Raw genomic sequence first — 56,892 nt, 5'->3', positions numbered from 1 at the left:
TCGGGTGCGCCTGCCGCAAGAAGGATTGAGCATCGGGTCGCCGGCGGTGACGTCAACCCCTATCTGATGCTGGCCGCAATCCTGGGCGCGGCCCTGATCGGGATTGAGGAACGGATGACCCCGCCCGATCCCATCAGCGGCAATGCTTATGCCCTGGACCTGCCGCTTCTGTGCGAAAGCTGGCAAGAGGCGATCGACACGTTCGAAACCAGCCGCATCATACCCCGGCTGTTCCCCGACCAGTTGATCCAGAACATGGTGATGACCAAACGTCAGGAGCTGCACTACATGCAGGAACTGACGCCAGAGGAAAAGGTCGAGCTGTATCTCGACACGGTTTGACAGCACCCACTTGCGCCGGCTTGGCTTGCGCAGCACGATCCGAACCACAGGACATTGCACGGACAGGCAGCACCCAAATGCGCATCGGCATTCTTCAGACCGGCTCGGCCCCCGAAAGTCTCAGGCCCCGAACGGGGGATTACCCCGACATGTTCCGTCGCCTTCTGAGCGGGCATGGCTTCGATTTCGTCACCTACGATGTCGAGAACATGCAGTTCCCGACCGACATCCATGATTGCGACGGCTGGCTGATCACCGGATCGCGCCATGGTGTATACGAGGACCACGCCTTCATCCCGCCGCTCGAGGACTTCATCCGCAAGGCTTTCGAAGCGGGCATCCCCATTGTCGGCATCTGCTTTGGTCACCAGATCGTGGCCAAGGCTCTGGGCGGACGGGTCGAAAAATACCCGGGCGGATGGGCAGTTGGCCCCCAGGTCTACGATTTCGGCGGGCGCAGGGTGGTGCTGAATGCGTGGCACCAGGACCAGGTGATAGAAAAGCCCTCGATGGCGGAAACGGTTGCCAGCAATGAATTCTGCCGTCACGCGGCGCTTGTCTATGGTGATCGCGCCTTTACGGTTCAGTCCCATCCCGAATACGACAACGCCTTTATCGAAGACCTGATGAACACGCGCGGGCGCGGCGTCGTTCCCGACGCGCTGATGGAACAGGCGCGCGCGCGCTTTACCGAAACGAACTCGGCGCCAGATATCGCGAAACAGATCGCCGAATTCTTTCTTGCACACCAGAAACAGGAACACGTGTGATCTCATGTCCGACTGGACCGAACAGCTTCCCCAGGCCGCCAAGGATTTCATCTCTGGCCGTCGCGTCGACGAAGTGGAATGTCTCGTTTCCGACCTTGCGGGCGTGGCCAAGGGCAAGGCGATGCCTGCATGGAAATTCGGCAAGCAGACCCATTTCCACCTGCCCAACTCGATTTTCGCTCAGACCATCACGGGCGACTATGCCGACATGCCCGATGGCAGCGAGTTCACGGAACCCGACATGATCCTGACGCCGGACTTTTCAACCGCCCAGGCGGTGCCGTGGACGGCCGATGTGACCCTGCAGGTGATCCATGACATTTCCGATCGCGAGGGTGAGCCGGTAAAGATGGCGCCGCGCAACGTGCTCAAGCGGCTGGTCGAGCTGTATGAGCGCGAAGGCTGGCGCCCGATCGTCGCGCCCGAGATGGAATTCTACATCGTCGCGCGCAACATCGACCCAAACCAGCCGATCATACCGCCGGTCGGGCGTTCGGGCAGGCGCGTCATGGCCAAGCAGGCCTATTCGATGTCAGCCGTGGATGAATATGGCCGCGTCATCGACGACATCTATGACTTTGCCGAGGCACAGGGGCTGGAGATCGACGGTATCGTCCAGGAAGGCGGGGCGGGCCAGGTCGAGCTGAACCTGCGCCATGGCGACCCGGTCGTGCTGGCCGACGAGGTCTTCTATTTCAAGCGACTGATCCGCGAAGCCGCCCTGCGCCATGACAGCTTTGCCACCTTCATGGCCAAGCCGATCGAGGATGAGCCTGGCAGTGCAATGCACATTCACCAATCGGTCGTCGACATGAAGACCGGGCGCAGCCTCTTTGCCGACGAGACGGGCCAGGAAACGCCGGAATTCTTCCACTTCATCGCCGGGCTGCAGAACTATCTGCCCGCCGTCGTCGCGCTGATCGCGCCCTATGTGAATTCCTATCGGCGCTACGTCCCCGATTTCGCTGCCCCGATCAACCTGGAATGGGGCCGAGACAACCGCACGACGGGCCTGCGCGTGCCGATTTCGGATCCGCAGTCACGGAGAGTCGAAAACCGGCTGCCGGGCATGGACTGCAATCCCTATCTGGGGATCGCTGCAACGATGGTCTGCGGGTATCTGGGCCTGAAGGAAAAGCGCATGCCAAGGCCAGAGATGCGTGGCAATGCCTATATCGCCTCTGACGAAATCCCGATGACGATGGGCGATGCGCTGGACATGTTTTCCGAATGCGCGCCGATCCGCGAGCTGTTGTCGCCGGAATTCTGCGACATTTACGAAGCCGTGAAGCGCGCCGAATACAAGGAGTTCATGCAGGTCATCAGCCCTTGGGAACGCGAACACCTTCTGCTGAACGTGTAGGCCGGTTGCGACGCGCGGATCAGGGCGGCGGTTCCTTCCCGCCGCCTAGAGTTTCGACAGTTTCGCCTGCAGCTCTGCCAGTTGTTTCTTGATGGCCTCCAGCTCTTCCTTGCTCGAGCTGTCCGCGCTGCTGTCACCCTCTTCTCTTTCGGGACCCGACGACCCGGCAAAACCTGGCATCAGCGTCTTCAGAAAAGCCTGCTGCTGGCGCTGCAATGCCTCGAAGCCCGGCATGCCGGCCATCGGGTTGGGAAAGGACGACAGGTTTTCCAGCATCTTGGACTGGCTTTCGCGCAGCATCTGGAAGGACGCGGCCAGAAATTGCGGCACGATGCTTTGCGCGCTGGTCGTATAGCTGCGGACCAGATCGGTCAGCACGTCGATCGGCAGGACATTCTCGCCACGACTCTCGTGCTCGGCGATGATCTGCAAGAGGTACTGGCGGGTCAGATCATCGCCGGACTTCAGATCGATGATCTGAACCCTGCGTCCATCGCGGATGAACCCCGCAATGTCTTCAAGCGTCACGTAATCGCTGGTTTCGGTATTGTACAGGCGCCGGCTGGCATACCGCTTGATCAGCAGCGGCTTTGTATCCTTGGCTTCCCCTGCCATCGGCATGGCCTCCCTTGTCTTTTCGCCACTTTTGCGTTGCGGCAAGCTTATGCCACGTCGCGGAAAAGACAACAAAGAAAGGGCGGGCACATCGTGCCCGCCCAAGGTTCGGTCTCGCCGACAGGGAGGAAAGGGAGACCAATCGAGGATCCGACCGGGGAGGAGTGGCCGGATCGTCTCGGATCACTTGGAGGCCGCAGCCGTGGCCTTCTTCGCCGCGGCGGTAACTTCGGCCTGGGCCTTCTTGACCGCGGCGGACGCGTCCTGCGACATTTCCTTGCCGGCGGCCAGCATCAGCTCGACCGTTTCCATCTGGGCCTTCTTCGCCACTTCGGCGAAAGCGGCCAGGGTCTCGGCGGTCATCTCGGCGGCGGCCGAAGCAAAGTCGGTCACGGCTTTCGAATACTCGGCCGGTTCTTCCTTGACCTTGGTCAGGTCGGCCACCTTGTTCAGAGCGTCTTTCGTCCACTTGAACGAAATCTCGTTGCTCTTTTCCGCGGCTTCCAGGGCGACCTTGACGAATTTCTCGCCATAGGCAGCCGAATTGCGGAAGCTGTCCTGAAGGGCCTTCGCGTCAAACGGGAAGGCGGCGGTCATGTCCTGCATGACCTTGGTGAAGTCCTGAGCCTTTTGCATCTTTCATCTCCTGCAAGCGGGCGGTGTTGCGTCTGAGGTGAAGATAGATGCTGCGCCGCAGCATTTCAAGTTTTTTCTGCTGCAGCGCGGCATGGACGGTTTTCCTTACGCAAGGTCAAGAACTTGGCGACTCGACCACATAGGTACCTGGCGCGGGCGCCAGCGGGGGATGGTCCGAATCACCCACTTCGCGCGCGGGGATCATCTTGCCCGACCTGCGTTTCAGCCACGCCTCCCAGCGCGGCCACCAGCTGCCCTCGTTGAACGTGGCGCTGGCCATCCATTCGTCAGGGTCGCGCATCGGTCCATCATTGGTGTAGTGGCCGTACTTGTTTCTGTTCGGAGGGTTGACGATGCCCGCGATATGACCCGACTGGGACACGACGAAGGTCTTTGACCGTGACCCGTACATGCGGGCGCCCTTGAAGCACCCCTTCCATGGGGCGATGTGGTCGCTTTCACATGCCACGGCAAACATCGGCAGGGTCACGTCCTTGAGACCGATCGTCTCGCCACAGATCCGGATGCGCCCTTCGGCCAGCTGATTGTCCTGGCATATCCAGCGCAGATATTCGACCGCCATGCGGGCAGGCAGGTTCGTGCCGTCGCTGTTCCAGAACAGAAGATCGAAGGCCGGCGGCTTTTCTCCCAGCATGTAGTTGCGGATCGCGGGCTGATAGACCAGATCGTTCGACCGCAGGAAGGAAAACGTCCGCGCCATGAAATACTTGTCCAGATAGCCGTCACGCCGGACCTGTTCCTCGATCCCGTCGATGAAATCGTCATCAAGAAAGACCGCGACATCGCCGGGATCGGAGAAATCCGTCAGGGTCGTGAAGAAGGTCGCGGACCTGACCGGCTTCTGGCCCCGCTTGGCCAGCACGCCCAGCGCAAGGGTCAGGACCGTTCCGGCGATGCAATAGCCCACGGCATTGACCTGCTCGACCTTGCAGATCCTGCGCGCTTCCTCGATCGCGGTCAGGAAACCTTCCTCGACATAGGTGTCGAGCCCGACATCGGCATAGGTCTTGTCCGGATTCTTCCAACTTACGACGAACAGCGTGTAGCCCTGGTCGACGATCCAGCGGATCAGCGAATTGGCGGGCTTCAGATCCAGGATGTAGAACTTGTTGATCCACGGTGGGAACAGGACGATCGGGGTTTCGTGGACCTGTTCGGTCCGGGGCGAATACTGGATCAGTTCCATCATCCGGTTGCGATAGACCACGGCGCCTTCGGTGGTCGCGATGTTCTCGCCGACGCGGAAGGCCTCGGGGTCGGCCAGCCGGACCAGAAGATCGCCCCGGTTTTCCTCGATATCGCGCACAAGGTTTTCCAGCCCACGCACAAGGCTTTCCCCTTCCGTTTCCAGCGCACGCTCCAGCGCATCGGGGTTGGTGGCCAGAAAATTCGTCGGCGCCATCATGTCCATCAGCTGGCGCGCGAAATGCTGCACGCGCTTGCGCTCGTGCGGCTGCAACCCTTCGATCGAGTTGATCGCCTCCTCCATCGCCGCGACATTCTGGAAATACTGTCGCTTGACGAAATTGAAATAGGGGTGGGTCTTCCACAGCGGATTCGAGAAGCGACGATCCTCGGGCGTGTCATCCTCGGGCGGTTCGAACCTGCCCTTGGCCAATGCCTGCTGCAGCTCGACATAGTTCTTCAGCGCCTTGCCCCACAGCGTGGCCTGCTGTTCGATCAGGCGGCCGGGATTTTCGATGGCTTCGCGCCAATAGGCACCGACGGCGTGGGCAAACAGCCCGATTCCCGGCGCTTCGACGGCGGGATTGGGCAACCTCTTTTGCGCCATGGCCTGGATCAGGCGTTGCGTCAAAGCCTCGATTTTGGCCAGATTCGCCTTCATCTTCTCCAGATTTTCGGGGGATGGTGTCGCGTCGGTTGCCATGGTGCCCTTTCCTCCCTACTGTGTTGCACTGCAGCATATCCGCATTCCGGCAATGCTCAAAGGCCCAAGTCGGAACCACGGCCGATCGGGTCGGGCAGAGACGGAAGCGCAAAGGAAGGTCCGATCACCATGAAGGGCACATTTTCCTACGACCTGATGGAAAGCGTCCGAAACACCAACGAATGGTTGGGGGCGTCGGCGCGTGCCTATGCCTCGTATCCGATTTGGGGGCTCGCACCCAACCCGATATTCAAGCTGATGTCGGCCTGGGGCCGGGTGACCGAACGCAGTTTCGCACGCATGGTCATCAAGCCCGACTGGGGCATCCGCACCGTCGTGGGCACCGATGACCGCGACCACCTGGTGGAAGTCGAAACCGTTCTGGAGCGGCCCTTCGGAAACCTGATCCACTTCAACGTGATCGGCCGCGATCCGATGCCCCGTCGGGTCCTGCTGGTCGCGCCCATGTCGGGCCATTACGCAACGCTGCTGCGGTCCACCGTGACCAGCCTGCTGCCCGATTGCGACGTCTATGTGACGGACTGGAAGAACGCGCGCGACATCCCCGTAAGCTGCGGCAAGTTCGATATCGAGGATTACACGCAGTACCTGGTCGACTTCATGCGGCATCTGGGCCCGGACCTGCATGTCGTGGCCGTGTGTCAGCCCGCGCCACTGGCGCTTGCCGCCACCGCCCTTCTGGCCGAACGGGACCCCAAGGCCCAGCCGCGTACGCTGACGTTGATCGGCGGCCCGATCGACCCCGATGCCGCGGCAACCGAGGTGACCGATTTCGGCCGCCGCGTGACCATGGGGCAGTTGGAGCATCTGGCGATCCAGCGCGTGGGCTTCAAATATGCCGGTGCGGGTCGGCTCGTCTATCCGGGCCTGCTGCAGCTGGCCTCGTTCATCTCGATGAATATCGACCGCCACGCACAGGCATTCAGCGACAAGATCCTTGCCGCCGCCCAGGGCAAGGACAGCGAGAACGACGCGCATAACCGCTTCTATGACGAATACCTTTCCGTCATGGACATGACCGCCGAATTCTACCTGTCCACCGTCGAGCGCGTGTTCAAGAACCGCGAGATCGCGCGCAACGTCTTTGTGGTGGATGGTCACCAGGTCGATATCGGCAAGATCACCGATGTGGCGATCTTCGTGATCGAGGGCGAGAAGGATGACATCTCGGCCCCCGGTCAGTGCATTGCCGCGCTTGATCTGACGCCCGGCGTTCCCGACAGCCGCAAGTTCAGCCATCTTGAACCCGGCGCGGGCCATTACGGAATCTTCGCCGGCAAGTCCTGGCGCAACAACATCCGTCCGTTGGTGCTGGACTTCTTCGACGCCCACAGCGAAGCCCCGCGCCGCCGCCGGGGCGCGAAGACCGAAATGCGCGCGGGCTGACGCTACAGCCCGCGCACCCAGCTCAGGATCAGATCCGTCACCGTGTCGGTCATGCCCGGGCTAAGAATATCGCCCGCAATGACATGCGAAAAGGGATCGTCGTCCGGGCCGACGGTCACCTCCTCGACCCGCACGGGCCCACCCCAGCGCGCGGCGACCTTGCGCGTCGCATCCGGTGAGACGACCATGTCATTCGGCGAAAACACGAACAGCGCGGGCAGATCGACCCCCGCGTAATCCGCGCTTGCCGCGTGTTCCGCCAATGCCGCCATGGGCAGAAGCGCGACGGTCGGATAGCATGTCGTCCAGAACCGCGCATGATCTTCGTTCTGAGGCTCGAAGCACCGTTCGCGTCCGGCCACGATGGGCACCCATTTGCGCGCATAGGGCCATGTCAGGATGCGCGAAGCCGCGGCCCGAATGCCGAAATTCGGCGAAACGAACACGAGTGCGTCCATCCTGGCCCGCAATTCCGGCTGCAACGCCGCCTCGGCCGCGATCGTGCCGCCCGTCGATGTCGCGATGACCAGAACGCGCTTTCCAAGCCGCTTGCCGATGGCCAGGGCCTCGGCCGCATCGATCATCCAGTCATTCGCGGTCGGCCCGGCGAAACGCTCGGACCCAAGGCCGTGTCCGGCGAACCGTGTGAAGAACAGATTGGCGCCCAGCGCCCGGGCCACGAGGTCGGGAACCGGTCGGATCTCCTGTGCGGTCGCGGAAAATCCGTGCAGATACACGACCGCCCAATCCGTCACCTGGCCCGGCACCCCATCCCAGACGATGCGCTTTTCCGCGCCGGGCACGATGCCGCCGACGACGGATTCGCGTGTAGCCAGCCACCTATCCAGAGCGGCCGGATCGTCGGGCAGAACCGAGTCATCGAAATCGACGTGCAGATCCAGCGGCTCGCGCGGACCAACGGCAAAAAGAACGCCAATCGCGACGGCCAGCACGACCAGGCCCCATGCAGTCACCCTAAGCATCCGTCCGCTCCAGTCGCTGCAGAACCTTCAGAACGCTCGTCTCTACCAGCCTCAGACAATCAGGCGTCGAAAAGCGGTGGTCGGCGCCCTTGACCACGGTCAGGCGCATGTCGGGACCCTCGGCATGTTCGATCAGGCGCACCGCGACCGACAGGGGAACATCGGTATCCGCCGTTCCCTGCAACATGCGCACCGGCATGGGCAGGTGCAAGGGCGCGCGTAACACCAGGTGATTGCGACCGTCCTCGATCAGGCGGCGGGTGATGACATAGGGTTCGTCGGAATATTCCGACGGAAGCGCGATCTGCCCCTTTTCCATCAACTCGCGGCGTTGCGCCTCGGTAAAGGCCTGCCACATCCCGTCCTCGGTAAAGTCGGGCGCGGCGGCAATCGTCACGAGGCCCGCGACCTTGTCGGGATGGGCGCGCGCCATCAGCAGCGAAATCCACCCGCCCATCGACGAACCGACCAGGATCTGAGGCCCCTCGGTCAGCTGCATGATCGCGGCGCGCGCATCCTCGAACCAGTCGCCGATGCAGCCCTCGGTGAATTCGCCCGATGACTTGCCGTGCCCGGAATAGTCGAAACGCAGGAAGGCCCGGCCGTGCTCGCGCGCCCAGGCCTCCAGCGCCAGCGCCTTCGTCCCCTCCTTGTCCGAGCGGAACCCACCCAGAAAGACGACGCCCGGCCCCGCCCCCTCGATCTTGTCATAGGCGATACGGCGCCCCTGATCGGTTTCCAGATAAGCCTGCATCTTGCCCCCTCTTCTCCGGTTTCCTGAACAGGGATACAGCCCGCGCGGCTACCGCGAAAGCCCCGCGGCGACAGGCTGACGCAACGAAGGCGAAAGGCGCGCGCCCACGCTGACCCGGCACCCGCGTTGACTTCGCGCTCGCGATTGCCCAGAAAGGCGGCCACCACCCGCAACCGGGCGTTCCGTGGGCGCCAAACCGACGAGGAGAATGGGCCATGACCCAGATTACCCTGACCTTTCCCGATGGCAGCAGCCGCAGTTTCGAGCGGGGCGTGACCGCCGCAGAAGTCGCGCGCGCCATCGCGCCTTCGCTGGGCAAGGCCGCGATCTCGGCCACGTTCAACGGCCGCCACTGGGACCTGCAATGGCCCATCACCGAAGACGGCACGATCACCATCCACACGATGAAGGACGAGCCCCAGGCGCTGGAGCTGATCCGCCACGACTTTGCCCATGTCATGGCGGCGGCGGTTCAGAAACTGTGGCCCGACGTCAAGGTCACGATCGGCCCGGTCGTGGAAAACGGCTGGTACTACGACTTCGACCGCGACGAACCCTTCACGCCCGAGGATCTGGCGCTGATCGAAAAGGAGATGCGCGCCATCATCGCCGCGCGCGAACCCGTGCGCACCGAAGTCTGGGACCGGTCGCGCGCGATCGAGCACTACATCCGCAAGAACGAACCCTTCAAGGTCGAACTGATCGAGGCCATCCCCGAGGATGAACCCGTGCGCATGTACTGGCACGGCAACTGGCAGGACCTGTGCCGGGGCCCGCACCTGCAGAATACCGGTCAGCTGCCGGCGGATGCGTTCAAGCTGATGTCGGTCGCGGGCGCCTATTGGCGCGGGGATCACCGCAACAAACAGCTGCAGCGCATCTATGGCGTGGCCTTCCGCAACCGCGACGACCTGAAAGCCTATCTGCACATGCTGGAAGAGGCCGCCAAGCGCGACCACCGGCGTCTGGGACGCGAGATGGAGCTGTTCCATCTGCAGGAGGAAGCGCCGGGAATGGTTTTCTGGCACCCCAATGGCTGGACGATCTACCGCACGCTGGAAGACTACATGCGCCGCCGGCTGCGCCGCGCGGGATACCAGGAAATCCGCACCCCGCAGGTCGTCGACCGCATCCTGTGGGAACGATCGGGCCATTGGGAAGCCTATCGCGAGAACATGTTCATCGTCGAGGTCGACGAGGAAGGCGCGCGCGAAAAGCGCATCAATGCGTTGAAGCCGATGAACTGCCCCTGCCATGTCCAGGTCTACAATCAGGGCCTGAAATCCTATCGCGATCTGCCGCTGCGTCTGGCCGAGTTCGGTTCGTGCCACCGCTATGAAAGCTCGGGCTCGATGCACGGTCTGATGCGGGTACGCGGTTTCGTGCAGGACGATGCGCATATCTTCTGCACCGAGGACCAGATCGAAAAGGAATGCGCCGACTTCATCGCGCTTCTGTCCTCGGTCTATGCCGATCTGGGCTTCACGAAATTCGACATCCGCCTGTCCACCCGGCCCGAGGTCCGCGTGGGCTCGGACGCGATCTGGGACAAGGCCGAAGGTGCCTTGCAGAAGGCGATCGAGGGGCTGGGCCTGCCCTATGCGATCAATCCGGGCGACGGCGCCTTCTATGGCCCCAAGCTGGACTTCACCCTGACCGATGCGATCGGTCGCGAATGGCAGTGCGGCACGTTCCAGTGCGACTTCAACCTGCCGGTTCGCCTGGGCGCGGAATATGTGGGGGAAGACGGCGCGAAGCACCGTCCCGTCATGCTGCACCGCGCGATCCTCGGGTCGTTCGAGCGCTTCATCGGCATCCTGATCGAGAACTATGCGGGCAAGCTGCCCTTCTGGCTGGCCCCCCGTCAGGTCGTCGTGGCCTCGATCGTCTCGGACGCCGATCCCTATGTGCATGAGGTCGTCGAGAAACTGACCCAGGCCGGCATCCGCGCCGAAGCCGACACGCGCAACGAAAAGATCAACTACAAGGTGCGGGAACATTCCGTCGGCAAGGTCCCGGCGATCCTTGCCATCGGCATGAAGGAGGTGGCCGAGCGCACCGTCTCGATCCGCCGTCTGGGCGAGAACCGCACCCAGACCGTACCGCTGGAAGAGGCGATCGCCGGCTTCAAGGCCGAGGCCACGCCGCCGGACCTGCGCGCGGTCTGACGACGGATCGCATGACCACGACAGGGGCGCGCTCGGCAGCGGGCGCGCCCTGTTTCGTGCAAGATGTTACAACCCGTCACAGGGCCGTGGGGCACGCCTTCGTGAGTGGCGCGTCATCACGCCGCAGGTTAGCTTGCCTGTGTCGCGACACGATCCAGATCAATTTCGCTTACAACCAACCGAAGGAACACATGATGTCCAATTCGATCAAGACGCTCGCCGTTGCCGGTTCGCTTGCAGCCGCCCTTTCAGCGCATGGCGCAACGCCCGCTGCCGCGCAAGAAGCCAAGGAAAAGTGCTATGGCGTGGCGCTCGCCGGCCAGAACGATTGCGCGGCCGGGCCGGGCACGACCTGTGCCGGTACCTCGAAGGTGGACTATCAGGGCAACGCCTGGAAACTCGTACCAGCCGGCACATGCACCACGATGGAACTGCCTGACGGCCGCACCGGATCGCTGGAGCCGCTGGACCGCGATCTGCCGCGGGGCTGAAGAACCGGGGCGCCCTTTCGCAGGGCGCCCCGACACCATCCGCCTGCAGGAGAACACGACATGCTGGACAGACAAACCGAGCCCGGCCTGCCCCCTGCCCCGGGTGTTGGCTACAAGCCCCAACATTTCACCGCGCTGATGCAGGACCCGGGGCCCGTGCGCTGGCTCGAGATCCACGCTGAAAACTACATGGGGGAAGGCGGCCGCCCCATCGCCCAACTGCGTCACCTGGCCGAACGGTTCCCGATCTCGGTTCACGGCGTCGGCCTGTCCATCGGGGGCGAAGGGCCACTGGACCGCGACCATCTGGACCGCCTGCGGCGGCTTTGCGACTGGCTGCAACCCGCCAGCTTTTCCGAACATCTTGCCTGGTCGACGCATGACGCCGAGTTCCTGAACGACCTTCTGCCTCTACCCTATACCGAGGAGACGCTTGCCCGGGTCTGCGCCCATGTCGACGAGGTGCAGACACGGCTTGGCCGCAAGATGCTGCTGGAAAACCCGTCCGTGTATCTCGACTTTGCCGAAAGCAATCTGGGCGAGATCGAATTCCTGAGCGAAATCGCGTCGCGCACCGGATGCGGTCTGCTTCTGGACGTCAACAACGTTCATGTCTCATGCACGAACCGCCAGACGGATGCCCGGGATTACATCGATCGATTCCCGATCGATCTCGTCGGGGAAATCCATCTTGGTGGCCACGACGAAGACGTCGACGATGCCGGCGCGCCGCTGCTGATCGATTCCCATGCCCATCCGGTCGTCGATCCGGTCTGGCAGCTTTACGAACGCACGATTTCCCGCGCCGGACCCCTGGCGACCCTAATCGAATGGGACAATGACGTGCCCGACTGGCCGGTCCTGGCCGACGAGGCCGAAAGGGCCGCGCGCATTCTGGACCGGGTTACCGCATGAGACAGGCCGATTTCCGCGCCGCCCTGCTGGATCCCTCGCGCCCCCACCCGCCGGGCCTGACCGACCCGCAGGGACGTCCCGCAGGCAGGCGCTTCAATGTCTATCGCAACAACGTGACCGTTTCGCTGGTCGAGGCCTTGAAGACTGCATTCCCCGTGCTGCGCAAACTGGTCGGAGAAGAATTCTTCGCCGCGATGGCCTTGGAGCATGTTCGCGCGCATCCCCCGCGCTCGCCCCTGCTGATGCTGTACGGAACCGACATGCCAGACTTTCTGGCCCGCTTCCCCCCGGTCTCCCACCTGCCCTATCTGCCCGACATAGCCCGCCTCGAGCTGGCGCTGCGCGAATCCTATCATGCAGCCGACGCCACACCCGTCGCGCCGGATCGTCTTGCCGCCATCCCGCCCCAGGATCTTGCGAATATCCGGCTGCGCCTTGCGCCGGCGCTACGACTGGTTCGCTCCGACTGGCCGATCCACGCGATCTGGGTGGCAAACATGAAAGAGGCCCCGCCGCCCAGGACGGTGACAGCGCAGGACATTCTGATCCTGCGGCCGGAATTCGATCCCGAGCCCCATCTTCTGCCACAGGGCGCCGCGCCGTTCATCGCCGCCCTGGCGGAAGGCAAGACGATCGGCACCGCGCTTGACGCAGCGGGGGACTTCGACCTGAACGCGACCTTTGCGCTTCTCGTGTCCGGCGGCGCGATAATCGACATTGCCACGGAGACTTCCGCATGATTGCCCTGTATCGCCGCGCAGCAGGTCTTCTGGATCAGATTGCGCCACGCGCCCTGCCCCTGGCCGCCCGGATCGTTTTTGCCGGTGTCCTTCTGTTCTATTTCTGGGGCTCGGCCGTGACCAAGCTGGGGCCCGGTGTCCCCGGGCTTTGGACGCCTTCGGACGGAGCCTATATCCAGGTGCTGCCAAAGGTCGTCGAATCCGTCGGGTATGATTTCTCGCAGCTCGGCCTGCTTCACCGCCTGATCGTTCTTGCCGGAACATGGGCCGAGCTGATCCTTCCCGCGCTGATCGTCCTGGGTCTGCTGACACGCCTTGCGGCATTGGGCATGATCGGCTTTGTGACCGTTCAAAGCCTGACTGACATTTGGGGCCATGGTGTCGCCGGCGCCGATCTGGGCCAGTGGTTCGATCGCGCCTCTGACGCCCTGATCCTGGATCAGCGCGCCTTCTGGATGCTTCTGTTCATGATCCTTGTAATGCATGGCGGTGGCTGGCTGTCGCTGGATCGGGTTCTGACCCGGCGCAAGGACGACCGACGCTTTTGAAAATAGCCCTTGCAAAACCCGCGCGAACGTCGATGATAAGGCCCACGTGACCTAAGATTCCCTACCGCCTCCCTCGATCAATCGGGCAGCCGGACTATCTGGAAGACTTGGCTGCACGGCCTCGGGCAATGGTGCCCGGGTAAATTGACGAAGGAGAAAGCGGATGGCTACTGGCACCGTGAAATGGTTCAACTCGACGAAGGGCTTCGGCTTCATCGCGCCGGATGATGGCGGCAAGGACGTGTTCGTGCACATCTCGGCTGTCGAGCGCGCCGGCCTGACGACGCTGAACGACAACCAGAAGGTTTCCTACGAGCTTCAGTCGGGCCGCGATGGCCGCAGCTCGGCGGGCGATCTGAAACTGCTCTGATCTGCAGACAAAATTGCATGGAAAGGCCCGCGTAAAACGCGGGCCTTTTTGATTCCACGCCAATCACCCCAACAGGGCTGCCTGCACGTCCTTCGTCCATCCCAGATGAAGGGTGCCGCCTGCGTCGATCAGCGGGCGCTTCATCAGCGTCGGGTATTTCGCAAGCAACTCGGCAGCCGGGCGCTGGCGTTCGGATTCGTCCAGTCCGCGCCAGGTCGTCGAGCTTCGGTTCACCAGCCTGTCGCCAAAGGCCGACAGAAAGCGATCGATATCTTCGGGCCCCAGCGGCTCGGCCCGGACATCGCGGAAGGTCACGTCATGCCCAGCCGCGCCAAGGGCCTTCATGGCCTTGCGGCAGGTATCGCAGGTCTTCACGCCATACAAAATCATCGGTTTCTCCTCATGCTGCGAGACATGGATGCCGGAGCGGCGTTGAAATGCAACCGCCATCGGCGGATTTCCGACCGCCATCGGCAACATCATGTCGTTTCCGTTACAGCACCAATACGCCCGCTTGATCGGGCCGCATCTCGCATCTAGCAACGAATGACACGACGCGCCCCACTTGCGCCGTCGTATTGCATCTCAGGATCCGAAATTGAACGGACCGGCACGTGCCGGTCTGCAAGGAGGAGACATGACGATCAGCGCAGATCTCATTGACCGGTTGTCCACCGAGGCCGGTCGGCGTCTGACGGCACGCGCGCGCCGCGGCCGCATCAAGGCGCTTGCACAGATCTCCCGCATCTGTGTGACCTATACCCGAGACGGGCAGACACGGGCCGAAGAGATGTTCGACACCACGCCGACCCTGGGCGACCTGTACGAACGGATCGGGCCAGATGCGTATATCGTCTCGATCACGATGCGGCGCAGATCGCTGCGCGAGCGTCTGCGGCTGGCCCTGCTGGCTGCGTGATTGCCCGCCCCGGGGCCGGAGGGCCACCCCCGGCCGCGTGGCTGCACATAGTCACAGATCGAGCTCTTCGACGAAACGCGCATTTTCCTGAATATATTGAAAGCGAAGCTCGGGCTTCTTGCCCATCAGGCGCTCGACCAGATCGCTTGTCTCACCCGGGGCATCCTCGTCGATCGTGACACGGATCAGGCGGCGGGTCGCGGGGTCCATCGTGGTTTCGCGCAGGTCTTTGGCGTCCATTTCGCCCAGGCCCTTGAAGCGCTGGACGTCGATCCGGCCCTTGCCGCCCAGACCCTTCTTCAACCATTCCTCCTTCTCGGCATCGTCCGAGACATAGACGCGCCTGGCCCCCTGGGTCAGCCGGTAAAGCGGCGGGCAGGCAAGGTACAGATGCCCGTGGTCGATCAGCGGACGCATCTGGGTAAAGAAGAAGGTCATCAGCAGCGATGCGATATGCGCGCCATCAACATCGGCATCGGTCATGATGATGATCTTTTCGTAACGCAGATCATCCAGCCTGAACCTTGTCCCCAACCCCACGCCCAGCGCCTGGGTCAGATCGGCGATTTCCTGGTTCGATCCCAGTCTCGAGCTCGCGGCCCCCAGAACGTTCAGGATCTTGCCCCGCAGAGGCAACAATGCCTGGGTCTTGCGATCGCGCGCCATCTTGGCCGACCCGCCTGCCGAGTCGCCCTCGACGATGAACAGCTCGGTTCCCTCGCGGGTCTGGGCGCTGCAATCGACCAGCTTGCCAGGCAGCCGCAGCTTCTTGGTGGCGGATTTGCGCGCGGTTTCCTTCTCTTGCCGGCGGCGCAGGCGCTCCTCGGCCCGCAGCACAAGAAAATCCAGGATCGCCCCGGCCGATTTCGGGTCGGACGCCAGCCAGTTGTCGAAATGGTCGCGCACCGCGCCTTCGGTCATGCGCGCCGCGGCCTCGGTCGCCAGACGGTCCTTTGTCTGGCCAACGAATTGCGGCTCGCGGATGAAGCACGAGACCAGGGCGCATGCGCCTCCGGTCAGGTCATCCCGCGTGATCTGCGCCGCCTTGCGATTGCCGGCAAGCTCACCATAAGCGCGGATGCCTTTCAGGATCGCTGACCAGAATCCTGATTCATGCGTGCCGCCCTCGGGCGTGGGGACCGTATTGCAGTAGGATTGAATGAAGCCATCGCGCGCGGGGGTCCAGTTGATTGCCCATTCGACCGATCCCGGCTCGCCATACTTGTCCTGGAAGCTGACCTTTCCGGCAAAGGGCTTTTCGGAATAGGTCGTCACGCCGGACAGTTGTTCGTTCAGGTAGTCCGCCAGACCACCAGGGAAGTGAAAGGTCGCCTCGGTGGGAGTCTCGCCATCGTCGATCTCGCTCTTCCAGCGGATCTCGACGCCGGAAAACAGATAGGCCTTCGATCGCACCATGCGCAGCAGCCGCGCCGGCTTGAAGCGGTGATGGCCAAAGATTTCGGCATCGGGATGAAAGGTGACCGATGTGCCCCGCCGGTTTGGCGCCGGCCCGACCTTGCGGACGGGGCCCAGCGGCACGCCGCGGGAAAAACGCTGTTCGAACAATTCACGGTTGCGCGCAACCTCGACGACCATCGAATCCGACAGCGCATTGACGACAGAGGCCCCGACCCCGTGCAGACCGCCCGAGGTCTGATAGGCCTTGCCCGAGAACTTGCCCCCCGCATGCAGCGTGCACAGGATGACTTCCAGCGCCGACTTGTCGGGAAATTTCGGGTGCGGATCGATGGGAATGCCGCGGCCATTGTCGCGGATCGTGATCGAATAGTCCGCGTGCAGTTCGACCTCGATGCGGTTGGCGTGGCCCGCGACGGCCTCGTCCATCGCATTGTCCAGGATCTCGGCCACCATGTGGTGCAGGGCACGCTCGTCGGTGCCGCCGATATACATGCCGGGGCGCTTTCGCACCGGCTCCAGACCTTCGAGAACTTCGATCGCGGAGGCGTTGTAGTCGTCCGCCCGCGAGGAGAGGAGATCGTCTGCCATGAAGACTGCTCTGTCGTTTGTTTTGGCTGCCGATTACACCACGCGCGGGCGGCAGGGGCAAGGCATCGCGGGCCCGCTTCGGCGCGCGGATCAGGCCGGTTCGGCCAGGCGTCGCGCCCACATCGCCTTGAAAGCGGGGCGGGCATGACAATCGGCCAGCCAGTTGGCCACCGCGGGATAGGCATCGATCAAGCCCGGCTCGGCCTGGGCATACCGTATGATCTCGGCCATGTTGATATCGGCGACGGTAAAGCGCCCGCCCACCATGTGGCCATTTTCGCGCAGATGGCTGTCCAGAACCTTCAGCGGCCGCCGCAAGCGGGCGGTTTCCCGGGCGATCTCGGCCTGACCGTCGGGCGTTTTCGCGCGGTTCTCGGCATGGGCGAACATGATTGCCAAGGCATGCGGTTCAATCGCGCTGACGCCATACAGGGCCCATTGCTCCATCAGCGCGTTCTCACGCTCATCGTTCGGCGCCAGCGGGCCGCCAGCCTTGCGGGCGATGTAATGATTGATCGCCAATGACTCGGTCAGCACGAAGTCGCCATCCCGCAACACAGGCACCGCACCGGCCGGGCTGATCTGCAGGAATCCGGGCGACAGCGTGTTGAACGGCGCATCTTCCGCCTCGGGGTCCGGCAGGCGATAGGCCTGGATGACGGGGACATGTTCGAATTCCAGGCCCAGCTCCTCGAGCAGCCAGAAATTGCGCGACGCGCGGCTGCGATAGACGCCATAAAGTGTCAGCATTCTTCCCCCTCCGTTTCCCGCCTGCGCTCATGGTGGCTCCGGGCGACGGCGCCCGCAAGCCCCCGAATATCATGCGCATGGGTCATATCGGGTTTGAGCGCTTGCCATTTCACCCTTGCCACCAAAGCCCCTATTTTCGCCGCAGCGCAGCAAGGGGTGAATGTCATGTCCGCCGCCAGTCCGGCTTCGGTTCGCTTTGCACTCGCACAACCGAATGACAGTTCGGGCGGCTGGCGTGCCGCCCTTGCGCGGCATCTTGCGCGTCTCGATCTGCCGGCGCGGATCAACCGCTTCTTGTCGCCCGCAAGGGACGAGGCAATTCGCGCCTATGCAGATCGCGCCCAGCCGCTGTTTCTGATCACAGCCGGATCGGGCGGACGGCTGATCGGCGTGGCCGAGGTGCACCCGCATGCCACGCTGGATCGTTCGGCCGAGATTGCAGTCTCGGTCGACACCGAGTGGCGCAATCACGGCATTGGTCACCGCCTGTTCGAAAAAGCGCTGGAGGAATGTCGCAGGCGCGGCATCGACGATCTGTGGGTCGTCTATCTGCGCGGCAACCAGGCCATGCGGCGGATCGCCGAGCGGTCAGGTTTCGTACAGGTGCCCGACGCCGATCCGGATTGTGTGACCGCCCATCTGATCGACCTGCCGCGATCGCCCCGGACGCGGGAATAGACCGTCTGGACCTTTCAGGCGCCCGGGGCTAATGCGACCGGATGACGCGGTTTCAATCCTGCCTTGCCCATGCGCGCGCCCTGCTCATCCTGGGTTTGCCCCTGATCGGGTCGAACCTTGCGCAGATGGCGCTGCATGTCGCCGACACCGTGATGCTGGGTTGGTACGGCGTCGAGGCGCTGGCCGCGGTCATCCTTGGGGCATCGACGTTCTTCATCCTGTTCATCCTGGGGGCGGGCTTTCCGATCGCCACGACGGGACTCGTGGCGGCCTCGATCGGCGCGGGAGACCAGACCCAGGCGCGGCGGGCCACGCGCATGGCACTGTGGCTGTCGGTGCTGTATGCGGCAGCGGTCATGCCGATCATGTGGTGGTCCGGGCCGATCCTGCGCCTGCTGGGCCAGGATCCCCATCTTGCCGCTCTGGCGCAGGATTATCTGCGCATCGCGGGGCTTGGCATGGCCCCTGCCCTGATCATCAAGACGCTGCAAAGCTTCCTGTCGGCCATCGAACGCACCCGTGTCGTCCTGATCGCCACGCTGGTTTCGCTGGCGGTCAACGTCGCGCTGAACTGGGCGCTGATCTTTGGCAACTGGGGAGCCCCCGAGCTGGGACTGCGCGGCGCGGCGGTTGCCACGCTGGCAACCCAGATCGTTGGCGCGGCCTTTCTGGGCCTGTATGCCGCCTGGCTACCTGCTTTGCGTCCCTATGCCCTGTTCCTGCGGCTTTGGCGCCCCGACCCCGAAGCATTCGTCCGGCTGTGGCGGCTTGGCTGGCCGGTGGGGCTGACCGGGCTGGCCGAGGGCGGATTGTTCAATGCCTCGGCCCTGATGATGGGCTGGGTCGGGACGATACAGCTTGCCGCTCATGGCATCGCGATCGAGATCACGGCCCTGGCCTTCATGGTGCATCTGGGGCTGTCGAACGCGGCGACCGTGCGCGCGGGCCACGCGGCGGGGCGCGGCGATCTGGCGGGGCTGCGTGATGGCGCGATCGCGGCGATGGGCCTGTCCTTTCTCTTCGGGCTTGTTGTCGTGGTCCTGTTCCTGACCAGGCCAGAACCGCTGATCGGCCTGTTCCTGGACAGGGCCAATCCGCGCGCGGGACAGATCGTGGCCTTTGGCGCCATGCTTCTGGCGGTGGCTGCGTTGTTCCAGCTGTTCGATGCGGCCCAGGTCATGGCGCTGGGTCTTCTCCGGGGTCTGCAGGACACGGCGGGCCCCCTGTGGATCACGGTGGTCAGCTACTGGCTGATCGGCATCCCGGCCAGCTATCTGCTGGCCTTTCCCATCGGTCTTGGCGGCGTGGGCCTGTGGCTGGGGCTGACGATCGGGCTTGCGGTCGCGGCCGTCCTTCTCGTCGCGCGGTTTCGCACGGCACTGCGCGGGCCGCTTCCCGCCTGAGCAGGGTCAGGACGGTTCCTGATCCGCATCGTCCCCGGTGGCCCGCTCGGCCCGCCGCCGGACAAGCGCGGCCCGCAGGTCATGCATCGCGATCAACAGCGCATCGTCAAGCGCGGCCAGATCTTCGTCGCTGGCGCGCGACTGAACCCAGTTCGTGACCATGTGCAGCTGATCGACCAGACGCCACAGGTCCTCGATCTCGCGCCGGGCCAGGATCTGGCGGCGGGCGGCGATCCATTCGCGCATCGCGGTCAGCTCTTCCTCGGACAGGTCCTGATCGCCGTGCGGCCGGATCTCTGCCTTGCGCAGGTTGATGACCGCGATCGGCTGCATGTCCAGCCGGTTCTGACGATTGTCACACCCCAGGCGAAAAACCTGGGCGCCATTCTCGCGCACCCGGAAATGCAGGCGCGGCACGATGGAGCCCGGCATCACTGCAGTCCTTCGCAAAATGCCCGGATGCGGCGACAGGCTTCCTCCAGCACCTGATCCGATGTCGCATAGCTGATGCGGAAATTCGGCGACAGGCCGAATGCCGCGCCAAAGACGACGGCAACGCCGGTTTCCTCCAGCAGCGCCGTTGCAAAGGCCGCGTCGCTGTCGATCAGCCGACCACCGGCAGAACGCATGCCGATGCAGGCGGAAATGTCGGGATAGACATAGAACGCGCCCTGTGGGGTCGGACAGGTGATGCCCGGCGTTTCGTTCAGCCGGCCGACGACAAGATCGCGGCGGCGCTGGAACACGCGGCGGAACTCGGTCAGGAAGTCCTGCGGCCCCTCGAGCGCGGCAAGTGCCGCATATTGCGAGATCGAACAGGGATTCGATGTCGACTGGGACTGTATCGTGCGCATCGCGCGGATCAGGCTGACTGGCCCCGCGCCGTATCCGATGCGCCAGCCCGTCATCGCATAGGCCTTGGATACACCGTTGCAGGTCAGCGTCCGGTCATGAAGCGCGGGCTCGACCTGCGCGGGGGTCACGAACTCGAAACCGTCAAACATCAGGTGTTCGTACATGTCGTCGGACAGGACCCAGACATGGGGATGGCGCAGCAGCACGTCGGTCAGGGCGCGCAGGTCCTCGCGCCCATAGGCCGCGCCGGTAGGGTTCGATGGCGAGTTGAAGATCAGCCACTTGGTCCGGGGCGTGATGGCGGCCTCCAATGCCTCGGGCGTCAGGCGAAAGCCGTTCTCCATCGTGCAGGGGACGATCACCGGCACACCGCCCGCCAGCGTCACCATGTCGGGGTAGCTGACCCAGTAGGGCGCGGGAATGATGACCTCGTCGCCGGGATTGAGCGTCGCCATCAGCGCATTGTAGAGCACCTGCTTGCCGCCCGTCCCGACGGTCACCTGGCTTGTGTCGTAATGCAGGCCGTTGTCGCGCCGGAACTTTGCGCAGATCGCGGATTTCAGCTCGGGGATTCCGTCAACCGCGGTGTATTTGGTACGCCCCGCGGCGATCGCGCGGCAGGCGGCATCCTTGATGTGATCGGGCGTGTCGAAATCGGGCTCGCCCGCGGACAGGCCGATGATGTCATGCCCCGCGGCCTTGAGCTCCATCGCCTTGTTCGTCATGGCGATCGTCGGCGACGGCTTCACTCGCGCCAGCGTGTCGGAAATGAACGACATGAGGTGCTTTCCCGGCTTTGCGTCTGTCCCACGCCTGTCTTAAGGTGCCCCCGAACACGCGACAAGCTTTTCACCATCCGGGGCGAAAACATGCAGGACAGGGATACGACCGACACGAACTGGTTCAGCGACGACGCTGCGACCTTTGGCGACCGCCTGGCCGCGGCGCGAGAGGCCGCGGGACTCAGCCAGAGCGATCTCGCCCAGCGGCTTGGGATCCGCAAGAAGACGCTGATCCAGTGGGAAACGGACCGGACCGAGCCGCGCGCCAACCGCCTCCAGATGCTGGCCGGGATGCTGGGCGTTTCGATTCGCTGGCTGCTGACCGGCGAGGGCGAGGGAATCGAGTTGGACGAGGACGGCCAACCCCTGCGGCGGGATGCTGCCGGCGTGATTGCCGAAATCCGCGAGCTGCGGACAGCGCTGGGCACGATCGCAACCCGCCTTGGCCAGCTTGAAAAGCGCCTGCGGGAAACAACGGACAAGGATCTGGCCTGATGACGGAAGATCGGGAAACGCGGCTTCGCAGGATGCGGATGCGCTGCTGGCGTCGCGGCACCAAGGAAATGGACATGATCCTTGGCCCCTATGCGGATGCACATCTTGCCGGCATGAACGACGAAGAGCTGGACCTGCTGGACGATCTGCTGAACGAAAACGACCAGGACCTGTATCGCTGGGTTTCGGGGGTCGATCGGGCGCCGGCGCGTTTCGCAGCCCTGATCGCGCGACTTTCGGACTTTGCCGGGACACGCCACGGCACATCCTGAGGACCGCCGCTTCGGCTTTGACAGGTTTTAACGAAAATTTCGCTCTTTGCCCCGAATCTGACCCCAGATGATGAAATGGCGGAGAGGGTGATGAGCGTGCATTCAGTGCTCGAAAACGGGACCGAGCGGGGCCTGTTCGACTCCTACGTGGAAACGCTGGGCCTGATCGAACGTCTGCATCGGCTGCTGCTTGACGTCATAAAGGATGAATTCGAACGTCTCGGCGAACTGGAGATCAACCCGGTTCAGGCCCTGTTGCTGTTCAATGTCGGTGAAAACGAAGTCACGGCAGGCGAGCTGAAATCGCGGGGCTATTATCAGGGATCGAATGTCAGCTACAACCTGAAGAAGCTGGTTGAAGGCGGCTACATGCACCACGAACGCTGCCAGGTCGATCGACGTGCCGTGCGGGTGCGGTTGACGGAAAAGGGACGCGCCATCCATCGGAAGGTGGCCGACCTTTTCCGCCGCCATGCCGAGTTGATGCAGGCGCGCAATGTCATCGGGTTTTCCACCACCGCCGAGATGAACGCGATGCTGCGCAGGATGGAGCGTTTCTGGACCGACCAGATCCGTTATATCTACTGAACGCGACCGATCACCGGGCCTCGCAGTTCGCGCAACAGCTTGCGCCGCATCGCGTCTTCGAAATCCTCGAATCCGTGCGCCTCGATCACAAAGGCGCCTCGACCTCGGATCACGCTGTTCCGATAATAATCGGCGATGGGTTGTCCATCGGTCGAAATGGCAAGGCCGTTCACGATGACGCTGCCAAGATCGAACGCCCGATAGGCCGATGTGGGCGGAAAGCCGTCGTTGTTGATGCCGTCACCCGACACGTCGAGCTTGGCCGCATCGCATTTCGGTCCGCGGGCGAAAACTCCGGCCGCGTGACCCAAGGCGTAGCCCAGAGCCGTCGGCAGATCCGATCTCTGACGCTGGCTTGCCTGTATGGTTCTGGCGGCTTGCAGCAGATCCTCTGCCCCCCTCACAAGGGTCCAGTCCAGCATCAGATCCTGCTGCCAGCGACCGCTCCACTCGAATGCGGCCAGTGCTACGGGATGGTCCGGGAATGCCAGAAAGGCATCGACCACGTCGGGCGCAAGCAGGGCGTTCGCCAAGCCCTGCCGTTGCAGGTTGTCCTCGAGCTCATCGACCGAGGCGGACACGTCCAGCGCCAGTAGCAGCGCAAGCCGACACTGCGCGCCCGCACCAGTGGCGCCTAGCAAGGCGGCGACAAGCGCCGCCCAGAGGGTCCAGACCCTTACCAATGCCCCGTATTCGGCATGCTCACCCAGGGCTCTGCCGGAGGCAGCGGGTCACCCTTTTGCAGCAATTCGATCGAGATATTGTCCGGTGAGCGGACAAATGCCATGCGCCCGTCGCGCGGCGGACGGTTGATGGTCACGCCATTGGCCTGAAGATGGGCGCAAAGCTCATAGATGTCGTCCACCTCATAGGCGATATGGCCGAAATGCCGACTGTCCGATGGCAGGCCCGGATCACCGTCCCAGTTGTAGGTCAGCTCGATCGGGCATTCGGGCTGCCCGGGCGGCGCCATGAAAACCAGCGTGAAACGCCCCTCTTCGCTGTCATATCTGCGCGTTTCCTCGAGCCCCAGCAGCCTGTAGAAGGCCATGGATTTTTCAAGATCCAGCACGCGGACCATTGTATGAAGGTATCGCAGCCCCATTGCATTCTCCTGTGCGTTGTTACCGGTCCAAGGTAACAGCGGCTCCCGCGCCTTCAAGGTCGCAGCCGCACGCTGTCAATTGTGCCGCGCGATATGCTAACAGCGATTCGAGTAATGGAGGACCGCCGATGACATTGACACCGGAACAGAAGGCCGAGATCGACGCCGAACGTGCCGAACCCCGTCCAACGCTTCGCGCGATCTCGGAAGGGATGGAAAAGCGGCTCTACACGGCCCATCCGGTTCTGGATCATGGTTTTGTCCGCGTCATCGACTACATGGGCAATGATGCGGCGATCTGTCAGGCGGCGCGGGTCAGTTATGGCCGGGGCACCAAATCGGTCTCGAATGACGAGGGTCTCATCCGCTATCTGATGCGGCATTGGCATTCGACTCCGTTCGAGATGTGCGAGGTCAAGTTTCACGTCAAGCTGCCCGTCTTCGTCGCGCGCCAGTGGATCCGCCACCGCACGGCGAATGTGAACGAATATTCCGCGCGCTATTCGATTCTGGACCGCGAATTCTACATTCCCGCACCCGAGCATCTGGCCGCCCAGTCGACCACCAACAACCAGGGCCGAGGAGAGGTTCTGGAGGGCGACGAAGCCGCGCGGGTTCTGCAGATCCTGCGCGAGGATGCGATGCGGTCCTACGACCACTACGAGGAAATGCTGAGCCAGGACGGCAAGAAGGGCCTTGCGCGCGAACTGGCGCGCATGAACCTGCCGGCGAACATCTACACCCAATGGTACTGGAAGATCGACCTGCACAACCTGTTCCATTTCCTGCGTCTGCGCGCCGATGCCCATGCGCAATACGAGATCCGCGCCTATGCCGACGTGATCTGCGACATCGTTCGCGACTGGGTCCCACTGGCCTACAAGGCATTCGAGGATTACCGACTGGGTGGCGCTACCCTGTCGGCCAAGGGGGTCGAGCTGATCCGCCGCCGCCTTGCAGGCGAAGCGATCACGCAGGAGAATTCGGGCATGTCCAAGGGCGAATGGCGCGAATTCGTCGCCCTGTGGGGCGACGCGTTCCAGTCATAGGGCGCGATGCGCGGCCTAGCGCTGCAGGCCGCGCAGATATTCGGCCAAGGCCACCAGATTGGCAGGGGTGGGCGTCACAGTCCCGTCATCCAGCTCGAGCATGACAAGCGGCCCCTCCTGCAGAATCGGACCCAGCTCTGGCATGACCGAACTGCGGTCGCCTCGCCGGGTGTACCCGTCGATGACCGACATCACGCGGACCATCGGGAACGTGCCGCCGTTGCGGGCGGATATCCGTGTCAGATCGGCCGGCATCTTGCCCAGGGCTTGCGCGGCCTCGGGGTCACCGCGGCCATCGGCCCCGTGGCAGGACGCGCAGTACTCCATGTAAAGCGCCCGCCCCGAAACCTGATGCTGCGGAGCGCAGGCAATGATCGCGGCGGCTGTCACCAGCAGCCCCGCGGCAATCACGAATCTGGACGTCATGTCGGCCCCTCCCCTGTTCTTGGTGCGGACATTATGACGCGCAGATCCGACACTGCCTTGATCGACGTCATGCAATTCGACCATCCGACAACCGGACCGTGCGGTCCATCCTGGCCGCCAGTTCCATGTTATGGGTCGCGATCAGCGCGGCAAGCCCGGTTTCGCGCACGACCTGCATCAGGATGTCGAAGACGCGATCCGCCGTCACAGGGTCCAGGTTTCCCGTCGGCTCATCGGCCAGAAGAAGTGCCGGACCATTGGCCAGGGCCCTGCAGAAGGCCACGCGCTGCTGCTCGCCCCCGGATAGCTCGGCGGGGCGGTGTGTGGCACGGTGCCCGACGCCGACCCGTTCCAGAAGGTCCCGCGCACGGTCGAAAGCTGCGCGGCGATCCCTGCCATCCGCCAGTTGCGGCAGGGCCACGTTCTCTTCGGCCGAAAATTCCGGCAGCAGGTGATGGAACTGATAGACAAAGCCGATCTCGCGCCGCCGCACCGCCGTGCGCGCGCGGTCCGACAGGGTCGTGACCTCGCGCCCACCGATCCTGACCTCTCCGGCATCCGCGGTGTCCAGCAGGCCCGCGACGTGCAACAGGGTCGATTTCCCGGCCCCCGACGGCGCGACAAGCGCGACCACCTCGCCCCGGCGGACGTCAAGATCCAGCCCGGACAACACGCGCACCTCGCCCGGCGTGCCCTTCAGATAGGTCTTCTCGATGCCGCGCAGGCTGAGAACCGGATCACTCATATCGCAGCGCCTCGACCGGGTTCATGCGCGCCGCGCGCCGCGCCGGGAAGATCGTCACGACAAAGGACAGGCCAAGCGACAGGATCACGGCGCGCCCGACATCCCATGCCCTCAGTTCCGCCGGCAGACGATAAATTCCCCGGACGGCCGGATCCCATGCGCCGCCGCCGGTCCAGTAGTTGATGGCCGACATGATCGGATCGATGTTTAGCGCCAGCAGACATCCCAGCACCACCCCCGCCAGCGTGCCGATCACGCCCACGAAAGCGCCGCAAAGAAAGAAGATGCGCAGGATCGAGCCTTCTGTCAGCCCCATCGTTCTGAGAATCCCGATGTCGCGGCCCTTGTTCTTGACCAGCATGACCAGACCCGACGTGATGTTCAAAGCGGCAATCAGGACGATCAGCGACAGGATGACGAACATCACGTCATCTTCGATCGAAAGGGCGTTCAGAAAGGCGCTTGATGCGTCCTTCCAGGTCCATAGCAATGCACCCTGCCCGGCCGCGGCATAGATCGCGGCCGTATAATCCTCGATCCGTTCGGGGTCTTCGACGAAAATCTCGATCTCGTCCGCCCCGCGTTCGCGGTTGAAGAACGACTCCGCCTCGGCATAGGGCAGATAGATCCGCGTCCGATCAATATCCCACCGCCCGGCCGAGAAGATATAGACGACCTCGTAGGCATTGACGCGCGGGCTGACGCCGAATGCCGTGCGCGCTCCATTGGGCTGGATCAGCTTGACGCGGTCGCCCAGCTTCAGCCCCAGGTCGCGCGCAATGCCGATTCCGATCGCCATGCCCTGATCGAACCGGTCGATATCGCCGAATGCCTGTTCGGAATTGGCAATGCGCGGGATCGCCTTCAGATCGCTCAGCGTGATGCCATAGACCTCGGCCACCGAGGACCGGTCATTCGCCGTGACCATCGCCTGGCCGCGGATGACCGGGGCCGCGCGGGTCACCCCGGGGATCTGGCGGATGCGCTCGGCAATGGCGGGGGCGTCGGGGATGGCGCGGCTGGCCACGCCATCCTCGCCCACCCATGTCGCGCGGCTGACCGACACATGGGCGTTCGAGCCGACGATCGTGTCAACGAACTCGGCGCGGAAACCCGCCCGCACGGCCAGGGTCGCGACCAGTGCCATCACGCCCAGCGCGATCCCGATCAGGCTGATCCAGGTCATCACACTGACGCCGCCTTCGGATCTGCGCGCACGCAGATATCGCCAGGCGATCAGGAACTCGAAACGCGCGAACGGCAAGCTGGCCAAGATCCCTCCCTGCGCCTCAGGCTTCGGCCAGCGCCTTGCCGTAGATCTGCGCGATGCGCTCGACGGCCTTTTCGGGCGGCAGCTCCTGCGACTCGCCCGTGCGGCGGCAGGTCAGTTCGACCACGCCGTTCTTCAGGCCGCGCGGGCCAACCGTGATGCGCCACGGCAGGCCGATCAGATCCATCGTCGCGAATTTCGCACCGGCCCGTTCGTCACGGTCGTCATAGAGCGGGTCGAGCCCGAGCGCCACAAGGCTGTCATGGATGGCGTCACAAGCGGCGTCGGCCTCGGCATCGCCAGTCTTGAGGTTCACGATCCCGCAATGGAACGGAGTCACGCCTTCCGGCCAGATGATGCCCTTGTCGTCATGGCTGGCCTCGATGATCGCGCCGACCAGGCGGCTGACCCCGATGCCATGGCTGCCCATGTGAACCGGCACGCGCTCGCCCTTGTCATTGACGACCATCGCCCCCATGGGCTCGGAATACTTGGTGCCGAAATAGAAGATCTGGCCGACCTCGATGCCACGGGCGCGGCGGCGGCGCTCTTCCGGCACCTGCTGATGGAACAGCGTCTCGTCATGCGTTTCGTCCGTGCGGGCATAGCGCGAGGTGAATTCCTCGAGAATCGCCTGGCATTGCGCGACATCGTCGTAATCGATGTCGCGATTGCCAAAGCGCAGCTCGGTGATCGCCGAGTCATAGAAGACCTCGGATTCTCCGGTCTCGGCCAGCACAAGGAATTCATGGGTGTAATCCCCGCCGATTGGTCCGCCATCGGCCCGCATCGGGATCGCCTGAAGCCCCATGCGTTCATAGGTGCGCAGATAGCTGACCAGATGGCGGTTATAGGCGTGCAGGGCGTCCTCCTTCGTCAGGTCGAAGTTGTAGCCGTCCTTCATGTAGAATTCCCGCCCGCGCATCACGCCGAAGCGTGGCCGCATCTCGTCGCGGAACTTCCACTGGATGTGATACAGCGTCAGAGGCAGATCCTTGTAGGACTGCACATAGGTCCGGAAGATGTCGGTGATCATCTCCTCATTCGTCGGACCATAGAGCATCTCGCGGTCATGGCGATCCTTGAAGCGCAGCATCTCGGGGCCGTAGGCGTCGTAGCGCCCCGATTCCCGCCAAAGATCGGCCGGCTGCAGCGTCGGCATCAGCATCGGGATATGGCCCGCGCGGATCTGTTCCTCGTGCACGATCTCTTCGATCCGCTTCAGCACCTTGTAGCCCAGCGGCAGCCACGAATAGATGCCCGCGGCCTGCTGCTTGATCATGCCCGCGCGCAGCATGTAGCGGTGGCTGACGATCTGCGCCTCGGCGGGCGTTTCCTTGAGGACGGGAAGGAAATAACGGGACAGACGCATCTGGCTCTTGGTCCTTTGGGTGGATTGCTTGTGCTTCGGCTTATGCGAAAGACTGTCGGCAGGCAAGCCGCGCCCTAGGCGTTCAGCAATGCCCGTGCGGCCTGTCTGGCGGCTTCGGTGATCGTGTCGCCCGACAGCATGCGCGCAAGTTCATCGATCCGCGCCTGCGAATCAAGGGCAACGACCGTCGAGGTCGTCATGCCATCGGTCACACGCTTTTCCACGCGCCAGTGATGGGCGCCCCGCGCCGCGACCTGCGGGCTGTGGGTAACGACCAGAATCTGCGCATTCTCGGCCAGTCGTTCCAGCCGACGACCCACGGCATCCGCGGTAGCCCCGCCGACGCCCCGGTCGATTTCGTCAAAGATCATGGTCAGCGTGTCGCCGCCGCGTGCCAGAACGACCTTCAATGCCAGCAGGAAGCGCGACAATTCCCCACCCGACGCGATACGGCTGAGCGGCCCCGAGGGCGCGCCCGGATTGGTCGCCACGGTGAATTCCACCTGATCCATCCCATCCGGCCCCGGATCGGTCTCGGTGATCCGCGTCGTGAAATGCGCCCGGTCCAGCTTCAGCGGCGCCAGCTCCTCGGCGATGGCCGCATCAAGGCGGGCGGCCGCGTCCTTGCGGGCGCGGGACAGCTCCCGTGCGGCGGCGTCATATGAGGCTTCGGCCTCGACCAGCGCGCGCGAGAGGTCGCCCAGCCGCTCTTCCCCGCTGTCGATCACGGCAAGACGCGCGCGCAACGTGTCGGCATGGGCCGCCAGATCGTCGGGCAGGACTCCATGCTTGCGCGCAAGACCGCGAATGGCGAACAGACGCTCTTCGACGGCCTCCATCTCGCGAGGATCGAATGTCAAATCGCGCAGACAATGCTCGACCCCGGACAGCGCCTCGCCCAGTTCGGTGATGGCACGGTCCAGCGCGGCCAGGGGTTCGTTCAGGGCACCCTCGGCGCGGTCGGCCACGCCCTCCAGCCACCGGACCGCATCGGTCAGCAACCGTTCCGCCCCCTCCTCTCCCATCGCCTGGGCGGCGCGGGCGATATCCTCACGGATGCGCTGGCCCGCCTGCATCGCACGGCGACGGGAGTCGAGTTCTGCCTCTTCGCCCGGCTGAGGGGCAAGGCGGTCCAGCTCCTGCACCGCATGGCGCAGAAAATCCTCTTCGGCGCGTAGTGCAGCGATGGCCGCTTCGGCCTCCTCCAGCGCCTTGCGGGCCTGGGCGCGGGCGTTCCATGCGGCCCGAACCGGCGCGGTGTCGAGCCCGCCGAAGGCATCCAGCAGCTGCCTGTGCCCGCGCGGATTCAGAAGCCCGCGGTCATCATGCTGTCCATGCAATTCGACAAGCGTTTCGGACAGCGCCCGCAAGACTTCGCCGGAACTGCGGCGATCGTTGATCCAGGCGGTCTTGCGCCCATCTGCCGTGTTGACCCGGCGCAGGATCAGCTCGTCCGCCGCATCCAGCCCCGCCTCTGCCAGGATCGATCGCGCGGGGTGATCGGCAGGCAGGTCGAACACTGCCGTCACTTCGCCCTGCGATGCCCCGGAACGCACAAGTTCCGCCCGTCCGCGCCATCCCAAGACAAAACCCAGGCAGTCCAGCAGTATCGATTTCCCCGCACCCGTCTCGCCCGTCAGGACGTTCAGACCCGGCTGGAACTCCAGCTCCAGCCGGTCGACGATCAGCATGTCACGGATTTCAAGCGCGCGCAGCATGTCCGCCCCCCGGGCCGCCCCTTGCCACGCCCGGCCCCCTTACAGCCATTCGCCCCGGATCGTCTGGCGATAGATTCGTGCCAGCCAACTGTCACCCTTGGCTTCGGGTTTCAATCCCTGCCCGGTCAGCAACGCATAGCTGTCCTGATACCACTCGGACGCACGGAAATTGTGGCCGAGGATCGCGGCAGCGGTCTGCGCCTCGTCGGTCAGACCAAGAGCCAGATAGGCTTCGACCAGCCGATGCAAGGCCTCGGGAACCTGGGTGGTCGTCTGGAAATTTTCGACCACGACACGGAAGCGGTTGATTGCGGCCGTGTAATGCTTGCGCTTCAGGTAATAGCGCCCGATCTCCATCTCCTTGGCGGCAAGATGGTCGAAGGCCAGATCGAACTTCAGTATGGCCGAGCGCGCATAATCGCTGTCGGGATATTCCTCGATCACCGCGCGCAGCGCCTGCAAGGCCTGAAAGGTCAGGCCCTGGTCCCGGCCGACCTCGTCGATCTGGTCATAATAGGAAAGCGCCAGAAGATACTTCGCATAGGCCGCATCCTCATCGGCGGGATAGGTGTCGATGAAGCGCTGTGCGGCGGCGCGGGCCTCTTCGTATTCGCGGTTCTTGTGATGCGCATAGGCCTGCATGATCAGCGCGCGCTTGGCCCATTCGGAATATGGGTACAACCGCTCGACTTCGGCGAAGTAACGAACGGCGTCTTGCGATCTGCGACTGGTTTCCAGTTCACGCTCACCCATCTGGTAGATGGTGGCGGCGTCGAGAGTCTCGAGATCGACCTCTTGCGGACCGCCCCCACAGCCCGCGACCAGAACGGCCAACACAAGGCCACCGACAAGGTTTGCCGCTCTGACGCCCCGACCCATGCGCGTTACCCTGACCTGTTGTTCCACTTGCCCGCGCGGCTGACATTCCGACCAGCCCGCATCGCCCCGTCTAGCACAGAAGATTTGGGCGCGCAAAACGCCTTTGTCCAGGAAAGACCACGAAGTTCAGGCAACTGCCGGGATGTCGGACGGTGCGACATTCGTGCCGGGCAGACGGCTGAGAAGCGCCGCATCGCAGTCACGCAGCCTATAGGCCGTGGGATCGGCGAACACCGCGCGCAACAGCCTGTTCGTCATGGCATGGCCCGAACGGACGCCAACATAGCGACCGATGATCGGCGCACCCGCCAGGGCAAGATCGCCCAGCGCATCCAGCATCTTGTGACGCACCGGCTCATCAATGCGACGCAGCCCGCCCGGGCTCACGATACGATCACCGTCGAAAACCACCGCGTTTTCCCCGGGACGCCCGCCACGTGCCAAGCCGCGCGCCAGCATCGCCTGCACGTCGGACTGACGGCAGAAGGTCCGGCAATCGGAAAGTTCACGCAGGAACGCCCCGTTCGCGACGGAAAGCCGCCGCTGCTGGCGGCCGATTGCCGCATCGGCGAAATCAATGGTGAAATCGATCTCGGGCATCTCTGAAGGCTCGAGCCGGGCCACCGCTTCGCCCTGCCGGACTTCAACCGGCTTGAGGATTTCGAAGCAGCGCAGGGGCGCGTCCAGACGCCGCAGGCCGCGCGACAGGATTGCGGCCGCGAAGGGCGCCGCGGAACCGTCGAGAATCGGAACTTCCGGACCGTCGAGTTCGACCAGGGCATTGTGCACGCCGCAGCCGGCCAGCGCAGCCATCAGATGTTCGATCGTCGATACCGACACGCCCGAGGCATTCGAGACCAGCGTGCACAAGGTCGCGTCGGTCACGGCATTCCAATGCGCAGGCACCATCGGATCGACGCCGACCACATCGGTGCGACGGAACCAGATACCGTATTCGGCCGAGGCCGGGTGAATCGTCATCCGGACAGGCTCGCCCGTGTGCAGGCCGATGCCGGAGAAGCTCACCGAAGTTCTGATGGTCGTCTGCACGATTACCTCTTTCCGCCACTTGCGGGCTTGTTGCTGGCTTGAGGTAATCAGACGGTGGCGTAAAGCCAACTCACTCTTTGCAACTGTCTGTAACATTCGCCGAAATTGACGGCGAAGGCTTGCCGGCCCGGCGCGGTCACCATGCATCCCCTTGTTCCCCAACAAGAAAACGGCCGGCTTGCGCCGACCGTTTTCCTGAAAATGTGAACCGTTCAGTTTGCCTGGCGACGCAGGAAAGCCGGGATCTCGATCCGCTCCTGATCGGGATCGGGCGTGTTCTCGTCCTCGTAAGAGGTCTGAGGCTGCGCCTGATGACGCATTGGTGGCACATTGCGATGCGACGGTTCGGCCGCGTGCCCCGTCATTCGGTTCAACAGGGTATTGATGCCAAAGCGCGGCTTTTCGGCCGGCCGCGAGACAGGCTGCGGTGCCCGCGTCTGCGCTGCCATAGGGCGCTGCTGAGGAACCTTGTTGACTGCTGCCTGAAGACGCGCAAGTGCCTCGGGCGTGGGCTGACCGGGAGTCCGGGGCCTGGGCGCGACAAGCCCCTGCGCCTCATCCTCGACATGCAGTGGCTCGGGCGCACGATCTTCCTGCGGACGATAGGCAGGGGGCGGAAGATCATCATCAGCGCTCGCATTCGCGTCGAACAGGGTGCGACGCGGTTCTTCGGCCCGCGGCTGGTGCACCGTCTGCGGGGCCGTCTGCGGCGCGGCTTGCGCGGCAGGCGCCGGCTGCGGCTCGGCCTTCGGCGTCGCCTGTTCGGTGCGAACCTCCGGCTGGCTGCGGGACGAAACCGCCGAGGCCGGCAGCGGCTCGGCCAGACGACGACGCGGCGCGGGAACTTCGGATTGCGCAACCGCAGCGTCGATGCCCGTCGCGACGACCGACACGCGCATCATGCCTTCCATCGTCTCGTCCAGCGTCGAGCCGACGATGATGTTGGCGTCCGGATCGACCTCTTCGCGGATACGGTTTGCAGCCTCGTCCAGCTCGAACAGCGTCAGATCCGGGCCGCCGGTGATGTTGATCAGGACGCCCTTGGCGCCCTTCAGGCTGATCTCGTCCAACAGCGGGTTGGCGATCGCCTTCTCGGCGGCCTGGATCGCACGATCTTCGCCGCTGGCCTCGCCCGTGCCCATCATCGCCTTGCCCATTTCGTCCATCACCGAACGGACATCGGCAAAGTCGAGGTTGATCAGGCCAGGCCGGACCATCAGGTCGGTCACTCCCTTGACGCCCTGGTAGAGAACATCGTCGGCCATGGCGAAGGCTTCGGTGAAGGTCGTCTTTTCGTTGGCCAGACGGAACAGGTTCTGGTTGGGGATGATGATCAGGGTATCGACCACCTTCTGCAGCGCCTCGATCCCCTCTTCGGCCTGACGCATCCGGCGCGAGCCTTCAAAATGGAAGGGTTTGGTCACCACCCCGACGGTCAGCACGCCCAGTTCGCGCGCGGCCTGCGCGATGATCGGCGCAGCACCGGTACCGGTTCCGCCGCCCATCCCGGCCGTGATGAAGCACATATGCGCGCCGGCCAGATGGTCCACGATCTCCTCGATCGTCTCTTCGGCCGCAGCGGCGCCGATCGCCGGGCGCGCGCCGGCGCCCAGCCCTTCGGTGACTTTCACGCCGATCTGGATGCGGGTCTTGGCACGGCTTTGCTGCAGCGCCTGGGCGTCGGTATTCGCAACGACGAACTCCACACCCTCCAGCTGCTTTTCGATCATGTTGTTGACCGCATTGCCGCCGGCCCCACCGACGCCGAAAACCGTAATGCGCGGCTTCAGCTCTTCGCGTTCATGGATGGTAAGATTCAATGCCATTGCTCGTCCGCCTGTTCTGTCCGTGGCCTGCCTGACCAAAATTTTCAATTACGTGTGATTCTAGTCACAGATCGCCCTGAGGTCACTAAAAAAACGCGCCCCTGCCACAAAATCTGGGCCGCATTGCGCCCCGTTAAGCGGCATTTCGCCGAAAGCGCAAGATGATGCGGCTACCAGTTATCGCGGAACCATTTCATCGCCCGACGCAACGAACGAACCGGGTAGCGCTCGGCGGGTATCTCGAAATCCCACCATTCGTCCTGCGGGTTCGCCGCGAACAGGCACAGCCCGACGGCCGAGGAAAAGGCAGGCCCCGTGGCCGCCTGCGGCAGGCCCCGCACGCGAAGCGGTCTGCCGAAACGCACGTTCTGGCCCAGGATACGCGTGGCCAGCATGTCCAGCCCCGGGACCTGGCTTGCCCCGCCAGTCAGCACGATCTGCTGGCTGGGAAGCTGGTCAAATCCGGCCGCATCCAGCATCGCACGGGCTTCTTCCAGGATCTCCTCGACCCGGGGGCGCATGATGCCGATCAGCTCGGTCCGGCTGATCTGGCGGCGGTCCTTTTCCCAGTCGCCCGAATCGGCGCCAATCTCGATCATCTCTCGATCGTCCATGCCGGTTGCGTGAACGCCGCCATGGATGGTCTTTATACGCTCGGCCATTGCCATCGAGATCTGAAGTCCCTTGGAAATGTCCGACGTCACATGATCGCCGCCCAGCCGCACGCTGTCTGCAAAGATCATGTGCTTCTTGTAGAAGATCGAAATGCCCGTCGATCCTCCGCCCAGATCGATGCAGGCCGCGCCCAGTTCCTGTTCGTCCTCGACCAGCGAGGACAGCCCCGACACATAGGCCGACGAGGCCAGGCCCGCGATCTCGAGGTCGCAGCGGTTGATGCAGTAGAGAAGGTTTTGCACCACCCGCGCATCGATCGTCAGCAGGTGCATGTCCACCGCCAGGCGATTGCCCACATGGCCACGCGGATCGTTCAGGCCGGTCCGATGATCGATGGCAAAATTTACGGGCTGGGCATGCAAGACTTCGCGTCCCGCACCGAAATCAGGAAGTTCACAGGCAGCAAGCGCGCGCGCGATGTCATGCTCGGTGACCTGACCGTCGGTCAGCTCCACCTCGCCGGCCAGACCATAGCTGCGCGGCCGCGCCCCCGAAAAGGTCGCGATGACGTGATCGACGCGCGTCTGTGCCATCTTCTGTGCCGCCTGCACGGCGGTGCGGATCGCCCGTTCGGTTTCGCCGATCGTCTCGATCTCGCCGAAGCGTACACCGCGCGACCGGGTCGTGGCGGCACCGATGACCCGGAACTGCGACTGGCCGGCCAGCGAACCAAGGCCGTCCTCGCGAGGCTCTTCGGGCCCATCGAATTGCAGCACAAGACAGGCAATCTTCGACGTGCCGACATCGAGAATTGCAATGACGCCGCGCTGCAAGGCCGCGCGCCGCATGTTTCGCATTGCCCTTTGCGACTGGTACAGATCGATCATTGTCCTGTCACCTCGACATCAGAACTGGTGAATTGGGCCACCCTTTCGGGGGCCAGGCGCAGCGTGGGGCGCCCGGGATTGCGCAGGTCGACAACCGAAATCGCGCGCCCCAGCAGATCTTCGGCACGGTCGATCGCCACGACGCGGCGCACGGCCTCGATAGCGCCGTCCTGTGGCAGCAGGATGCGGCGATCGCCATCCAGGACGATATCCCAGCGACGCTCGCCCACGCGGACAAGGCCACGGATCCGCGCGGCGATGGGGCGGGCCGCACGCAGGATCGCCAGCGCTTCGGGCACATGGGCATCGGCCCCTTCGCCTGTGATGACCGGAAGGTCGGGCCTTGCCGTGCGATCAAGCAAGGTCGCAACCCTGTGGCCGGTTTCGTCCAGCATCTCGAGCCCACCTGCCGTGCGCCACAGGATCACGGGCTGGCGCTCGGTGATCTGAACCTGCAGGACGCCGCCCTTGCGGATGGCCAGCTCGGCGCGGGCCACGGCATCGATCCGTTCGATCCGGGCACGCAGGGCATCAAGGTCCAGCCGGAACGAGGACACCGGAAGCTGGAACGGAACCATTTGCCGGATCGCAGAATCGACGGCGGGCGAAGCGCCCTCGACCGCGATCAGGCCGACCATGAATTCCGGCCTATTCTCGAAGCTCTCACGCAGTTCGGACAGGCGTGCGCTCATCGCCTCGCGGCGATCGGCGTCGGACAGCCAGACAATACCGGCCATGAGAACGGCCATGACCGGCATCCCGACCCGGACGGCATGACGAAAAGCCGGGGTCAGCCACAGGCGCTCCATGCGGTAGGCCAAACGCGACGGCGCGGGGTCGCGCGGTACTCGCGGCGCCGACAGCATCGACACCAGGGACTTCAGCGCCCGCATGACGCATCCTCCACAAGCCAGGCGCAGAGGTCGGCAAAGCTCATCCCCTCGACCGCCGCCTGTTCAGGGCTCAGCGAGGTCGGCGTCATTCCGGGCTGGGTGTTGATCTCCAGTATGTACAGCCCGTCCACGCCACGGCTGTCGTCCCAGCGAAAATCGGAGCGTGACAGGCCGCGACATCCCAGCGCCATGTGCGCCCGCAGGGCATAGTCCCGGGCTGCCTCGGCGATCTCATCAGGGATCCGGGCGGGGCATGTATGGCGCGAACCGCCCGGCGCGTATTTCGCATGGTAATCGTACCAGCCTTCCGTGTGGATCTCGGTCACGCAGGTCGCGCGGTCGCCCAGCACGGACACGGTCAGCTCGCGCCCGGGAACATATTGTTCGACCATCAGGGTCTGCGGCATGTCCGGGCCAAGCACCGGAGGCGCGCTGCCCTCATGCACGATATGGATCCCGACCGAGGACCCTTCGTCGTTGGGCTTGACCACGTAGGGCGGCGGCATGATGTGGCGCGCCTCGATTTCATCGCGATGGGCAAGCAGGCTATGCGGCACCGGAATTCCGGCTGCGGCAAAGGCCTGCTTGGCGCGCGCCTTGTCGATGGCCAGGGCCGAGGCAAGAACGCCCGAATGCGTATAGGGGATGCCCAGCCATTCCAGCATGCCCTGAACGCAGCCATCTTCGCCCCAGCGGCCATGCAATGCGTTGAAACAGACATCGGGCCGGATCTCGGCAAGCCGATGGGCAAGGTCGCGGCCGGCATCGACCTCGACCACCTCGTACCCTGCCTCCCGCAGAGCGCGCGCGCATTCACGCCCGCTGGACAGTGACACTTCCCGCTCGGCGGAAAGGCCACCCAACAGCACCGCGACTCTGGAGGCTTGTCTGCTCGACTCGCCTGCCAATTCTGCCTCTGCCCGGCCCCTTTGGCGGGACCTTATCCTTGGTTGTCCGTGTCCGGCTTCAGAACCGGTTCCAGATCTTTTGTTCTGTCATACAGGGGGCCGAAATCGCCCACCCGCATGATTTCCCACTCTAGCGTCAGACCGCTGTTTTGGAAAACCCTTTTTCGCACGGCCTCTCCCAGAGCTTCCAGATCGGCGGCAGTCGCGGTGCCGGTATTGATCAGAAAGTTCGGATGCTTTTCGCTCATCTGCGCACCGCCAAGACGCGCACCGCGCAAACCGGCTTCGTCGATCAGCTTCCACGCCTTCAGATCGTGCGTATCGTCCGCACGCCCGGTCGAGGAATATCCGGCAGGATTGCGGAACGTGGAACCCGCCGAGCGGTCGCGCACCGGCTGGGTCGCATCGCGGCGGGCAAGCTGCTCTTCCATGCGATTGCGAATTGCATCCGGATCGTCGCCCGGGGCCTCGAAAAGTGCCTCGATGATGATCGAGTCCGGCGGAAGATCGGACGATCGATAGGCAAGGCCCAAGTCCCGCGCGTCGATCACGGATTGCGAACCATCCCTGTGCACGACGGTCGCCTCGATCAGCCGGTCGGCGACATAGGTGCCATAGCAGCCGGCATTCATCCGAACCGCGCCGCCGATCGCGCCCGGAATCGTGCGCAGGAAGGACAGATCCAGGCCAGCCTCGGCAGCCTTGCGGGCGACATGGGCATCCAGCGCCGCGGCGCCCGCCCGCACGCGGTTGCCCTCGATCGAAATTGCATTGAAGCCGCGGCCTAGCCGGATGACGACGCCGCGAATGCCGCCGTCACGGACGATCAGGTTCGATCCGACCCCGATGGGAAAGACCGGAATGTCCGGGGGCAGATTGGCAAGAAAGTCGCGCAAGTCCTGCAGATCGGCGGGCTGAAACAGCCAGTCCGCCGGCCCGCCTACGCGCAGCCAGGTCAGATCGGCCAGCGGCCGGCTGGGCGTCAAGACACCGCGAACGGATGGAATCCTGTCATTCATGGCCGCTGGTTAGACCGACGCAGGCATCGTCGCAAGGGCCTGAACGAAAACAGCCCCGGCCAGAAAGCCGGGGCTGCGGGTTCATCCTGCCATCAGGATCAGTGCGCGTGGCTGCGATCCCAGTCCGAAGGCTTGGGCAGCGTTTCGAACGTATGCTCGGGCGGCGGCGAGGGCAGCGTCCATTCCAGCGTATCGGCCCATTCGTTCCAGTAGTTCTTCTCGGTCACGCGACGGCCATACATCAGGGTGTAGGCAACCACGCCAAAGAAGAACACGAAGGAAGCGAAGGACAGGAACGCGCCCCACGACGAGATGTAGTTCCAGAAGGCAAAGGCTTCGGGATAGTCGATGTAGCGACGCGGCATGCCCTGACGACCCAGGAAGTGCTGCGGGAAGAAGGTCAGGTTGGCGCCGATGAACATCATCCAGAAGTGCAGCTTGCCGGCCCATTCCGGATACTGACGGCCCGACATCTTGCCCATCCAGTAATAGATACCGGCAAAGATCGCGAAGACCGCGCCCAGCGACATCACATAATGGAAGTGCGCCACGACATAGTAGGTGTCATGGTAGACACGGTCCACCGGCGCCTGGCTGAGCACCACGCCGGTCACGCCGCCGATGGTGAACAGGAACAGGAAGCCGAAGGCCCACAGCATGGGCGTCTTGAACTCGATCGACCCGCCCCACATCGTGGCGATCCAGCTGAACACCTTGATGCCCGTGGGCACGGCAATCACCATGGTCGCCAGCATGAAATAGCTCTGCTGCGTCAGGCTCATGCCGACGGTGTACATATGGTGCGCCCAGACGACGAAGCCCAGAACACCGATCGCCACCATCGCATAGACCATCGGCAGGTAGCCGAAGATCGGCTTGCGCGAGAAGGTCGCGATAACGTGGCTGATGATGCCAAAGCCCGGCAGGATGATGATATAGACCTCGGGATGCCCGAAGAACCACAGGATGTGCTGGTACAGGATCGGGTCACCACCGCCCGAGGGCTGGAAGAAGGTGGTGCCGAAATTCCGGTCGGTCAGCAGCATCGTGATCGCGCCGGCCAGAACGGGCAGCGAAAGCAGGATCAGCCACGAGGTCACGAAGATCGACCAGGCGAACAGGGGCACCTTGTGCAGGGTCATGCCCGGCGCGCGCATGTTCAGGAAGGTCGTGATCATGTTGATCGCGCCCAGGATCGACGAGGCGCCCGAGACGTGAACGGCAAAGATGGCAAGGTCCATCGACCACCCCGCCTCGTTCGTGGACAGGGGCGGATAGAGGACCCAGCCCACACCCGAACCGAGCTGGTCATTGCCGCCCGGCGCCAGCATGGACGCCACGCCCAGCGCCAGACCCGCAACATACAGCCAGTAGGACAGGTTGTTCATCCGCGGGAACGCCATGTCCGGGGCGCCGATATGCAGCGGCATAAAGTAGTTGCCGAAGCCGCCGAAGAGCGCCGGGATCACGACGAAGAACATCATCAGGACGCCGTGATAGGTGATCATCACGTTCCACAGATGCCCGTTCGGCGTGCACGGCGCGTCGGATGCGATGAAGCGCGCGCCTTCCAGGCACATGTACTGCACACCCGGCTCCATCAGCTCGAGCCGCATGTACACGGTGAACAGAACCGAGATCAGGCCCGCGATGGCGGACGTGACCAGATAGAGAATACCGATGTCCTTGTGGTTGGTGGACATGAACCAGCGGGTAAAGAACCCGGGTCTGGCATGTTCACCATGACCATGAATGGCTGCGTCGGCCATGTTTTTCTCCCATTCCAAGCACGGAGGTGCCGACCGGATCGGCCCGCACCGCGATTGCCCCCGTAATACTGACCGCATTCAGTTAGGGCAATCCGTCATGCCGATGGAAAGGGGAAAAATTGACGCAGCAAGGCGGCCCGGACGACATGGCCCGGGCCTCCATGGATTACTGCGCGCTCACCGAGGCGAGATAGGCCGCAATGTCCTCCTGCCCCTTGTTCAGCTTGAACGACATCTTCGACTTGACGCCGGCATCGCCGGTCTTTTCCACCAGCCATGCCTTGGGGTCGGTGATATAGGCAGCCAGCTCGGCCTCGTCCCAGACCAGGCCCGTTTCCCCCACGGCCTTGATCGAATCGCCGTAATTGAAGTCGGTCGAGGCGACCTGACGCCCGATGACCCCGTACAGGTTCGGACCCGTCTTGCCGCCCTTGACGATCGCCGTTCCATCATCGGCCACGATCGCATGGCAGGCTTTGCACTTCTTGAAGTCCTTTTCACCCTTTGCGGCATCGCCGGCAGCAAGGGCGGGCGATACCAGCGTCAGCCCTGTGACGACTGCCATCGAAAGAAGTCTTGCGGCATTCATGAATGCTCTCTCCCTCTGCGTTCGGCCTGGCCCACTGCCAAGCTTGGCTAAGCTATGCATGATGCGTCCGCCTTGCGATAGGTCAAATGGGCGCAGAAATCGCGCGGATCAACGCAGACGCATGAACGGGGCGCGACCGAGGCATGCGCCGCCCTGCCGAATGTTCGCTGCAAGATGGGCGCATCGGACACCGTGGTGGAAGACGCCTGCCTATGCCACCTGCTGGTCGGCCAGCCGCTGCGGCAGCGCATTCGCCCAGACCGAGATCGTGCCGGCGCCCAGACAGACGACCATGTCGCCCGGCCTGGCATGCTCGCGCACCAGGCGGGCCAGGTCATCCTCGCTGGCAATCGGATGGACGTTTCGATGCCCGTGGGCGCGCAGGCCGGCCACCAGATCGTCGCGGCTGGCGCCGGGAATCGGGTCTTCGCCCGCCGAATAGACATCGGCGATGCCGACCACATCGGCCTCGTTGAAACAGGTGCAGAAATCCTCGAACAGACTGGAGAGGCGCGTATAGCGGTGGGGCTGGTGCACCGCGATCACACGGCCGCCGGTTGCCTGACGCGCCGCTTTCAGAACGGCCGCGATCTCGACCGGGTGATGACCGTAATCGTCGATGATCGTGACCCCGCCCAGAACCTCGCCGACGCGGGTAAACCGGCGATTGACCCCCGAAAAGCTCGCAAGAGCCTCGCGAATCTCGTCCTGCTTCATGCCCAGATGACGCGCAACCGCGACCGCGGCAAGCGCATTCGAGACGTTGTGATCGCCGGGCATCGGAAGGGTGCAGCCTTCGATCAACGCCCCCTTGCCCTCACCCTGAAGCGCGACGTCGAAATGCGCCACACCGTTTTCATAGCGCAGGTTGACCGCGCGTACATCCGCCTGGGCATTGAAACCATAGGTGATGACGCGCCGGTCCGTGATCTGCCCGACCAGCGACTGAACCTCGGGGTGGTCGGTGCAGCAGACCGCCACGCCATAGAACGGGATGTTCGACACGAAGTCGTGGAACCCCTTGCGTAGCGCATGGAAGCTGCCCCAGTGTTCCAGATGCTCGGGATCGATATTGGTCACGATCGCGATCGTGGCCGGCAGACGGTTGAACGAGCCATCGGATTCGTCAGCCTCGACCACCATCCATTCCCCCGCCCCGGCCCGTGCATTCGATCCATAGGCATGGATGATGCCGCCATTGATGACAGTCGGGTCAAAGCCGCCCTTGTCCAGCATCGTGGCGACCAGGGTCGTCGTCGTGGTCTTGCCATGCGTGCCCGCGATCGCAACGTTCGAACGCATCCGCATCAGCTCGGCCAGCATCTCGGCGCGCCGCACCACGGGCAAGCCCCGCCGACGCGCCTCGATCAGTTCGGGATTGTCCTTCTTGATGGCCGACGAGATCACCACCACCGACACGTCATCGGTGATGTTCTCGGCGCGCTGGCCTTCGAATATGGTCGCGCCCAGGGATTGCAGCCGGTCCGTGATCCTTGACGCCTTGGCGTCCGACCCCTGCACACGGTAGCCCAGCGTCAACAGCACCTCGGCGATACCGGACATGCCGATACCCCCGATCCCGACAAAGTGGATTGGGCCCAGCTCTCCGGGCAGCTTGGTTGCGGCGGCGTTCATGCGGTGTCTTTCGTCGTCAGCGCCTCGACCATCGCGGCCAGGCGTTCGGTTGCATCGGGTATCCCATAGCTCAGCGCGGCATGCGCCATGCGCGTCGCGGCTTGGGGATTGTCAAGGATCGTGCCGACATGCCGCGACAGGGTTTCCGCGTCAAGCAGCGATTCGGGGATCAGGATGGCGGCCTCGGCCTCGACCAGGCCATGGGCATTGGCGGTCTGGTGATCGCCCGCGGCCGCCGCAAAGGGGACCAGGATCGAAGGCCGCCCGATCACCGAGATGTCGGCAACCGAACTTGCCCCCGAACGCGAGATCACAAGCTGCGCATCGGCCAGACGCGCCGCCACATCGTCGAAGAAGGGGCGGACCTCGGCGCGGATGCCCGCCTCGGCATAGGCGGCATCGACGCGCTCGACATCCTCGGGGCGGGCCTGATGGGCGACGCGAATGTTGCGGCGGTGATGGTCGGGCAACAGGGCCAAGGCCGCCGGAACCTGGTCCGACAGGATGCGCGCGCCCTGGCTGCCGCCCATGACCAGAATGCTCATCGGATAGTCCCCGGGCGGGATATAGGGCGCCGCCGCCCGGTCGCGCACGGCCTTGCGCACCGGATTGCCGGTATGGTGCGCCTCGACGCCTTCGGGAATGTCCGTGGGCCAGGTTCCGCAGGCAATCCAGCGCACATGGCGGGCAAACATGCGGTTGACGCGCCCCAGGATGCCGTTCTGTTCATGGATCATTCGCGGCACGCGCAGGATCGTCGCCGCCGCGAGCGCGGGTATCGTTGGGTACCCGCCAAAGCCGATCACGGCATCGGGCCGGTCGCGCAACATGCCCCATGCCGCACCGATCACCCCACCGGCGATGCGCAAAGGCACAAGAAGGCGCTGCGCCACTCCTCCGCGCGCGAAGGTTGCGGCAGAGACCCGCTGCAATTCGACCTCGGCGGGGAAATTGCCGACAAAACGCGCGCCCCGTGCATCGGTGGACAGCCGCACGCGCCATCCGCGCCGGATCATCTCCTCGGCCAGAGCCTGGGCGGGGAACATGTGCCCGCCCGTTCCCCCGGCCGCGATCAGAAGCAGCGGCGCCTTCATCAGCGCCCCCGCTTGATCAGGTGGTCCCCGATCAGCCCTTGGGGCCGGGTCCGCGTCAGCGCCAGCAGCATGCCAAGCGTGATGCCCGAGGCGATCACCGAAGAGCCGCCATAGCTGACAAAGGGTAGCGTCATCCCCTTGGCCGGAAGAAGTCGCACCGCGACGCCCATATTGATCAGCGCCTGAACGCAAAAGATGCAGGCAAGGCCGGTGCCGGCCAGCCGGATGAAGGGGTCACGCTCTTTCACAAGACGCCACAGCGAGCGCACCGCGATCAGGGCGAACAGCGCAATGACAAGAAGAACCAGGATCAGGCCGTATTCCTCGGCCGCAACCGCGATGATGAAGTCGGTATGAGCATCGGGGAGCGACCATTTCACCGTGCCCTCACCCACCCCGACACCGAAAAATCCGCCCTCACGGATGGCGTTGGTTGCAAACCCGATCTGTGTACGAGGGTCGATTTCGGCACTCAGGAACCCGTCGATGCGACGGGCGAAATGTTCCGAGCTTTCATAGGCGAAGATGCCTGCGGCCACCACCATGCCGCCGATCATCGTCAGAAGCGCGATCGGCGCACCGCCGACGAAATACATCACGCCCCAGGCAAACAGGATCAGGCAGGCCTGTCCGAAATCGGGTTGCAGCGCCAGAAGAAGCGCGATGATACCCGTCATGACAAACGAATATAGCCGTCCGGGCGGGCCATTGATCTCCATCGCCGCAGCCATCAGCCAGGCCGTCATGATGACGAAACCGGGCTTGAGGAATTCTGACGGCTGGAAGCTGCCAAATCCCAGAGAATACCAGCGCACCGCCCCCTTGCCAAAGTCGGTGCCAAAGACAGGCAGAAGGGTCAGCGCGACGAAGGCGCCCAGAAAGCCGATCACGCCGATCCGCCGGATCGTCGCAGGCGACTGCATCGACAGCCACAGCATCACGCACAACGCCACCCCGCCAAACAGGCCCTGGCGCTTGACATAGTAAAAGGGCTCCAGACCATTGCGCTCGGCCAGAGGGACCGAGGCTGCGAGCCCCAGCAGCATTCCGATAGCGAAAAGCGCAAGCACGGCGGCCAGCGTCCATTTGTCGAGCGTACGCCACCATTTCGGTAGAACCGGCTCTGCGGCCCGGACGGGAACCGAGCCATAGACCATTTCAGTCATGGGATACTGCCTTCACTGCCTCAGCCTGCCCGTTTTCCGGGTCTGGGTACGAGTCTAGCGAAGATGGGACAACAATGCCAGAGAATTGCCCGATGCGCCGCGTCTGCCGGCGGCGTTCAGCCATCCAGAAGCTTCTGCACCAGCCGCGTGAAGTCCTCGCCACGCTTCTCGAAGTTCGGATACTGGTCGAATGACGCCGCTGCGGGCGCAAGCAGCACGACCTCTCCGGGCTGGGCATCGGCGGCGGCCCGGGCGACGGCGCGCTCCATGGTCTCGCAGATCTCGTGCGGCGTCTCGCCAATCTCGAGCGCGAAATCGCGCGCGGAATGGCCAATCAGATAGGCCTTCACGACCGACCCAAGATGGGGGCGCAGGGCGCCGATGCCACCTTCCTTGCCCAGCCCCCCGGCGATCCAGCGGATCCTTGGGAACGCCTGCAAGGCCCGTGCCGCGCTGTCCACATTGGTGGCCTTCGAATCATTGATGAACAGTACGCCGTCGCGTTCGCCGATCAGCTGGCTGCGGTGCGGCAGCCCCGCAAAGCTGTGCAGCGCCCGTTCGATCAGGCGCGGCGCAAGGCCCAGACAGCGCGCCGCAGCATAGGCCGCGCAGGCGTTCTGATGGTTGTGCGCCCCCGGCAAGCCACGGATCCCGCGCAGGTCGATCGAGGCGACCTGGCGGCCCTTTCGCCATTCCGACAGAAATCCGCGCCGCGCAAAAACGGTCCACCCGGCGCCGTCGAGCTTCTGCACGGCCGATACGCGGATCACGCGGTCATCGCCCGGCCCCTGCGACAATTGATTGGCCAGGAACTGGCCCTCGACCTCATCCACGCCGATGATCGCGCGATCCGGGCCCCCTTCGGAAAAGAGGCGGCGCTTTGCCGCGAAATAGCCGCCCAGCCCCGCGTGACGGTCAAGATGGTCGGGCGACAGGTTCGTGAACACGGCTATGTCGGGCGTCAGGGCGCGGGCAAGTTCGGTCTGATATGAGGAAAGCTCGAGAACGACTACTTCGCCCTCGCGGGCGGGGTCGAGATCCAGCACGCCGCGCCCGATATTCCCGGCCATCTGCGTCGGCCGGCCGGCCTCTTTCAGGATGTGATGGATCAGCGCCGTCGTGGTGGACTTGCCATTCGAACCGGTGACGGCCACGACGCGCGGCGTCGGGTCCATGTCGTCCCAGGCCTCGGTCGACCATGACCGGAAGAACAGGCCGATATCGTTGTCGATCGGCACGCCCGCCGCCATCGCACGGGCGATCAGGCGATGAGGTTCGGGATAGAGGTGTGGAATTCCGGGCGACACGATCAGGGCCGCCATGTCGTGCCAGACATCGGCGCGCGTCAGGTCCGTCATGTCGAAACCCTGCGACTCGGCCCGTGCGCGCGATTCGGGGCTGTCGTCCCAAAGGCGGGGAATGGCCCCGCCGGCGGCAAGGGCGCGGGCAGTCGCCAAGCCCGACCGTCCAAGCCCCAGAACACCCACCTTGCGCCCTTCATATCCACGCACCGGAATCATGCCGTCGTCCCCCTGTTAGGCCGGATCGCGCGCGACAATGCCGCGCGGGCCGTCCGGGCGCAAGATCGCGGACTTTACCGCAACAGCCAAAAAGGCTAGACTGGAAAGACGTGAGCACCCGTGACGTGAAGGACGCGCGGCCTCGAAATCCACCCAAGACATCACCGAAAGGATAACATGACCCAAGTCAAGACGGGCGACACCGTGCGCATTCACTATCGCGGCACGCTGGACGACGGCACCCAATTCGACAGCTCCGAGGGACGCGAGCCGCTGGAGTTCACGGTCGGGTCGGGGCAGATCATCCCCGGTCTGGATCAGGCGCTGCCTGGCATGACCGTTGGCGAGAAGAAGACCGTTTCCGTCGCCCCCGAGGACGCCTATGGCCCGCACAACCCGGCGGCACGTCAGGCGATCCCGCGCGAACACATTCCGGCCGACATTCCCCTGGAAGTCGGGCTTGCCCTGCAGATGCGCACCCCCGACGGGCGCGCGGTTCCCGTGACCGTGGTCGAGATCACCGACGACACCGTGACGCTGGACGCCAACCATCCGCTGGCCGGACAGAACCTGAATTTCGATATCGAGCTGGTGGAAATCGCCTGAGTCCGACCTGTTGGCTATCCCTTCGCGGGAAGTCCCGAAATGACGAACGCCGCCACGGAAGCCCCGCGGCGGCGTTTTTCTTTGCGCGATCCCGGCGTTACTGATCGAGGAAGCTGCGCAGCTTGCGAGAGCGGCTCGGGTGCTTCAGCTTGCGCAGGGCCTTGGCCTCGATCTGGCGGATGCGTTCGCGGGTGACGTTGAACTGCTGGCCGACCTCTTCCAGCGTGTGATCGGTGTTCATGCCGATGCCGAAACGCATCCGCAGAACCCGTTCCTCGCGCGGGGTCAGGCTGGCCAGGACCCGTGTGGTGGTTTCCTTCAGGTTTTCCTGAATGGCGCTGTCCAGAGGCAGGACGGCGTTCTTGTCCTCGATGAAATCGCCAAGCTGGCTGTCCTCCTCGTCCCCGATCGGGGTTTCGAGGCTGATCGGCTCCTTGGCGATCTTCATCACCTTGCGGACCTTTTCCAGCGGCATCTGCAGCTTCTCGGCCAGCTCTTCGGGTGTGGGCTCGCGGCCGATTTCGTGCAGCATCTGGCGACCCGTGCGCACCAGCTTGTTGATCGTCTCGATCATGTGCACCGGAATGCGGATGGTGCGCGCCTGATCGGCGATCGAACGCGTGATCGCCTGGCGGATCCACCAGGTCGCGTAGGTCGAGAACTTGTAGCCGCGGCGGTATTCGAACTTGTCCACCGCCTTCATCAGGCCGATATTGCCTTCCTGGATCAGGTCCAGGAACTGAAGGCCGCGGTTGGTGTATTTCTTGGCGATCGAGATCACCAGCCGCAGGTTGGCCTCGACCATTTCCTTCTTGGCCTGGCGGGCTTCCTTTTCGCCCTTCTGGACCTGGGCGACGATGCGGCGGAATTCCCCGATATCGACGCCGACATACTGGCCGACCCGGGCCATCTCGTTGCGCAGCTCCTCGATCTTGTCGCGATATTTCTCGACGAAGGTCTGCCAGCCACGCCCCTTGTTCTCGGCCATGCGGTCCAGCCAGGTCGGATCCAGCTCGTATCCACGGTAGGCTTCGATGAATTCGCGCCGGTTGATCCGCGCCTGATCGGCCAGCTTCACCATCTGGCTGTCGATCTGCATGATCTTGCGGTTGATGCCATAGAGCTGGTCCATCAACGCTTCGATACGGTTGTTGTGCAGATGCAGTTCGTTGACCATCTGCACGATTTCCGTGCGAAGCTTCTGATAGGCCGTCTCGTCGGCGATCGAGAAGCTGTTGTCCTCGTTCAGCGTTGCCGACATCCGCTGATCCTGCATCTGCGACAGCCGCGCATAGGCGTCGGCGATGCGATCCAGGATTTCCAGAACCCGCGGCTTCAGCGAGGCTTCCATCGCTGCGATCGACATGTTCGCGGCTTCGTCATCCTCGTCATCGTCCTCGCTTGACGCGATGGGATTGCCGTCGGCATCCAGTTCGGGGCTCTTGGCCTTGGGCGCCCCCCCTGCTGCTGTTGCCGAAGGCATGCCCGCAACGACGGCGATGTCGTCGCCCTCGGCATCATCCTCCAGCGACCGGGCATAGCTGGTTTCCAGGTCGATCACGTCGCGCAGCAGGATCTCTTCGTTCAGAAGCTCGTCGCGCCAGATCGTGATCGCCTGGAACGTCAGCGGGCTTTCGCACAGGCCCGCGATCATCGTATTGCGACCGGCCTCGATCCGTTTGGCGATGGCGATTTCGCCTTCACGCGACAGAAGCTCGACCGATCCCATCTCGCGCAGATACATGCGCACCGGATCATCGGTGCGGTCCAGCGTTTCGGTCTGGGTGGTTGCGACGGTCAGTTCGCGCGACGAAGAGGTTTCGACCAAATCGCCGACAGATTCTTCTTCCTCGGCTTCCTCATCCTCGACGATGTTGATGCCCATTTCGGACAGCATCGACATCACTTCCTCGATCTGGTCCGAGGAGACCTGGTCCGAGGGAAGAACCTGGTTCAGCTGGTCATAGGTGATATAGCCGCGTTCCTTGGCCTCGGCGATCATCTTCCTGACCGCCGCCTGGCTCATGTCCAACGCGATCTCGGTTTCCTCGGTCTCCGGCTTGCGATCGTCGGTATCCTTGGCGGCCATGGGCGTTCCTTCCGTCTGGGCGAATCGCTGCGCAGTGCGAATCGTTTCAAATGTATTATCGAATCACGAAACCGAATCACAGGCCCTGCAATCTGACCCGATTCGGACGATCCCGTATCGCGGCGCCGACCGCCGCGCGAATTCAGCGTTTCTTCTTGATCTCCGAGGCCTTTTCGACCAGTTCCTGCAGCCAGTTCGACATCGCGGCGCGGTCTTCCCCCAGATCGCTGTCATCATCCAGCCGAGTGCGCCCCGCGCGGTTGCGCGCATCCACGGCCTGCGACAATCTCCAGGTCAGACCCTCGTTCGCCAGCGACTCGATATCCTCGACCGCTTCAGCAAGCTCCTCCTCTGCCCCCCTGCGCGCCTCCAGCTTGGCCAGTTCCTCGGCAAGGCACATCGCGGCCAGTTCATCGTCCCAGGCCTTGCGCACGGGTGGGGCGGTGCGGATGTAGGGAAGGCTCATCAGCTTTTCAAGATCGGCGCCGACCTCCTTCATCAGCCTGTCACGAAGATCTTCGCCCCCCACTCCGGCCCGCACCGCAGCAAGAAGCGCATTCCGCAGCCTGTCATGCCCGGCTGCGCGCAGTTCGACATCCGCAAGCTCGGTCTCGAAACGCTCGACACAGGATGGATGCGTCAACGCGATGGCAAGGATCATGGCTTCGCGCAGGTAATCCTCGATCGGCTGGTCCGAGGCCCTTGCCAGTAGCGAATTCCGGGTTTCCGGCAGGGGGGCAACCGGAATGAACGGCGCCCGCCCTGCCCGACGCTCGCCGGGCTGCGCCGGTTGCCAGCCCCCGGCCCTGCCGGCGCGGCCCGGTCCGCCCGATCGCGCCACACCAAAGAGTTCCTGGCGCAGGCGTTTGAACTCTTCACCGTAATGGGTTCGGATCGACGGATCCTTGATTCGGCGCAAAAGCTCGCGCAGGGACTTGTCCAGCGCGGCGCGGCGTTCGGGACTGTCGAGAACCCGCCCTTCGGTCTCGCGCTGCCACAACAGATCGATCATGGGCCGCGCCTCGGCCAGCAGCCGGGCCATCGCCTCACGCCCCTGTGCGCGGATCAGGTCATCGGGATCCATTCCTTCGGGCAACATGACGAAACGCAGGCTCAGCCCGGCTTCGAGCATGGGCAACGCAAGGTCGATCAGACGATGCGCGGCACGCTGGCCGGCAGTGTCACCGTCCAGCATGACCACCGGCTCGGGATGGATACGCCAGATCATGCGCAGCTGGTCTTCGGTGATCGCGGTGCCAAGGGGCGCCACGGCGGCTTCGAAGCCCGCGCCGACCAGCGCAATGACATCCATATAGCCTTCGACCACGATCAGTTGCTGTCCTCGGCCCGCGGCCTCTCGCGCTGGGCCGTGGTTGAACAGGCTGCGCCCCTTGTCGAACAGCTCTGTCTCGGGCGAATTCAGATACTTGGCGCGCGCATTCGGATCCATCGCGCGGCCGCCAAAGGCAATGCAGCGCCCGCGCGCATCGCGAATGGGAAAGACGATGCGATTGCGAAACCGGTCATAGGGCTGACCACCATCGTCCGGCCGGGCGCAGAGACCCGCGGCGACAAGGTGATCCGCCGGAATGCCGCGTCCGGTGAGCGCCTGGAACAGGGCCTGACGGCCATCGGGGGCGAAACCGATCTCGAAGCGATCCTGCATCGACTGGCTCAACCCGCGCCGGGACAGATAATCGCGCGCCTCGGCGCCCGCGCCGGTGGACAACTGCAAGCGGAACCATCGTACGGCTTCGTCCATCACGCGCGCAAGTTCGCTGCGCCGGTCGGCCCGCTCGGCAGCCTTCGGGTCCTGTGCGGGCATCGTCATGCCGGCTTCGCGCGCCAGGGTCTCGACCGCCTCCATGAAGGACATGTTCTCGGCGTCCTTCAGGAATCCGATCGCATCGCCCTTCGCATGGCAGCCAAAGCAGTAATAGAAGCCCTTGCGGTCATCGACGTGGAACGATGCCGTCTTTTCCTGATGGAACGGACATGGCGCCCACCAGTCACCCTTGGCCTGGTTGGACTTGCGCATGTCCCAAATGACCTTGCGCCCCACGATCTGGCTAAGCGTGGTGCGGGCGCGCAATTCTTCCAGAAATCCGGGCGGCAGACTCATCGGCCGAATATCGTGCCTCGGGCGTACCGCGGCAAGTAAGAAAGCATCGGAAAGGTCGCACGGGCGCCCGGATTGACGCCGCGCCACATGAACAGGAAGACGCGCCGGGCAGAGCCTCGGCGCGCCTCCGATCCATCTCGGGTCTGCTCAGTCAGCCCATTCCCATGGCCGCGTGAATTCGCCCAGCTTGTGGGCAAGCGCCTCTTCATCGACCTCGCCGGTGCGGCACAGCCGCGCGGTCAGGCCCCGCTTCTTGTCGTCGATGACCTCGGCCACCTCGACATTGAAGCCCGCGGCCTTCAGCACCTCGTCATAGACACGCTTGATCGCCAGTTTTCTCAGATCGGGCTTGAAGACCTTGCCCACGGCGGTCTTCGGCAGTTCGGGCAGGATCTCGATATGCTTGGGGATCGCGGCGCGTTCGTGGATATGTTCGCGCGCGAAGTCCATCAGCTCTTCCGCAGTGACCTTGGCCCCTTCGACCAGTTCGACATAGGCGCAGGGCAGCTCGCCGGCAAAGGAATCCGGCTGTCCGATCGCGCCGACAAAGGCCACCGCCGGATGCGCCATCAGCGCCTCTTCGATGATCGCGGGATCGATGTTGTGGCCACCCCGGATGATCAGGTCCTTCGCACGGCCGGTGATCCACAGATAGCCGTCCGAGTCGATCCGGCCCAGATCGCCCGTGCGCAGGTACCGCCCTTCCGAGAACAGGTTGTGGTTCTTGTCTTCCTCGGTATAGGTCGAGCCCTCGAACACGCCGGGATTGGAGACGCAGATCTCGCCCACCTCGTCCACGCCGCATTCGCGCACCACATTGCCCGCATCGTCATGGTGCAGGATGCGCACATGGCAATAGGGCAGCGGGATGCCCACCGAACCGACCTTCTTGTGCCCGTCCACGGGATTGCACGAGACAAGGCAGGTCGCCTCGGTCAGGCCATAGCCCTCGGCGATCTGGACGCCCGTTGCATCCTCGAACCGCTTGTAGAGCTCCAGAGGCAGCGGCGCCGAGCCCGACAGCGCGATCTTCAGCGAGGACACATCCGCATCGACCGGGCGCTGCATCAGTGCCGCGATGGCGGTCGGCACGGTGATCAGGAATGTCACGCGCCAGCGTTCGATCAGCTTCCAGAAATTGTCGAAGACGCCCTCTCCGCGATAGCCCGCGGGCGTCGGCATGACCATGTGCGCACCGCTGGCGATCACCGACATCAGAACCGGATAGGCCGCGAAGACGTGGAACAGCGGCAGCGGGCACAGCAGAACGTCGTTTTCGTCGAACAGCAGACGTCCACCCAGCCAGCCGTTGTAGATCATGCCCGAATACTTGTGCTGGGCAACCTTGGGCATACCGGTCGTCCCGCCGGTGTGGAAATAGGCCGCGACGCGGTCGCCCTTGCTATCCTCGAAGGTCAGGTGGTCGGCCGGCTGGCGCGCGCATTCCGCGTTGAAGTCCAGGATCTTCGCGCCATGTTCGATTTTGACCTTGGGCCGGATCAGCGGCACGATCCAGCTTTTCGGCGGGCTCAGATAGTGGTTCAGATCGACCTCGAGGATCGTCTTGACGTTTGGCGCAAGCTTGACGGCCTCATGCGCCTTCTGCGGCACATCCGTCTTAGGAAACGGCTTGAGCGTGACCAGGACCTTGGCGCCGGTCTCGCGCAGGATCGCCGCGATCTGCTCGGGCTCCAGCAGCGGGTTGATCGGGTTGACGATGCCCGCGATCGCCCCTCCAAGCAGGGTGACGACGGTTTCATTGCTGTTTGGCAACAGATAGGCGACGACGTCCTTCTCTCCGATGCCCAGCGAACGGAAAAGGTTGGCCGCCTGAGTCACGCGGCCCATCAGCTGCGCCCAAGTCAGGGTCTCGGCCTTCGACTTCGGATCGGACAGGATCTGAAAGCTTACGGCCGGACGATCGGGCACCCGATCGACAGTGCGCTTGATGAACTGATACAGCGTGACGGGCAGATCGCGCTGCTCGTACGGCATTTCCCTCTCGATCGCGTCACGATCCGCGACGCCTTCGAATCTTCCCATGATGTCCTCCCCAGACGGACGGGCCGCGCATTGTCGGCCAGCAATTCTTCCCTGGAACCAAGATGCTGGGAACGCCGGAAAGGGGCAAGACGATCGGCGACATTCGGACGCAGCGTAAGAAGCGTAAGAATGGCCAACCGGGCCGGCATCTATTCCGCGGCCATGCCTTCGGTGAATTGAAGACGCGCAAGGCGTGCATACAGACCGCCCTCCGCAACCAGGGCGTCATGTGTTCCGCTGGCCACGATCCGGCCGTGATCCAGGACAACGATCCTGTCGGCGCGCTTCACGGTTGCAAGCCGATGCGCAATCACCAGGGTCGTGCGGCCTTCCGAGACGGTCTCGATCGCCTGCTGAACGGCGCGCTCGCTTTCTGCGTCCAAGGCCGAGGTCGCTTCGTCCAGCAGCAGGACGGGCGCATCGCGCAGGATGGCGCGCGCAATCGCGATGCGCTGCTTCTGTCCGCCCGAAAGCATCACGCCCCGCTCACCCAGGTAAGTGTCATACCCTTCGGGAAGGGCCGTGATGAAGTCATGCGCCGCAGCAGCGCGGGCCGCGGCCTCGATTTCCTCGTCCGTTGCGTCAGGACGGCCAAAGCGGATGTTTTCCCGCGCACTGGCAGCAAAGATCACCGGGTCCTGCGGCACCAGCGCCATATGGCGACGCAGCTCTGATCGGGGGACTTCGGCGATGTTCACGCCGTCCAGCAGGATGCGCCCCTTCTCGGGATCATAGAAGCGCAGAAGCAGTTGCAGGATCGTCGTCTTGCCCGCCCCGGACGGCCCCACCAGGGCAACCGTCTCGCCGGGCGAGACATGCAGATCAACCCCGTCCAGAGCCGATTGCTCGGGCCGGCTGGGATAGTGGAAACTGACGCCCTCGAAAAGGATGTCACCCTGAACCGGCTGGGGCAGATGCCGCGGTCTTTCAGGATCGCGCACCGTGTCTGCGATGTGCAAGAGTTCGATCAGCCGCTCGGCCGCGCCGGCCGCACGCTGCAACTCGCCCCAGATCTCGGACAGGGCTGCGACCGACCCCGCGACCATGATCGCGTAGATGACGAACTGAACCAGCTCGCCTGGGGTCATCGCGCCCGCCCGCACGTCATGAGCGCCGATCCACAAGACACCCACGACGCCCGCGAAGACAAGAAAGATGACGGCCACGGTCATGATCGCGCGCGTCAGGATCCGGGCCTTGGCCGACAGGAACGCCTGTTCGGTGACCCGGCCGAATTCGGCCCTGCTGCGGTCCTCATGCGTGAATGCCTGAACAATCTGGACCGACTGGAGCGCCTCGGCCGCGGCATGAGAGGAAGCCGCGATCCAGTCCTGGTTTTCGCGCGACAGGCGACGCAGGCGCCGCCCCTGCGTGATGATCGGCACAAGCACCAGCGGCACGATCAACAGGACCAGGCCGGTAAGCTTGGGCGATGTCAGCAGCATCAGGGCCAGCCCGCCGATCATGATCAGCACGTTCCGCAATGCGACCGAAATCGACGAGCCGATGACCGACAGAATCAGCGTCGTATCGGTCGTGATCCGGCTGACGACCTCGCCCGTCATCAGACGTTCATAGAAGGCCGGGCTCATGCCGATGACACGATCAAAGACGGCGCGGCGGATATCGGCGACGACGCGTTCGCCAAGCCGGGTTACAAGATAATAACGCGCGCCCGTTCCAAGCGCGAGAAGCGCCGCGATGGCAAGAGCGCCGGCGAAATAGCTGTCCAACAGCTCTGCCCCGGCCGAGAAACCGTCCACGACACGCCGCACCGCGATCGGCAGGATGAGCGAAATCGACGCGGTAAGCACAAGCGCGAGAAGCGAGAGCGCAACCAACCCGCGATAGGGGGCAATGAACGGCCACAATCCAGCCAGTGCGCCAATGCGTTTGGATGCCGCGCGATCCTCGACGGTCTGTGTCTGACGTGCCATCTTGCCTCCGTTGTCTCGGGCTTTCGTTTAGGCCCGCGCACGACACTGGGCAAGCGGCAAGAGGTCACGGGCCCGAAATGGACACGCTTGGTCAAATCGACGCCATGCCCTAGGCTGGTACCAAGCAGCGAAAAGGCAACCCATGACCGAAGTCGTTACCACGCGAACCGAGCTCCTCGAGCGCCTGGCCGATGCGCGCGCGGGCCAGACGCTTCTGCTCTCGGGTCGTTTCGGCTCGGTCCGGCTCAGGAACATCAATGTTCCAGGCGGCGTGACCCTTGCCGCGGCCGAGCCGGGATCGGCCCATTTCGAGCGTATCGAAATCAGCCGCTGTTCGCGGCTGACCCTTTCGGGTCTTCACTTGTGGCCAGGCGCTCCCGTGGAAAGGAGCCGTGCAAAACTTTACCTCATCACCGCGGACGCGCGCAGTTCGAACATCGAGGTCGAGGGCTGCCTGTTCCGCGGCCGCGAGGACAGCGACCGGTTTGCCTACTGGAGCAAGGAAGACTGGAACGCGGCAAAGATCGGCGGCGCGTTCCTGCGAGGCCCTCATGGCGTGATACGCAACAATGTGGCAATCGGCGTGAATTTCGGATTCAACGTGATAGGGGCCAGCTCGGAACTGTTTGCAAACCGCGTTTTCGGATTTTCCGGCGATGGATTGCGCGTCTCGGCAGACAACTGCGTTGTCATCGGCAACCGGGTTACCGATGCCGTACAGATTGATGGCAATCACCCTGATGGATTTCAATCTTTCAAGACCAGCGGGCTGCTGAACGGGTTGGTCGTGAAGGACAACACAATCCTGGAGTGGACGGTACGGCCGGTAAACCCCCTGCGGACCCGGCTGCAGGGCATCAGCCTGCACGATGGGCCCTATGCCAATGTGGTCATACGGGACAATTCGGTTGCCTGTTCCAGCCCGAATGGAATTCGCGTCAATGCCGTGACGGATGTCGAGATCGTTGGAAATCGCGTACGCCATATCGACAGAAAACCCGGCAAGGACCCAAAGATACGTGTCACGAACTGCTCGGGCACGATCATTGTCACCGACAACCAGGCCGAAAAGTTCATCCTGCCGCGCAACGTGACGGCAGCGCGAAATCGCAGACCCGATTACCGCGTCGAGTACTGAGACCGACGCAACCCCATGAGAGGACATTCAGGGGGTTGGAGCGGGCGGCGGGAATCGAACCCGCGTCATCAGCTTGGAAGGCTGAGGTCTTACCACTACACAACGCCCGCAATACGCGCCCTAGCTAGTCAAGTCGACCGCAAACGTCAAGTAGTGGATTCGAGATACCTTCCGGTCTGAACCGGTGAACCGATGCGGTGGATGCCCCCACCAACGGCATCTTGTATGCCATGACGTGTGTGGATGCCTCCTGTTTGGCAAGCGTTTCTTGAGGTCTCGGCAGGGTCTTCGATCGGACGTGTGTCAGGCCTCTGAGCGTGGCCTTCTTTTGACGCCACGGGCCGGTATGCTGTTCGGAAGGCTGGGATCACATCGGTTCAGAGAGCTGCAAGCGCTCGAGCCCCGGGTCTGATTGTCCCTGCCTTGAACTTCGAAGTCCGTGTCGCCTACTCCTCGTCGATCGCTCGCCCTGGCCTTGCGGCCATGTCGTGTCTTCGTCCCTTCGTCGGGGCTCAGGTCACGCCATCCGATAATCTTCCTGCTTTGTCGTCACGGCCCAGATCATGCGCGCCATCTTGTTCGCCAGCGCAACGGCGGCGACCATCTTCGGTTTTCGCGCCACAAGCGCGGCCAGCCAGCGGTTCTCGCTGCCACCTTTGCGG

53 protein-coding genes, 1 tRNA gene and 1 pseudogene (1 of these 55 only partly in view) are annotated in these 56,892 nt (G+C 63.6%); 19 read left to right on the top strand and 36 right to left on the bottom strand.

Annotated elements, in window-relative coordinates; all coding sequences use genetic code 11:
* The 3 genes from LV82_RS10220 to LV82_RS10210 all read left to right on the top strand — a co-directional run.
* Positions 1-342 carry the 3' end of a glutamine synthetase family protein gene (locus LV82_RS10220; protein ID WP_104071386.1) on the top strand. Its footprint begins 993 nt before the window's first position, so the window shows 342 of its 1,335 coding nt (coding positions 994-1,335); the start codon falls outside the window, past its left edge; its stop codon occupies positions 340-342.
* 77 nt (positions 343-419) lie between these two features.
* Positions 420-1,112: a type 1 glutamine amidotransferase gene (locus LV82_RS10215; protein WP_104071385.1), complete on the top strand. Its 693-nt coding sequence runs from the start codon at positions 420-422 to the stop codon at positions 1,110-1,112.
* Positions 1,113-1,116: 4 nt separating this feature from the next.
* Positions 1,117-2,475 (top strand): glutamine synthetase family protein, encoded by a 1,359-nt coding sequence (locus tag LV82_RS10210; protein WP_104071383.1) that lies wholly within the window; start codon positions 1,117-1,119, stop codon positions 2,473-2,475.
* A gap of 45 nt (positions 2,476-2,520) precedes the next feature.
* Here the strand turns inward: LV82_RS10210 and phaR are convergent, their stop codons facing one another.
* From phaR to LV82_RS10195, 3 genes are all read right to left on the bottom strand, one after another.
* The gene (gene phaR, locus LV82_RS10205; protein WP_104071664.1) at positions 2,521-3,090 is read right to left on the bottom strand and encodes a polyhydroxyalkanoate synthesis repressor PhaR; all 570 of its coding nucleotides are present in this window, start codon (positions 3,088-3,090) and stop codon (positions 2,521-2,523) included.
* Positions 3,091-3,273: 183 nt separating this feature from the next.
* Positions 3,274-3,726, bottom strand: a complete 453-nt coding sequence (locus LV82_RS10200) for a Phasin (protein ID WP_104071381.1) — start codon at positions 3,724-3,726, stop codon at positions 3,274-3,276.
* Between the two features lie 115 nt (positions 3,727-3,841).
* Positions 3,842-5,635: a PHA/PHB synthase family protein gene (locus LV82_RS10195; protein WP_104071379.1), complete on the bottom strand. Its 1,794-nt coding sequence runs from the start codon at positions 5,633-5,635 to the stop codon at positions 3,842-3,844.
* Between the two features lie 129 nt (positions 5,636-5,764).
* Between LV82_RS10195 and phaZ the strand changes: the two genes are divergently transcribed.
* Positions 5,765-7,042, top strand: coding sequence for a polyhydroxyalkanoate depolymerase (gene phaZ, locus LV82_RS10190; protein ID WP_104071378.1), 1,278 nt, complete (start codon positions 5,765-5,767; stop codon positions 7,040-7,042).
* Between the two features lie 2 nt (positions 7,043-7,044).
* Here the strand turns inward: phaZ and LV82_RS10185 are convergent, their stop codons facing one another.
* Both LV82_RS10185 and LV82_RS10180 read right to left on the bottom strand, forming a co-directional pair.
* Positions 7,045-8,025, bottom strand: a complete 981-nt coding sequence (locus LV82_RS10185) for an alpha/beta hydrolase (RefSeq protein ID WP_104071376.1) — start codon at positions 8,023-8,025, stop codon at positions 7,045-7,047.
* The gene (locus LV82_RS10180) at positions 8,018-8,779 is read right to left on the bottom strand and encodes an alpha/beta hydrolase (protein ID WP_104071373.1); all 762 of its coding nucleotides are present in this window, start codon (positions 8,777-8,779) and stop codon (positions 8,018-8,020) included. The genes LV82_RS10185 and LV82_RS10180 overlap by 8 nt, the downstream gene beginning before the upstream one ends.
* A 215-nt stretch (positions 8,780-8,994) precedes the next feature.
* Between LV82_RS10180 and thrS the strand changes: the two genes are divergently transcribed.
* The 6 genes from thrS to LV82_RS10150 all read left to right on the top strand — a co-directional run bounded on the left by thrS (position 8,995) and on the right by LV82_RS10150 (position 14,011).
* The gene (thrS, locus tag LV82_RS10175) at positions 8,995-10,947 is read left to right on the top strand and encodes a threonine--tRNA ligase (RefSeq protein WP_104071371.1); all 1,953 of its coding nucleotides are present in this window, start codon (positions 8,995-8,997) and stop codon (positions 10,945-10,947) included.
* A 194-nt stretch (positions 10,948-11,141) separates the two neighbouring features.
* Complete coding sequence (locus tag LV82_RS10170; protein WP_104071662.1) at positions 11,142-11,438, top strand: BufA1 family periplasmic bufferin-type metallophore; 297 nt, start codon at positions 11,142-11,144, stop codon at positions 11,436-11,438.
* A 60-nt stretch (positions 11,439-11,498) separates the two neighbouring features.
* Positions 11,499-12,353: an MNIO family bufferin maturase gene (gene bufB / locus LV82_RS10165; RefSeq protein WP_104071369.1), complete on the top strand. Its 855-nt coding sequence runs from the start codon at positions 11,499-11,501 to the stop codon at positions 12,351-12,353.
* A complete protein-coding gene (locus LV82_RS10160) occupies positions 12,350-13,093 on the top strand; it encodes an HvfC/BufC N-terminal domain-containing protein (protein WP_104071367.1) in 744 nt (247 codons plus the stop codon). The genes bufB and LV82_RS10160 overlap by 4 nt, the downstream gene beginning before the upstream one ends.
* On the top strand, positions 13,090-13,641 hold the full coding sequence (locus LV82_RS10155) for a DoxX family protein (RefSeq protein WP_104071366.1): 552 nt from the start codon (positions 13,090-13,092) through the stop codon (positions 13,639-13,641). Before LV82_RS10160 ends, LV82_RS10155 begins: the two co-directional genes overlap by 4 nt.
* A 163-nt stretch (positions 13,642-13,804) precedes the next feature.
* On the top strand, positions 13,805-14,011 hold the full coding sequence (locus LV82_RS10150) for a cold-shock protein (protein WP_104071364.1): 207 nt from the start codon (positions 13,805-13,807) through the stop codon (positions 14,009-14,011).
* A 63-nt stretch (positions 14,012-14,074) separates the two neighbouring features.
* Here LV82_RS10150 and LV82_RS10145 read toward each other — a convergent pair whose 3' ends face one another.
* Positions 14,075-14,401, bottom strand: a complete 327-nt coding sequence (locus LV82_RS10145; protein WP_104071660.1) for an arsenate reductase family protein — start codon at positions 14,399-14,401, stop codon at positions 14,075-14,077.
* A 247-nt stretch (positions 14,402-14,648) separates the two neighbouring features.
* On the opposite strand from LV82_RS10145, the gene LV82_RS10140 reads away from it, so the two are divergent.
* Entirely contained in the window at positions 14,649-14,930 is a 282-nt protein-coding gene (locus LV82_RS10140; protein ID WP_104071362.1) for a hypothetical protein, read from the top strand.
* A 51-nt stretch (positions 14,931-14,981) separates the two neighbouring features.
* Here LV82_RS10140 and parE read toward each other — a convergent pair whose 3' ends face one another.
* Positions 14,982-16,937 (bottom strand): DNA topoisomerase IV subunit B, encoded by a 1,956-nt coding sequence (gene parE, locus LV82_RS10135; protein ID WP_104071360.1) that lies wholly within the window; start codon positions 16,935-16,937, stop codon positions 14,982-14,984.
* Between the two features lie 90 nt (positions 16,938-17,027).
* Positions 17,028-17,687: a glutathione S-transferase family protein gene (locus LV82_RS10130; RefSeq protein ID WP_104071358.1), complete on the bottom strand. Its 660-nt coding sequence runs from the start codon at positions 17,685-17,687 to the stop codon at positions 17,028-17,030.
* Positions 17,688-17,852: 165 nt separating this feature from the next.
* Here LV82_RS10130 and LV82_RS10125 point away from each other — a divergent pair, with 165 nt between their 5' ends.
* A complete protein-coding gene (locus LV82_RS10125; RefSeq protein WP_170063402.1) occupies positions 17,853-18,365 on the top strand; it encodes a GNAT family N-acetyltransferase in 513 nt (170 codons plus the stop codon).
* A 41-nt stretch (positions 18,366-18,406) separates the two neighbouring features.
* Complete coding sequence (locus LV82_RS10120) at positions 18,407-19,768, top strand: MATE family efflux transporter (RefSeq protein ID WP_104071357.1); 1,362 nt, start codon at positions 18,407-18,409, stop codon at positions 19,766-19,768.
* A gap of 6 nt (positions 19,769-19,774) precedes the next feature.
* On the opposite strand, the gene LV82_RS10115 is transcribed toward LV82_RS10120, so the two are convergent.
* Both LV82_RS10115 and LV82_RS10110 read right to left on the bottom strand, forming a co-directional pair.
* A complete protein-coding gene (locus tag LV82_RS10115; protein ID WP_104071355.1) occupies positions 19,775-20,200 on the bottom strand; it encodes a hypothetical protein in 426 nt (141 codons plus the stop codon).
* Entirely contained in the window at positions 20,200-21,402 is a 1,203-nt protein-coding gene (locus tag LV82_RS10110; protein WP_104071353.1) for a pyridoxal phosphate-dependent aminotransferase, read from the bottom strand. The genes LV82_RS10115 and LV82_RS10110 overlap by 1 nt, the downstream gene beginning before the upstream one ends.
* 90 nt (positions 21,403-21,492) lie before the next feature.
* Between LV82_RS10110 and LV82_RS10105 the strand changes: the two genes are divergently transcribed.
* The 3 genes from LV82_RS10105 to LV82_RS10095 all read left to right on the top strand — a co-directional run bounded on the left by LV82_RS10105 (position 21,493) and on the right by LV82_RS10095 (position 22,760).
* Positions 21,493-21,900: a helix-turn-helix domain-containing protein gene (locus LV82_RS10105; RefSeq protein ID WP_104071352.1), complete on the top strand. Its 408-nt coding sequence runs from the start codon at positions 21,493-21,495 to the stop codon at positions 21,898-21,900.
* Positions 21,900-22,172 carry a succinate dehydrogenase assembly factor 2 gene (locus tag LV82_RS10100; RefSeq protein WP_104071350.1) on the top strand — a complete coding sequence of 91 codons (273 nt, stop codon included), beginning with the start codon at positions 21,900-21,902 and terminating at the stop codon, positions 22,170-22,172. Before LV82_RS10105 ends, LV82_RS10100 begins: the two co-directional genes overlap by 1 nt.
* Positions 22,173-22,262: 90 nt before the next feature.
* On the top strand, positions 22,263-22,760 hold the full coding sequence (locus LV82_RS10095) for a MarR family winged helix-turn-helix transcriptional regulator (RefSeq protein ID WP_104071348.1): 498 nt from the start codon (positions 22,263-22,265) through the stop codon (positions 22,758-22,760).
* On the opposite strand, the gene LV82_RS10090 is transcribed toward LV82_RS10095, so the two are convergent.
* Both LV82_RS10090 and LV82_RS10085 read right to left on the bottom strand, forming a co-directional pair.
* On the bottom strand, positions 22,754-23,443 hold the full coding sequence (locus tag LV82_RS10090) for a DUF1194 domain-containing protein (RefSeq protein ID WP_245873138.1): 690 nt from the start codon (positions 23,441-23,443) through the stop codon (positions 22,754-22,756). The genes LV82_RS10095 and LV82_RS10090 overlap by 7 nt on opposite strands.
* Positions 23,437-23,865 (bottom strand): VOC family protein, encoded by a 429-nt coding sequence (locus LV82_RS10085; protein ID WP_104071344.1) that lies wholly within the window; start codon positions 23,863-23,865, stop codon positions 23,437-23,439. Before LV82_RS10085 ends, LV82_RS10090 begins: the two co-directional genes overlap by 7 nt.
* Before the next feature lie 128 nt (positions 23,866-23,993).
* On the opposite strand from LV82_RS10085, the gene thyX reads away from it, so the two are divergent.
* On the top strand, positions 23,994-24,914 hold the full coding sequence (thyX, locus tag LV82_RS10080) for an FAD-dependent thymidylate synthase (RefSeq protein WP_104071343.1): 921 nt from the start codon (positions 23,994-23,996) through the stop codon (positions 24,912-24,914).
* A gap of 15 nt (positions 24,915-24,929) precedes the next feature.
* Here the strand turns inward: thyX and LV82_RS10075 are convergent, their stop codons facing one another.
* The 18 genes from LV82_RS10075 to murD all read right to left on the bottom strand — a co-directional run bounded on the left by LV82_RS10075 (position 24,930) and on the right by murD (position 46,295).
* Positions 24,930-25,340 (bottom strand): c-type cytochrome, encoded by a 411-nt coding sequence (locus LV82_RS10075; protein WP_104071656.1) that lies wholly within the window; start codon positions 25,338-25,340, stop codon positions 24,930-24,932.
* 67 nt (positions 25,341-25,407) lie between these two features.
* Entirely contained in the window at positions 25,408-26,085 is a 678-nt protein-coding gene (locus LV82_RS10070) for an ABC transporter ATP-binding protein (RefSeq protein ID WP_104071341.1), read from the bottom strand.
* The gene (locus LV82_RS10065) at positions 26,078-27,358 is read right to left on the bottom strand and encodes a lipoprotein-releasing ABC transporter permease subunit (protein ID WP_104071339.1); all 1,281 of its coding nucleotides are present in this window, start codon (positions 27,356-27,358) and stop codon (positions 26,078-26,080) included. Before LV82_RS10065 ends, LV82_RS10070 begins: the two co-directional genes overlap by 8 nt.
* 16 nt (positions 27,359-27,374) lie before the next feature.
* A complete protein-coding gene (gene proS, locus LV82_RS10060) occupies positions 27,375-28,727 on the bottom strand; it encodes a proline--tRNA ligase (RefSeq protein ID WP_104071337.1) in 1,353 nt (450 codons plus the stop codon).
* Positions 28,728-28,801: 74 nt separating this feature from the next.
* Positions 28,802-30,445 (bottom strand): DNA repair protein RecN, encoded by a 1,644-nt coding sequence (gene recN, locus LV82_RS10055; protein WP_104071336.1) that lies wholly within the window; start codon positions 30,443-30,445, stop codon positions 28,802-28,804.
* 39 nt (positions 30,446-30,484) lie between these two features.
* Positions 30,485-31,324: an outer membrane protein assembly factor BamD gene (locus LV82_RS10050; protein ID WP_104071335.1), complete on the bottom strand. Its 840-nt coding sequence runs from the start codon at positions 31,322-31,324 to the stop codon at positions 30,485-30,487.
* A gap of 126 nt (positions 31,325-31,450) precedes the next feature.
* Entirely contained in the window at positions 31,451-32,374 is a 924-nt protein-coding gene (lpxC, locus tag LV82_RS10045) for a UDP-3-O-acyl-N-acetylglucosamine deacetylase (RefSeq protein ID WP_104071333.1), read from the bottom strand.
* Between the two features lie 212 nt (positions 32,375-32,586).
* Entirely contained in the window at positions 32,587-34,200 is a 1,614-nt protein-coding gene (gene ftsZ, locus LV82_RS10040) for a cell division protein FtsZ (RefSeq protein ID WP_104071332.1), read from the bottom strand.
* Between the two features lie 170 nt (positions 34,201-34,370).
* Positions 34,371-35,702, bottom strand: a complete 1,332-nt coding sequence (gene ftsA / locus LV82_RS10035) for a cell division protein FtsA (RefSeq protein ID WP_104071330.1) — start codon at positions 35,700-35,702, stop codon at positions 34,371-34,373.
* Positions 35,699-36,595, bottom strand: a complete 897-nt coding sequence (locus LV82_RS10030) for a cell division protein FtsQ/DivIB (protein WP_104071328.1) — start codon at positions 36,593-36,595, stop codon at positions 35,699-35,701. Before LV82_RS10030 ends, ftsA begins: the two co-directional genes overlap by 4 nt.
* Positions 36,583-37,503, bottom strand: coding sequence for a D-alanine--D-alanine ligase (locus tag LV82_RS10025; RefSeq protein WP_104071326.1), 921 nt, complete (start codon positions 37,501-37,503; stop codon positions 36,583-36,585). Before LV82_RS10025 ends, LV82_RS10030 begins: the two co-directional genes overlap by 13 nt.
* A gap of 32 nt (positions 37,504-37,535) precedes the next feature.
* Positions 37,536-38,522, bottom strand: coding sequence for a UDP-N-acetylmuramate dehydrogenase (gene murB / locus LV82_RS10020; protein WP_104071325.1), 987 nt, complete (start codon positions 38,520-38,522; stop codon positions 37,536-37,538).
* Positions 38,523-38,620: 98 nt separating this feature from the next.
* The gene (gene ctaD, locus LV82_RS10015; RefSeq protein WP_104071323.1) at positions 38,621-40,291 is read right to left on the bottom strand and encodes a cytochrome c oxidase subunit I; all 1,671 of its coding nucleotides are present in this window, start codon (positions 40,289-40,291) and stop codon (positions 38,621-38,623) included.
* A 166-nt stretch (positions 40,292-40,457) separates the two neighbouring features.
* The gene (locus LV82_RS10010) at positions 40,458-40,856 is read right to left on the bottom strand and encodes a c-type cytochrome (RefSeq protein ID WP_245873137.1); all 399 of its coding nucleotides are present in this window, start codon (positions 40,854-40,856) and stop codon (positions 40,458-40,460) included.
* Between the two features lie 234 nt (positions 40,857-41,090).
* Entirely contained in the window at positions 41,091-42,515 is a 1,425-nt protein-coding gene (gene murC / locus LV82_RS10005; RefSeq protein WP_104071320.1) for a UDP-N-acetylmuramate--L-alanine ligase, read from the bottom strand.
* On the bottom strand, positions 42,512-43,609 hold the full coding sequence (locus LV82_RS10000) for a UDP-N-acetylglucosamine--N-acetylmuramyl-(pentapeptide) pyrophosphoryl-undecaprenol N-acetylglucosamine transferase (protein ID WP_104071318.1): 1,098 nt from the start codon (positions 43,607-43,609) through the stop codon (positions 42,512-42,514). The genes murC and LV82_RS10000 overlap by 4 nt, the downstream gene beginning before the upstream one ends.
* Complete coding sequence (locus LV82_RS09995; protein WP_104071317.1) at positions 43,609-44,775, bottom strand: peptidoglycan glycosyltransferase FtsW; 1,167 nt, start codon at positions 44,773-44,775, stop codon at positions 43,609-43,611. Before LV82_RS09995 ends, LV82_RS10000 begins: the two co-directional genes overlap by 1 nt.
* Positions 44,776-44,891: 116 nt before the next feature.
* Positions 44,892-46,295, bottom strand: coding sequence for a UDP-N-acetylmuramoyl-L-alanine--D-glutamate ligase (gene murD / locus LV82_RS09990; RefSeq protein ID WP_104071315.1), 1,404 nt, complete (start codon positions 46,293-46,295; stop codon positions 44,892-44,894).
* Between the two features lie 177 nt (positions 46,296-46,472).
* Between murD and LV82_RS09985 the strand changes: the two genes are divergently transcribed.
* Positions 46,473-46,901 carry an FKBP-type peptidyl-prolyl cis-trans isomerase gene (locus LV82_RS09985; protein WP_104071314.1) on the top strand — a complete coding sequence of 143 codons (429 nt, stop codon included), beginning with the start codon at positions 46,473-46,475 and terminating at the stop codon, positions 46,899-46,901.
* A gap of 97 nt (positions 46,902-46,998) precedes the next feature.
* Here LV82_RS09985 and rpoD read toward each other — a convergent pair whose 3' ends face one another.
* The 4 genes from rpoD to LV82_RS09965 all read right to left on the bottom strand — a co-directional run bounded on the left by rpoD (position 46,999) and on the right by LV82_RS09965 (position 55,092).
* Entirely contained in the window at positions 46,999-48,990 is a 1,992-nt protein-coding gene (gene rpoD / locus LV82_RS09980; protein ID WP_104071312.1) for an RNA polymerase sigma factor RpoD, read from the bottom strand.
* Positions 48,991-49,132: 142 nt separating this feature from the next.
* Positions 49,133-51,112, bottom strand: coding sequence for a DNA primase (gene dnaG / locus LV82_RS09975; protein ID WP_104071310.1), 1,980 nt, complete (start codon positions 51,110-51,112; stop codon positions 49,133-49,135).
* Between the two features lie 147 nt (positions 51,113-51,259).
* A complete protein-coding gene (locus tag LV82_RS09970) occupies positions 51,260-53,155 on the bottom strand; it encodes an acyl-CoA synthetase (RefSeq protein ID WP_104071309.1) in 1,896 nt (631 codons plus the stop codon).
* Positions 53,156-53,304: 149 nt separating this feature from the next.
* Positions 53,305-55,092, bottom strand: a complete 1,788-nt coding sequence (locus tag LV82_RS09965; RefSeq protein WP_104071307.1) for an ABC transporter transmembrane domain-containing protein — start codon at positions 55,090-55,092, stop codon at positions 53,305-53,307.
* Positions 55,093-55,234: 142 nt separating this feature from the next.
* On the opposite strand from LV82_RS09965, the gene LV82_RS09960 reads away from it, so the two are divergent.
* A complete protein-coding gene (locus LV82_RS09960; protein ID WP_104071304.1) occupies positions 55,235-56,230 on the top strand; it encodes a right-handed parallel beta-helix repeat-containing protein in 996 nt (331 codons plus the stop codon).
* A gap of 36 nt (positions 56,231-56,266) precedes the next feature.
* On the opposite strand, the gene LV82_RS09955 is transcribed toward LV82_RS09960, so the two are convergent.
* A tRNA-Gly gene (locus tag LV82_RS09955) sits at positions 56,267-56,340 on the bottom strand.
* A 407-nt stretch (positions 56,341-56,747) separates the two neighbouring features.
* Positions 56,748-56,892, bottom strand: a pseudogene (locus LV82_RS15135) (IS110 family transposase); the annotation flags it as partial.

It is taken from the genome of Albidovulum inexpectatum (assembly GCF_002927635.1).
Lineage (GTDB): Bacteria > Pseudomonadota > Alphaproteobacteria > Rhodobacterales > Rhodobacteraceae > Albidovulum > Albidovulum inexpectatum.
Note: the sequence above shows the minus strand (reverse complement) of the source record. Positions and strands in the feature narration are given on the sequence as shown.

Bases quoted from the DNA above. Each gene is read 5' to 3' on its own strand.
- LV82_RS10215 (WP_104071385.1), top strand. From the start codon at position 420: ATGCGCATCGGCATTCTTCAGACCGGCTCGGCCCCCGAAAGTCTCAGG.
- LV82_RS10210 (WP_104071383.1), top strand. From the start codon at position 1,117: ATGTCCGACTGGACCGAACAGCTTCCCCAGGCCGCCAAGGATTTCATC.
- phaR (WP_104071664.1), bottom strand. From the start codon at position 3,090: ATGGCAGGGGAAGCCAAGGATACAAAGCCGCTGCTGATCAAGCGGTAT.
- LV82_RS10200 (WP_104071381.1), bottom strand. From the start codon at position 3,726: ATGCAAAAGGCTCAGGACTTCACCAAGGTCATGCAGGACATGACCGCC.
- LV82_RS10195 (WP_104071379.1), bottom strand. From the start codon at position 5,635: ATGGCAACCGACGCGACACCATCCCCCGAAAATCTGGAGAAGATGAAG.
- phaZ (WP_104071378.1), top strand. From the start codon at position 5,765: ATGAAGGGCACATTTTCCTACGACCTGATGGAAAGCGTCCGAAACACC.
- LV82_RS10185 (WP_104071376.1), bottom strand. From the start codon at position 8,025: ATGCTTAGGGTGACTGCATGGGGCCTGGTCGTGCTGGCCGTCGCGATT.
- LV82_RS10180 (WP_104071373.1), bottom strand. From the start codon at position 8,779: ATGCAGGCTTATCTGGAAACCGATCAGGGGCGCCGTATCGCCTATGAC.
- thrS (WP_104071371.1), top strand. From the start codon at position 8,995: ATGACCCAGATTACCCTGACCTTTCCCGATGGCAGCAGCCGCAGTTTC.
- LV82_RS10170 (WP_104071662.1), top strand. From the start codon at position 11,142: ATGTCCAATTCGATCAAGACGCTCGCCGTTGCCGGTTCGCTTGCAGCC.
- bufB (WP_104071369.1), top strand. From the start codon at position 11,499: ATGCTGGACAGACAAACCGAGCCCGGCCTGCCCCCTGCCCCGGGTGTT.
- LV82_RS10160 (WP_104071367.1), top strand. From the start codon at position 12,350: ATGAGACAGGCCGATTTCCGCGCCGCCCTGCTGGATCCCTCGCGCCCC.
- LV82_RS10155 (WP_104071366.1), top strand. From the start codon at position 13,090: ATGATTGCCCTGTATCGCCGCGCAGCAGGTCTTCTGGATCAGATTGCG.
- LV82_RS10150 (WP_104071364.1), top strand. From the start codon at position 13,805: ATGGCTACTGGCACCGTGAAATGGTTCAACTCGACGAAGGGCTTCGGC.
- LV82_RS10145 (WP_104071660.1), bottom strand. From the start codon at position 14,401: ATGATTTTGTATGGCGTGAAGACCTGCGATACCTGCCGCAAGGCCATG.
- LV82_RS10140 (WP_104071362.1), top strand. From the start codon at position 14,649: ATGACGATCAGCGCAGATCTCATTGACCGGTTGTCCACCGAGGCCGGT.
- parE (WP_104071360.1), bottom strand. From the start codon at position 16,937: ATGGCAGACGATCTCCTCTCCTCGCGGGCGGACGACTACAACGCCTCC.
- LV82_RS10130 (WP_104071358.1), bottom strand. From the start codon at position 17,687: ATGCTGACACTTTATGGCGTCTATCGCAGCCGCGCGTCGCGCAATTTC.
- LV82_RS10125 (WP_170063402.1), top strand. From the start codon at position 17,853: ATGTCCGCCGCCAGTCCGGCTTCGGTTCGCTTTGCACTCGCACAACCG.
- LV82_RS10120 (WP_104071357.1), top strand. From the start codon at position 18,407: ATGACGCGGTTTCAATCCTGCCTTGCCCATGCGCGCGCCCTGCTCATC.
- LV82_RS10115 (WP_104071355.1), bottom strand. From the start codon at position 20,200: ATGCCGGGCTCCATCGTGCCGCGCCTGCATTTCCGGGTGCGCGAGAAT.
- LV82_RS10110 (WP_104071353.1), bottom strand. From the start codon at position 21,402: ATGTCGTTCATTTCCGACACGCTGGCGCGAGTGAAGCCGTCGCCGACG.
- LV82_RS10105 (WP_104071352.1), top strand. From the start codon at position 21,493: ATGCAGGACAGGGATACGACCGACACGAACTGGTTCAGCGACGACGCT.
- LV82_RS10100 (WP_104071350.1), top strand. From the start codon at position 21,900: ATGACGGAAGATCGGGAAACGCGGCTTCGCAGGATGCGGATGCGCTGC.
- LV82_RS10095 (WP_104071348.1), top strand. From the start codon at position 22,263: ATGAGCGTGCATTCAGTGCTCGAAAACGGGACCGAGCGGGGCCTGTTC.
- LV82_RS10085 (WP_104071344.1), bottom strand. From the start codon at position 23,865: ATGGGGCTGCGATACCTTCATACAATGGTCCGCGTGCTGGATCTTGAA.
- thyX (WP_104071343.1), top strand. From the start codon at position 23,994: ATGACATTGACACCGGAACAGAAGGCCGAGATCGACGCCGAACGTGCC.
- LV82_RS10075 (WP_104071656.1), bottom strand. From the start codon at position 25,340: ATGACGTCCAGATTCGTGATTGCCGCGGGGCTGCTGGTGACAGCCGCC.
- LV82_RS10070 (WP_104071341.1), bottom strand. From the start codon at position 26,085: ATGAGTGATCCGGTTCTCAGCCTGCGCGGCATCGAGAAGACCTATCTG.
- proS (WP_104071337.1), bottom strand. From the start codon at position 28,727: ATGCGTCTGTCCCGTTATTTCCTTCCCGTCCTCAAGGAAACGCCCGCC.
- recN (WP_104071336.1), bottom strand. From the start codon at position 30,445: ATGCTGCGCGCGCTTGAAATCCGTGACATGCTGATCGTCGACCGGCTG.
- LV82_RS10050 (WP_104071335.1), bottom strand. From the start codon at position 31,324: ATGGGTCGGGGCGTCAGAGCGGCAAACCTTGTCGGTGGCCTTGTGTTG.
- ftsZ (WP_104071332.1), bottom strand. From the start codon at position 34,200: ATGGCATTGAATCTTACCATCCATGAACGCGAAGAGCTGAAGCCGCGC.
- ftsA (WP_104071330.1), bottom strand. From the start codon at position 35,702: ATGATCGATCTGTACCAGTCGCAAAGGGCAATGCGAAACATGCGGCGC.
- LV82_RS10030 (WP_104071328.1), bottom strand. From the start codon at position 36,595: ATGCGGGCGCTGAAGTCCCTGGTGTCGATGCTGTCGGCGCCGCGAGTA.
- murB (WP_104071325.1), bottom strand. From the start codon at position 38,522: ATGAATGACAGGATTCCATCCGTTCGCGGTGTCTTGACGCCCAGCCGG.
- ctaD (WP_104071323.1), bottom strand. From the start codon at position 40,291: ATGGCCGACGCAGCCATTCATGGTCATGGTGAACATGCCAGACCCGGG.
- LV82_RS10010 (WP_245873137.1), bottom strand. From the start codon at position 40,856: ATGGCAGTCGTCACAGGGCTGACGCTGGTATCGCCCGCCCTTGCTGCC.
- murC (WP_104071320.1), bottom strand. From the start codon at position 42,515: ATGAACGCCGCCGCAACCAAGCTGCCCGGAGAGCTGGGCCCAATCCAC.
- LV82_RS10000 (WP_104071318.1), bottom strand. From the start codon at position 43,609: ATGAAGGCGCCGCTGCTTCTGATCGCGGCCGGGGGAACGGGCGGGCAC.
- LV82_RS09995 (WP_104071317.1), bottom strand. From the start codon at position 44,775: ATGACTGAAATGGTCTATGGCTCGGTTCCCGTCCGGGCCGCAGAGCCG.
- murD (WP_104071315.1), bottom strand. From the start codon at position 46,295: ATGATTCCGGTGCGTGGATATGAAGGGCGCAAGGTGGGTGTTCTGGGG.
- LV82_RS09985 (WP_104071314.1), top strand. From the start codon at position 46,473: ATGACCCAAGTCAAGACGGGCGACACCGTGCGCATTCACTATCGCGGC.
- rpoD (WP_104071312.1), bottom strand. From the start codon at position 48,990: ATGGCCGCCAAGGATACCGACGATCGCAAGCCGGAGACCGAGGAAACC.
- dnaG (WP_104071310.1), bottom strand. From the start codon at position 51,112: ATGAGTCTGCCGCCCGGATTTCTGGAAGAATTGCGCGCCCGCACCACG.
- LV82_RS09970 (WP_104071309.1), bottom strand. From the start codon at position 53,155: ATGGGAAGATTCGAAGGCGTCGCGGATCGTGACGCGATCGAGAGGGAA.
- LV82_RS09965 (WP_104071307.1), bottom strand. From the start codon at position 55,092: ATGGCACGTCAGACACAGACCGTCGAGGATCGCGCGGCATCCAAACGC.
- LV82_RS09960 (WP_104071304.1), top strand. From the start codon at position 55,235: ATGACCGAAGTCGTTACCACGCGAACCGAGCTCCTCGAGCGCCTGGCC.